This is a genomic window from Maribacter sp. (genome assembly GCA_020629415.1).
Lineage (GTDB): Bacteria > Bacteroidota > Bacteroidia > Flavobacteriales > Flavobacteriaceae > Maribacter > Maribacter huludaoensis.
In genome coordinates this window covers 59,013-110,505 of record JAHDDL010000008.1, presented here as the reverse complement: position 1 = coordinate 110,505, position 51,493 = coordinate 59,013, and the positions used below count along the sequence as shown (strand labels likewise).

39 protein-coding genes are annotated in these 51,493 nt (G+C 35.8%); 27 read left to right on the top strand and 12 right to left on the bottom strand.

Translation table 11 applies throughout. The features are described 5' to 3' along the window. Positions 1-132: 132 nt before the first annotated feature. Complete coding sequence (rseP, locus tag QZ657_RS05430) at positions 133-1,485, bottom strand: RIP metalloprotease RseP (RefSeq protein WP_291965470.1); 1,353 nt, start codon at positions 1,483-1,485, stop codon at positions 133-135. Positions 1,486-1,647: 162 nt separating this feature from the next. Between rseP and QZ657_RS05425 the strand changes: the two genes are divergently transcribed. Beyond that, positions 1,648-2,319, top strand: a complete 672-nt coding sequence (locus QZ657_RS05425; protein ID WP_291965468.1) for an SCO family protein — start codon at positions 1,648-1,650, stop codon at positions 2,317-2,319. 58 nt (positions 2,320-2,377) lie between these two features. Here QZ657_RS05425 and QZ657_RS05420 read toward each other — a convergent pair whose 3' ends face one another. Next, entirely contained in the window at positions 2,378-4,033 is a 1,656-nt protein-coding gene (locus QZ657_RS05420; RefSeq protein ID WP_291965466.1) for a hypothetical protein, read from the bottom strand. A gap of 347 nt (positions 4,034-4,380) precedes the next feature. On the opposite strand from QZ657_RS05420, the gene QZ657_RS05415 reads away from it, so the two are divergent. The 3 genes from QZ657_RS05415 to QZ657_RS05405 all read left to right on the top strand — a co-directional run bounded on the left by QZ657_RS05415 (position 4,381) and on the right by QZ657_RS05405 (position 8,611). Further along, entirely contained in the window at positions 4,381-4,626 is a 246-nt protein-coding gene (locus tag QZ657_RS05415) for a FeoA family protein (protein WP_291965464.1), read from the top strand. Then, positions 4,623-6,815: a ferrous iron transport protein B gene (feoB, locus tag QZ657_RS05410; RefSeq protein ID WP_291965461.1), complete on the top strand. Its 2,193-nt coding sequence runs from the start codon at positions 4,623-4,625 to the stop codon at positions 6,813-6,815. The genes QZ657_RS05415 and feoB overlap by 4 nt, the downstream gene beginning before the upstream one ends. Positions 6,816-7,072: 257 nt before the next feature. Further along, a complete protein-coding gene (locus QZ657_RS05405; protein WP_291965459.1) occupies positions 7,073-8,611 on the top strand; it encodes a carboxypeptidase-like regulatory domain-containing protein in 1,539 nt (512 codons plus the stop codon). A gap of 2 nt (positions 8,612-8,613) precedes the next feature. On the opposite strand, the gene QZ657_RS05400 is transcribed toward QZ657_RS05405, so the two are convergent. Next, positions 8,614-9,000, bottom strand: coding sequence for a DUF423 domain-containing protein (locus QZ657_RS05400; protein ID WP_291965457.1), 387 nt, complete (start codon positions 8,998-9,000; stop codon positions 8,614-8,616). A 71-nt stretch (positions 9,001-9,071) separates the two neighbouring features. On the opposite strand from QZ657_RS05400, the gene QZ657_RS05395 reads away from it, so the two are divergent. Then, positions 9,072-9,470 (top strand): TonB-dependent receptor, encoded by a 399-nt coding sequence (locus tag QZ657_RS05395; protein ID WP_291961285.1) that lies wholly within the window; start codon positions 9,072-9,074, stop codon positions 9,468-9,470. Between the two features lie 3 nt (positions 9,471-9,473). On the opposite strand, the gene QZ657_RS05390 is transcribed toward QZ657_RS05395, so the two are convergent. The 4 genes from QZ657_RS05390 to QZ657_RS05375 all read right to left on the bottom strand — a co-directional run bounded on the left by QZ657_RS05390 (position 9,474) and on the right by QZ657_RS05375 (position 12,090). Beyond that, positions 9,474-9,896: a DUF2141 domain-containing protein gene (locus QZ657_RS05390; protein WP_276470346.1), complete on the bottom strand. Its 423-nt coding sequence runs from the start codon at positions 9,894-9,896 to the stop codon at positions 9,474-9,476. Between the two features lie 155 nt (positions 9,897-10,051). Continuing rightward, the gene (locus tag QZ657_RS05385) at positions 10,052-10,492 is read right to left on the bottom strand and encodes a hypothetical protein (RefSeq protein ID WP_291961287.1); all 441 of its coding nucleotides are present in this window, start codon (positions 10,490-10,492) and stop codon (positions 10,052-10,054) included. Between the two features lie 86 nt (positions 10,493-10,578). Further along, positions 10,579-11,400 (bottom strand): ZIP family metal transporter, encoded by an 822-nt coding sequence (locus QZ657_RS05380; RefSeq protein ID WP_276470348.1) that lies wholly within the window; start codon positions 11,398-11,400, stop codon positions 10,579-10,581. 27 nt (positions 11,401-11,427) lie between these two features. Continuing rightward, complete coding sequence (locus tag QZ657_RS05375; protein WP_276470349.1) at positions 11,428-12,090, bottom strand: metal-dependent transcriptional regulator; 663 nt, start codon at positions 12,088-12,090, stop codon at positions 11,428-11,430. Positions 12,091-12,167: 77 nt separating this feature from the next. Between QZ657_RS05375 and QZ657_RS05370 the strand changes: the two genes are divergently transcribed. After that, the gene (locus QZ657_RS05370; RefSeq protein WP_291965454.1) at positions 12,168-14,444 is read left to right on the top strand and encodes a TonB-dependent receptor; all 2,277 of its coding nucleotides are present in this window, start codon (positions 12,168-12,170) and stop codon (positions 14,442-14,444) included. Positions 14,445-14,518: 74 nt separating this feature from the next. After that, on the top strand, positions 14,519-15,661 hold the full coding sequence (locus QZ657_RS05365) for a lycopene cyclase family protein (RefSeq protein WP_291965452.1): 1,143 nt from the start codon (positions 14,519-14,521) through the stop codon (positions 15,659-15,661). Here QZ657_RS05365 and QZ657_RS05360 read toward each other — a convergent pair. Both QZ657_RS05360 and QZ657_RS05355 read right to left on the bottom strand, forming a co-directional pair. Beyond that, positions 15,658-16,632, bottom strand: a complete 975-nt coding sequence (locus QZ657_RS05360) for a polyprenyl synthetase family protein (protein WP_291965450.1) — start codon at positions 16,630-16,632, stop codon at positions 15,658-15,660. The genes QZ657_RS05365 and QZ657_RS05360 overlap by 4 nt on opposite strands. A 145-nt stretch (positions 16,633-16,777) precedes the next feature. Continuing rightward, entirely contained in the window at positions 16,778-17,794 is a 1,017-nt protein-coding gene (locus QZ657_RS05355) for a GntR family transcriptional regulator (protein ID WP_276470353.1), read from the bottom strand. Between the two features lie 416 nt (positions 17,795-18,210). Between QZ657_RS05355 and QZ657_RS05350 the strand changes: the two genes are divergently transcribed. The 9 genes from QZ657_RS05350 to QZ657_RS05310 all read left to right on the top strand — a co-directional run bounded on the left by QZ657_RS05350 (position 18,211) and on the right by QZ657_RS05310 (position 36,599). Next, entirely contained in the window at positions 18,211-21,402 is a 3,192-nt protein-coding gene (locus QZ657_RS05350; RefSeq protein WP_291965448.1) for a SusC/RagA family TonB-linked outer membrane protein, read from the top strand. 9 nt (positions 21,403-21,411) lie between these two features. Further along, a complete protein-coding gene (locus QZ657_RS05345) occupies positions 21,412-23,289 on the top strand; it encodes a RagB/SusD family nutrient uptake outer membrane protein (protein WP_276470355.1) in 1,878 nt (625 codons plus the stop codon). 67 nt (positions 23,290-23,356) lie between these two features. Continuing rightward, on the top strand, positions 23,357-26,698 hold the full coding sequence (locus QZ657_RS05340) for a VCBS repeat-containing protein (protein WP_291965446.1): 3,342 nt from the start codon (positions 23,357-23,359) through the stop codon (positions 26,696-26,698). 14 nt (positions 26,699-26,712) lie between these two features. Next, positions 26,713-28,071: a phosphatase PAP2 family protein gene (locus QZ657_RS05335; protein WP_291965444.1), complete on the top strand. Its 1,359-nt coding sequence runs from the start codon at positions 26,713-26,715 to the stop codon at positions 28,069-28,071. Further along, positions 28,061-29,749, top strand: a complete 1,689-nt coding sequence (locus QZ657_RS05330; RefSeq protein ID WP_291965442.1) for a CRTAC1 family protein — start codon at positions 28,061-28,063, stop codon at positions 29,747-29,749. The genes QZ657_RS05335 and QZ657_RS05330 overlap by 11 nt, the downstream gene beginning before the upstream one ends. A 201-nt stretch (positions 29,750-29,950) precedes the next feature. Then, a complete protein-coding gene (locus QZ657_RS05325; RefSeq protein WP_291965440.1) occupies positions 29,951-30,556 on the top strand; it encodes a TetR/AcrR family transcriptional regulator in 606 nt (201 codons plus the stop codon). Further along, the gene (locus QZ657_RS05320; RefSeq protein WP_291965438.1) at positions 30,557-31,897 is read left to right on the top strand and encodes a TolC family protein; all 1,341 of its coding nucleotides are present in this window, start codon (positions 30,557-30,559) and stop codon (positions 31,895-31,897) included. A 25-nt stretch (positions 31,898-31,922) separates the two neighbouring features. Further along, on the top strand, positions 31,923-33,089 hold the full coding sequence (locus QZ657_RS05315; RefSeq protein WP_291961299.1) for an efflux RND transporter periplasmic adaptor subunit: 1,167 nt from the start codon (positions 31,923-31,925) through the stop codon (positions 33,087-33,089). Between the two features lie 6 nt (positions 33,090-33,095). Continuing rightward, positions 33,096-36,599, top strand: coding sequence for an efflux RND transporter permease subunit (locus QZ657_RS05310; RefSeq protein WP_291965437.1), 3,504 nt, complete (start codon positions 33,096-33,098; stop codon positions 36,597-36,599). Positions 36,600-36,672: 73 nt separating this feature from the next. Here QZ657_RS05310 and QZ657_RS05305 read toward each other — a convergent pair whose 3' ends face one another. After that, positions 36,673-37,020, bottom strand: a complete 348-nt coding sequence (locus QZ657_RS05305) for a toxin-antitoxin system YwqK family antitoxin (protein WP_291965435.1) — start codon at positions 37,018-37,020, stop codon at positions 36,673-36,675. Between the two features lie 259 nt (positions 37,021-37,279). Between QZ657_RS05305 and aspS the strand changes: the two genes are divergently transcribed. The 6 genes from aspS (at position 37,280) to QZ657_RS05275 (ending at position 42,897) form a co-directional block, all read left to right on the top strand. Continuing rightward, positions 37,280-39,034 carry an aspartate--tRNA ligase gene (aspS, locus tag QZ657_RS05300; RefSeq protein WP_291965433.1) on the top strand — a complete coding sequence of 585 codons (1,755 nt, stop codon included), beginning with the start codon at positions 37,280-37,282 and terminating at the stop codon, positions 39,032-39,034. Positions 39,035-39,162: 128 nt separating this feature from the next. Then, a complete protein-coding gene (locus QZ657_RS05295) occupies positions 39,163-39,672 on the top strand; it encodes a hypothetical protein (protein WP_291965431.1) in 510 nt (169 codons plus the stop codon). Positions 39,673-39,682: 10 nt separating this feature from the next. Beyond that, a complete protein-coding gene (locus QZ657_RS05290) occupies positions 39,683-40,510 on the top strand; it encodes a tetratricopeptide repeat protein (protein WP_291965428.1) in 828 nt (275 codons plus the stop codon). Between the two features lie 35 nt (positions 40,511-40,545). After that, entirely contained in the window at positions 40,546-42,330 is a 1,785-nt protein-coding gene (locus tag QZ657_RS05285) for a chloride channel protein (RefSeq protein WP_291965426.1), read from the top strand. Between the two features lie 38 nt (positions 42,331-42,368). Then, a complete protein-coding gene (locus QZ657_RS05280; RefSeq protein ID WP_276470368.1) occupies positions 42,369-42,629 on the top strand; it encodes a hypothetical protein in 261 nt (86 codons plus the stop codon). 76 nt (positions 42,630-42,705) lie between these two features. Continuing rightward, positions 42,706-42,897 (top strand): cold-shock protein, encoded by a 192-nt coding sequence (locus QZ657_RS05275; RefSeq protein WP_276470369.1) that lies wholly within the window; start codon positions 42,706-42,708, stop codon positions 42,895-42,897. Between the two features lie 61 nt (positions 42,898-42,958). On the opposite strand, the gene QZ657_RS05270 is transcribed toward QZ657_RS05275, so the two are convergent. Further along, a complete protein-coding gene (locus tag QZ657_RS05270) occupies positions 42,959-43,402 on the bottom strand; it encodes a nucleoside deaminase (RefSeq protein WP_291965425.1) in 444 nt (147 codons plus the stop codon). Positions 43,403-43,456: 54 nt separating this feature from the next. Between QZ657_RS05270 and QZ657_RS05265 the strand changes: the two genes are divergently transcribed. Together QZ657_RS05265 and QZ657_RS05260 are read left to right on the top strand one after the other, a co-directional pair. Beyond that, on the top strand, positions 43,457-45,232 hold the full coding sequence (locus tag QZ657_RS05265; RefSeq protein WP_291965424.1) for a 1-deoxy-D-xylulose-5-phosphate synthase: 1,776 nt from the start codon (positions 43,457-43,459) through the stop codon (positions 45,230-45,232). Positions 45,233-45,234: 2 nt separating this feature from the next. Further along, positions 45,235-46,356 carry a DUF3078 domain-containing protein gene (locus QZ657_RS05260; protein WP_366010095.1) on the top strand — a complete coding sequence of 374 codons (1,122 nt, stop codon included), beginning with the start codon at positions 45,235-45,237 and terminating at the stop codon, positions 46,354-46,356. Here QZ657_RS05260 and QZ657_RS05255 read toward each other — a convergent pair. Then, a complete protein-coding gene (locus tag QZ657_RS05255; RefSeq protein ID WP_291965475.1) occupies positions 46,353-47,696 on the bottom strand; it encodes a deoxyguanosinetriphosphate triphosphohydrolase in 1,344 nt (447 codons plus the stop codon). The genes QZ657_RS05260 and QZ657_RS05255 overlap by 4 nt on opposite strands. A gap of 176 nt (positions 47,697-47,872) precedes the next feature. Here QZ657_RS05255 and QZ657_RS05250 point away from each other — a divergent pair, with 176 nt between their 5' ends. The 3 genes from QZ657_RS05250 to QZ657_RS05240 form a co-directional block, all read left to right on the top strand. Further along, entirely contained in the window at positions 47,873-48,262 is a 390-nt protein-coding gene (locus QZ657_RS05250) for a carboxypeptidase-like regulatory domain-containing protein (RefSeq protein WP_276470373.1), read from the top strand. A 227-nt stretch (positions 48,263-48,489) separates the two neighbouring features. Then, positions 48,490-50,757, top strand: a complete 2,268-nt coding sequence (locus QZ657_RS05245) for an inorganic phosphate transporter (RefSeq protein WP_291962924.1) — start codon at positions 48,490-48,492, stop codon at positions 50,755-50,757. A 28-nt stretch (positions 50,758-50,785) separates the two neighbouring features. Beyond that, on the top strand, positions 50,786-51,493 hold a 708-nt coding region (locus QZ657_RS05240), incomplete at its 3' end, for a DUF6503 family protein (RefSeq protein WP_291965422.1).

The window sequence follows — 51,493 nt, the reverse complement described above, 5'->3', positions numbered from 1 at the left end:
CAAGGACCCTCTGATTAACAGTCAGATGCTCTAACCAACTGAGCTAAGGAGGAAAATAACCCGTTTTAGTTTCCTAAAGCGGGTGCAAATATAGTAGTTTTTTGAAAGTCTCCAAACAAATAAATTATTTTTTTATTTAAATATCGCTTTATAAACATCATTACCGTTTGCGAACAGTAAAAGTGCTATTAAAATAAAGAATCCGGTAATCTGTGCGTACTCTAAAAATTTATCGCTCGGCTTTCTACCTGTAATCATTTCGTAAAGCAAAAACATTACGTGACCGCCGTCTAAAGCAGGTATCGGCAGAATATTCATAAATGCTAGAATAATGGATATAAACGCAGTGGTACCCCAAAATGCTGGCCAGTTCCAAGTATCTGGGAACATACCACCAATGGCAGCAAAACCACCAACCTCTTTATAAGCACCGGTATCTGGGTTAAAGATTTTCTTCATTCCCTTAATGTAATCTGTAAGTGTCTTAACACCTTTGTTCCATCCTGCCGGGATAGATTCTAAAAAAGTATAGTTTAATGTTTCAAATTTAAAATACCCCTTTTCCTCAAATTCCTCTAATGAATTTAACCCAGCATACACTCCAAACTTTCCTTCATCAGAAACATTTGCATTCAAGTTAACCTTCTTCCCATCTCGAATTACTAATACGGGAACACTTTTTCCTTTATTGGCTTCCAAAACCGGTATTACTTGATCTTGATACTCTACGGGCGTACCGGCAATTTCAACAACAGCATCACCAGCTTTAAATCCACTATCCTTATTTTGAGAATCTTCAGGGATTTCTCTAATTACAAACGGATTCCTATAATTTATAAACCTAGCATTTTCCCTATTATCAGAAATTGTTTCAATAAAATTTACAGGTATATCCTTTTCAATTATATTACCGTCACGTTCTAAAGTTATTTTTTCACCATAAACTACTTCAGGCATAATACCATTTAAAGCTTTAATCTTTTTACCATCAACAGCAATTACCTTATCTCCCGTTTCTATTCCAAGGGCATTACCCAAGGTAGTATCGGTAACCCATACTCCGTCTTTTAGACTGTCATTTGCAATGTATGTTTCACCATAGGCATATGCCAGACCAATGAATATAACAACGGCCAAAATGAAATTTACCGTTACGCCGCCTAACATTATAATTAAACGTTGCCAAGCCGGTTTGCTTCTAAATTCCCACTCCTTAGGTTCTTCTGCCATGGCTTCTTTGTCCATGCTCTCATCTATCATACCAGATATTTTTACATATCCGCCAAGGGGCAACCAACCAATACCGTATTCGGTCTCACCTATCTTCTTTTTAAAAAGTGAAAACTTTACATCAAAGAACAAGTAGAATTTCTCAACTCTGGTCTTAAAATATTTTGCCGGTATAAAATGCCCTAACTCGTGTAGTACTATTAATATTGAAAGGCTTAAAAAAAATTGAATTGTCTTTATTACAATGGGGCTCATCCTTATTTCGTGAAAATTAAAATCGCACAAAAGTACATTTTTACAACCGCTAAAAAAAAGAAACCCACTGACCTTATGGTATTTTATGAATAATTTATAAGCAAGACATCTATATTTACTTGAAATCTTGACACCCCTAGCGTACCTTTGTAAAAAAATAGTATGCGGTCTTTCTTCGCAAAATTCAAGATTTTTGGAATAGTACTTTTAATACTTTCCGTCATAATCATATATTTATTTTATAATGCCCTACAGCCTGTAAAACTGTTGCCCGTGTATTCTCCTGCCATGGTAAATGCAGAATTAGTGGCAGAAGAAATTCAACATGTTAGAAAGTACCATACCATTGCAGATTTTTCATTGACCAACCAAAATGGCGAGACCATTACCCAAGAAGATTACAAAGGTAAAATCTATATAGCCGATTTCTTTTTCACCACCTGCCCTACTATTTGCCCTATCATGACCAAAAACATGGTAGACCTACAAAAGGCACTGGGCAAAGATTCTGATGTTATGTTGCTATCACATTCCGTTACGCCAGAGATCGACTCGGTAGCACAGCTTAAAAAATATGCTGTTGAAAAAGGGATAGATGACAGGAATTGGAACTTGGTTACCGGTGATAAAAAACAGATCTATGAATTGGCACGAAAATCTTATTTAGCTGTTAAAACCGATGGCGATGGCGGACCATTTGATATGATACATACCGAAAATTTTATTTTAGTGGATAAGGATAAACGCATAAGGGGCTTTTATGATGGCACTAAAAAAGAGGATATTGAGAAACTATTGAAAGATGTTGAACTACTAAAAGAATCTGATAAATAATAAAAGCCCCCAGTACAGATCGTATGGGGACTTTACATAATCTAATCTATTTAGAATTTTATTTACAGGCTTCTGAGAATGCTTTTGCAATCTTTATCTGATCTTCTTCAGATTTTGAAAACTCGCCACTATCAATACGCTCTGCTAGTACTGGGCAACTAGCAAAAAATTCTGCACTAGCTGTTTCAGCCTTTTTAACGCCTTCTATACTAAAATAGTACGTATCGGTATCGGTTAAGTCTTTAAATAGCTTTATACCTGTACCAACGTAAACGCGTTCCATAAAAATTGTACTATTTAAGTTAAAACCGGACAAACCGGCTTCTGTAGATTTGATAAAACCTTTTTTAGGATTAACCGGTTCAAATACTCGGTCTTCAATAACTATTTCAGAGACCTCTTTACATTTTAAAGACGAGTTTTTGGTTTTACCTTTTGCATTAACGTAAGTTACGGTAACTCTTTTTGCAGTAGTATCGCCACTAACATCCATTATATTACCACCCTCAGCTTCTTTTTCTTGAGGAGAAAAACGCATAGAAATTTTACCTTCCATCTTTTCTCCATCACCTTTAATTACATAACCTACCTCATTATCTATATTATTACCCTCAATAGCTTCTTTTCTTGCAATTTCAGCTAAAACCGGATCAACAGTATACCCTTCAGAATAGATACGCTCACCTGTAGCCGTATCATAATTGAAAGTATACCTTTCATAATGTTTATTGAAATCGTTTCTTTTGGCTTTTGTTATCCATTTCTTTTCTTCTGTCTCTAAAGCCATATCCATATACTTAGATGCAGCGTCAAAATCTTCTTGCATCAACGCAACATTATATAGGTTCATAATTAGTCCCCATCCCGCTTTTTTACCAACTTTACTTGATAGGTCATAAGTAGCTAATTTTTCTTCCCAATACGTTCTAAAAGACTGTAATTGTTCTTTACCTGACCTTAATTCTTCTAGATTGGTAAAAGCAGCAGACATTTCCTCAAAAGCTATAACCTTAGCTTTTGTTTCATCTTCTAGACCTTCTGTTTTCTTATCTTTTATAAAATAAAACTTTTCTGCTTCGCTATTAGATCTATTATCATAATCTGCATAAAGTAATGGAGTCAATTCCTTGGCTAAAAAGTTTTTGCCAAGACTTCTTCTTAAATATTCTTCAACTAAATAAGGGGTTCCCTTAACCTTATCTTCGCCAAAAATAATCAAGAACTTTTCTTCTTCTTCAAAATCAAATGTAATAACCTCAGGAATAATTTTACCCTGTGAGTCTGCCTTTGCAAGCACGGGAATACGATTATAGTGCACACTTTCTCCATTCAACATGGTCAAAACAGATATGGCTGCATCTGAATTAGGTACAATTGATACGCTGTATTTTTCTTCACCCTTATTTCGAGTAAATTTCATATCAAGGTCTTTTATAGTCAATCCCTTTAAAGCAAAAAGAAAATCCGGCGTTCCGTTTTCATCTGTTAATTTCGTAAAATCTTGAAATTTTAAAGCATTATTAAATGCTTCTTCAGTAAATGGCAAAGCAGCGTCGTTGGAGTTTGCAAAGCCACCCATATATGTTTTTACGTTTTTGGGAACAGGTTTTTTTGCATAACTAGGAATTGCGACCGTAATGTTCTTTCCTTTGGTAGACTGTCCAAAAATGGATACTGCTCCAAAAAGGAATAATACTAGTAATGGTTTTTTCATGATTGGTTGTTTATCTATTTAATTAAGTTGATTACTCTTCTCCTGTCTTTTAGATTACTTGTATTGCTGTATTCTATGTTAGAATTGTTGTAGATGCGCAACAATACAAAACAGCTAAAAGCAATTTTAAAAGTATTTTTATTCAGCGGTATAAATCTTACTAATCTAGAAAAGACTAATATTCAACGCATATGTTAAAATAATATTTCACAAATTCCCATCTGTTAAAATATTGGCAACCGCATTAACCGATCTACGTTAGAACTAGTAGTTATTTATTCTAAAAAGTATAGGGAATAACTATATTTCCACTACTTTTGCCTTACTTATAATGAATCTAAATAAAATTGGAAACTACTGTTGCAGATTTAAAGCGAGGCCAGAAGGGAATTATAAAAGAATTCACTCAAGACTTATTGCCGATCAAGCTACTTGAAATGGGCTGTCTGCCTGGTAACAAAGTAGAATTGGTACAAGTAGCACCGTTAAAAGATCCAATTTATATTAATGTCAACGGATCACATATTGCCATTAGAAGAGAAATGGCCTTACATATAGCACTTGATATTATAGAAGACAATGCTGTAGTATGAGTAAACAAATTAATGTAGCCCTTATAGGAAACCCAAATACCGGGAAAACATCTGTTTTTAATCAGCTTACAGGATTAAACCAAAAAGTTGGTAACTATCCAGGAATTACCGTTGAGAAAAAAGAAGGAATCTGTAAACTGCCCAGAGGTGTCAAAGCCCATATTTTAGATTTACCAGGTACCTATAGTTTAAACACTACATCATTAGATGAAAGTGTTGCCGTTGAACTTCTTTTAAACAAGAATGACAAAGATCACCCAGATGTTGCCATTGTTGTATCTGACGTTGAAAACCTCAAAAGAAACCTTCTTCTTTTTACACAGATAAAAGATTTAAAGATACCTACCATTTTGGTCATTAATATGGCCGATCGTATGGTTCGTAAAGGGATTACCATAAATATTGAGTTATTGGAGCAAAAATTAAACTCTAAAATTGCTCTGGTAAGTACTAGAAAAGAAACCGGTATAGATAGATTAAGAAATCTTATTGCAGATTATAAAAATCTACCAAAAAGCCAAAATGTAGATATATCGGTTATTGCACCTGATTATTTTGAGCGATTAAAAGAAGCTTTCCCCAAAGAAGATGTCTATAAACTTTGGTTGGTGATCACACAAGATGTGAATTTTATGCCATTGGAAAAAACCCTTATCAAAGATACTTCCTCTTTTACCACAAAATCAAAATCAGAGCTTAAACGTCTTCAGCAAAAAGAGACCATATTACGTTATCAATTCATTAACGGCATTTTAAAGGAAACCTATAAAATAGATGCCAATGCCGCCAAAGGATTTAGAGCTACTTTAGACAAGGTATTGACACATAAAGTATTTGGCTACCTCATCTTCTTTTTAATTCTGCTTACCATTTTTCAGGCAATTTATGGATGGAGTGAATACCCAATGGATTTAATTGACGGTTTTTTTGCTTCTGCCACAGAATGGGTAAAAGACACATTGCCGCCCGGTGTGTTTACAAATCTTATTGCAGAGGGTATTTTAGCCGGTATTGGTGGTATTGTTATATTCATACCACAGATAGCTTTCTTATTTTTATTTATAGCCCTATTGGAAGAAACAGGTTATATGAGCAGGGTAGTCTTCTTGATGGACAGAATAATGAGACCCTTTGGATTGAGTGGTAAAAGTGTGGTTCCATTAATTTCAGGTACCGCATGTGCTATTCCAGCGGTAATGGCCACTAGAACTATTGAAAACTGGAAAGAAAGGTTAATTACTATTCTAGTAACCCCGTTCACTACTTGTTCGGCAAGGTTACCGGTCTACCTCATTATCATTGCCTTGGTCATACCCGAAGGCAGTTTTCTTGGATTAAGTTATAAAGCCCTGACCTTAATGTCGTTATATTTAATGGGCTTTGGAGCTGCTATTCTGTCGGCGGTAATTCTGAACAAGATCTTAAAAATTAAAAGTAGGTCTTTCTTTGTAGTAGAAATGCCCAACTATAAACTACCGTTGATAAAAAACGTTGCCTACACCGTTCTTGAAAAAACAAAAAGTTTTGTTTTTGGTGCCGGTAAAATAATATTGGCCATATCTATTGTGCTATGGTTTTTGGGCTCTAACGGATTTTCTGATGAATTTAAAAATGCAGAAACCATAGTAGCACAAAGAATTAAAGAAAAGGGTTTTAGCGCCAATAGCGAGGTTTACTTTGAAAATCAACAAGAAACACTTGGAAATAACTTGAACAAAGAAGCTGCCGTAACGCAGTTAAAAGATTTAGAAGAACGAGCGCTTAGCCAAGAGATTGCGAGTTACAAGCTTGAACATTCTTACATGGGCTACATGGGCAAGGCAATAGAACCTATAGTTAGGCCATTGGGTTATGATTGGAAAATTGGTATAGCCGTACTTACATCATTTGCTGCACGAGAAGTTTTTGTTGGTACACTTGCCACTATTTACAGCGTAGGAAACGATGAAGAGGAAACCATTAAAAATAGAATGGCGGCAGAAATAAACCCCAGAACCAAAAGACCATTGTTCAATTTAGCTTCAGGCATTTCTTTATTGCTATTCTATGCATTTGCCATGCAATGTATGAGTACTTTGGCAGTTGTAAAAAGAGAGACCAACTCATGGAAATGGCCGGCAGGCCAACTGGTATTTATGAGTCTTTTTGCTTATATTGTAGCTTTAATAGCCTATCAAATATTAAAATAAATATGGATATCATACAACACATATTGGTTTACATTACAGTAGCTATTTCCGCTTTTTATTTGATCAATAAATTTTTACTCCCAAAATCTGTTTGGGCGGGTAAAAAAAATAATTCCAAAGCTTGTGGTCAAGATGATTGTGGCTGTCATTAAATTTTATATTTCTGTTAAACCTTTTTTAAAACGTTCATAACAATTTCTAAAATTGTAACGCTACTTACATTTGTTCGTCTAGATTGCGTAGGAATAATCTATACTATGAACTCAAGACCGTTTTTGTTACCCTTTTTAACTTTTCTATTTTTAAATGTAGTTAACATTAATGCCCAAAGCTTAAGTGCTACGGTAATAGACAGTGTAAGTCAACAGCCTATACCATTCGCCTCGGTTCAATTAAAGGAGAAATGGGCAATCACCAATGAAGAAGGTAGCTTCAATTTAATATTTGATGAGGTTATCACAGAAAACGATTCCCTTATGATATCATCAATGGGGTATGAAACATTAACAAGACCTATAGCAGAATTTACCTCAACCAAAATTTTACTTGTTCCAAAAGCTATAGAGCTGAAAGAGGTCATCGTCTCAAACAAGAATTACACAGCTGACGAAATTATGGATTTTGTGGAAGACAATCTGGAAAAAAATTATACCAATGATCTATCCAAGAAAAGACTATTCCATAGAACAACCAACACTGACAGATGGACTAAAAGCGGTTTTAAGGTCAAAAAATCTTCTATAGCCGTATTAAATCAACAATTTATTGATAGCGTCATTAATACAGTACCTAAGAACGACACTTATTATTCTGAGGTAGTCGGTGATTTATATGGTAATTATGATGAAGAAGTTCAAAAATTTAATTTGCTGAAAGCATCAAAATTATACGACAAAAACACGGAGTTTGATTTTGAAAGAATGGAAGAAAAACTAAATACTATTCTGAAGGAAAATGTAAAGCCCGGATCATATTTTAAAATTAAATCAGGTTTGTTATCGTTCAAGGTAGATTCTGAAGAAGTAAGCTCTCTTTTTGAAGAAGAAGTAGATTCTACCGATGTTGCGGCACTTAATAAGGAATTGGAAGAGAAAAAGAAAAATAAAGAAGAAAGACAAAAGAATTATGGCAATTGGAAAAGAAGACAATTAGCCAATATTTTTAGTGGATTACCTACTCAAGAAAAAAGTAAACTCAACTTCATAAACAAGAAAAGAAAGTATGAGTACACTTTAGAAGAATTCACTTATCTAGGCAATGACGCCGTTTATGTAATCTCATTTGTTCCAAGTGGGTCCGCAGATTATGAAGGTACATTATATGTAAATGCAGATGATTTTGCCGTATTGCAAGTAGACTATAGCAATGTAAAGCCTATTAGCAACTTTAACCTTTTAGGTATATCAAGCAACAATTACCTATCTAAGGGCAAAATAATTTACAACCAGGGTAATGATGGCTTGTACGGAATACGCTATTACGAATCTGAAAACGGTATGCGCTATGGTGTTAAAAGACCACTAAAAATTATTGAAAAAAATAAAATTGTTAAAGGTAGAAATAAGCAAAATGAATTAGCGGGAGATATGGATTTTGTAGTTATAGGTACCGAAAAGAACGAAATGATCGTTTTTGATACAGAAAATATAAATCAAAAAACCTTTGATGCTTTTAAAGAAAACAATACCGTATTGCCCACTTATATGCCTAAATATGACCCTACTTTTTGGGAGGGTTATGCCATTATGGAACCCAATACGGCCATTAAAGAGTTTACCGCAACTTCAGAAAATTAAGATTAAACAAGATTCTTAATAAAATTATAAAATAAAAGCCCCCAACCTAATACTAAAAATAGTCCGCCAAGTGGGGTTATTGGACCTAATAATTTTATTTTGTTTCCTTTAGATGCAGAAATACACAAACCGTAAATACTGAAAGAAAAAAGAATTGTCCCTATAATTAAGCAATAGATAATTGCTTTTTCCAGTCCCGTTTCTAAGTTTAAATTAAAGCTTAACATCAGTATCAATAGCGCATGATACATTTGGTATTTTACTCCCGTTTCAAAACTATTTAATTGATCAGCTGTAAACGTTTTTTTAAGTAAATGTGCACCAAAGGCACCAAATACCACAGCTAATAAACCCAACAAGGCTCCTACCAATTGCGCAACTAAAACCATATCTTTTTATTTCAAAGATACTGTCATCTCCTTTTAATTCATAAATTACAGAAACCATAATCTTATAAACTATGAAATCATATCTCTTAATCTATAGTATAACATTCGTTTTGATCTGCAGTTGTGGACCTGTAAAACATACGAGCGGTAACACATCTTCTTTAGATACCGAGTTAAGGGAAAAGAATAGAGCGAATGTTTCTCTATTACAACGTATTCGACAAAAGCCTGGCGTAGTGCTTCAAAACAACGTTCCTATTTTAAACAAGACCACAAATTCGTTTGATTCAGGCGGAAATCAGGAGCCTTTATACGTTTTAAACAATCAGGTTATAGGAAACTCCTTTCTTTCAGTCAATGAGCTTATAGACAGTTATAACGTAAAGAAAATTGTAATTCTATCTGGTGCAGATGCTGCAGGTTATGGCACCCAAGGTTCTAATGGTGTAATCAAGATAACAAGTTACTAATTGCTAATTTAACCTAATGTTCATTTCCATATGAGAATTTACGGTAAATACACATTCCTTATATTTTGGCGGTCCGAACATTTTCATTTTTCCTTTGGAGAAAGCTATTTGCTCTTTAGGGATGCCCAGCATATTGGTGTCTAAGTTTTTATTACCATTGGCATCATGAAAAATAGCAATAGCATACTCCCCTTCCGGTAGATTTTTGATATCAAAAGCCGTTTTACCTTTCACGGCCTTTTCCGAACCTGACTTATAAACTTCATCGAACTTTAAAAAAGACCTTTCATTATTGTAGACGGCAAAACAGATATTGCCTTTTTCAGAAGTAACTCCGTCAATATTTACACTTACATTATGTTGTGCAAACAGACCTGTAGACAGAAAACCTAATACACACAATGTTAAAAGAGTTTTTTTGATCATGGGCGCTCACTAAAATTAAACCATCTTAGGACAAGCCTAAGAGGCAATAAATTAAATTTTATTTAAATCTCTAATATCGATTCAAAATTAGTTTCAATAGTTATGCCAAAGCTAAATTATATTTTATCCTTTACCCAACCTTACAATTACCAACCTTAATTAGGCTCACTTAAAGTACCCGTATAGGAGCTAAGTTTCTGAAATAATTGAACGGTTTCAACGGAATCTTTTAGGTTAAAGTATACATAAGCAGAATCTTTATAGACCAACTTAATTTTATTGTTATTGATATTATCTACAAATACGTGCACCTTCTTATTGGTCAAAGAATCTTTAAACTCCCTAAATACGCCTTTTTCCTTTTCCAAGGCAGAAAACCCATGCAAACGCTGCATTGGCGGAATTCTGTTAACGAACACTACGCTATCCAATTCACTTAAAGGAACTTCAACGTTATAAAATCCTGAACGTAGACCTAAACTAGTAGCATCATCAGTTACCCAATTTTTAACATGAAGTATTAAAACGGACACACAACAAATAACCGTTACGATCAACGTTACGGTCCAAATCCAATTTTTCTTAGAAGAATGCATAAAAATTAAAGTATCAAGTTAATAATACTATTGCCTTAAACGCTAAAATTGACATTAAATTATTGTGGTATTAAAACACCTTGATCTTAACCAAGACCAACATCTAAAGTCATCATTATTATAAAGCCCCCAATAAAGCCCATAGTAGCAATATCAGTGTATTTGTCTTGCTGGGTTTCAGGTATTACTTCTTCAACAACGACAAAGATCATTGCCCCTGCTGCAAATGAGAGTGCATAAGGTAAAATAGGCTGAAAAGTCATTACCGCCCAAGCACCTAATACTGCAGCTATTGGCTCCACGATAGCAGATGCCTGCCCAAACATAAAACTCTTTGTTCTACTTAAACCATGTCTACGTAATGGCATGGCAACGGCAAAACCTTCCGGAAAATTCTGTAAACCTATACCCAATGCCAATGCTACGGCACCGCCAATAGAAGCTCCGTCAAAACCAGCCGCAACACCACCAAATAAAACACCCACCGCTAAACCCTCAGGTATATTGTGCAGAGTAATTGCCAAGGTTAAAAGTGTTGTTCTACGCCAAGGAGTTTTTACCCCTTCCGCTTCGCTTTCCTTAAAGTTTATATGTAAATGTGGCAGAACTTTATCCAACCCAAAAATAAACATAGCGCCTAGAAAAAAACCAATTGCCGCAGGTATGACCTTCACAAAACCTTCTCCAGGACTCATTTCAATACCTGGCGCCAGTAAACTCCAAAAACTTGCCGCTACCATTACTCCGCCAGTAAAACCCAGCATACCATCTAAAACGGCACGGTTCATTGTTTTAAACAGAAATACCAAAGCAGCGCCGGCAGCTGTTAGCCCCCAGGTAAACAATGTTGCATAAAACGCAGCCAACACTGGGTCTATAGATTCAAAATATGCTATAATTTCATTCATAATCTTGATAATTCAACGGTTAAAAACCTATTCTTCATCTACAATTTCCAAGAATAAATTTGTTGCTATTTGCTTAGAAATACTTATGGACCCCGATCTTGTTGAAATAGTTACGGAACCATCAAACTCCTCAATTTCCAATATTTTAAAAGTATCGCCCAAAGCGATTTTATTCTTGTCCAAAAATTTTAAAAATGCCGCCGAAGAATCATTGACCCCAACACAAACTCCCTGACTACCAACCGGCAATTCACTGATCAATTTTTTAACGGATTTGGTAAACACACCGTCCTTGTTAGGTATTGGATCACCGTGAGGATCAACCTTAGGATATCCCAAATGCGCATCTAATTTATCTATTAAAGTATCACTTTTAATATGTTCCAGTTGCTCTGCCACAACATGGACCTCGTCCCAAGAAAAATTCAACTTATCTACCAAAAACACTTCCCATAGGCGATGTTTTCTGATTATAGAAAGTGCAACCAACCTGCCTTTCTCCGAAAGTGAGACACCCTGGTACTTTTTATAGTTGACAAGAGACTTTTCAGAAAGCTTCTTCACCATATCCGTAACAGACGATGGCTTCGTTTTCATCTGCTCTGCAATAGCATTGGTAGCCACAGATTTACTATTAAAATCGCTTAAGTGATAGATTGTTTTTATGTAATCTTCTTCTGATAACGTCATTTGCAAACAATAATAACACAAAAATACATTTTTATACGTAAAAACAATTTTTTAGTTTTGTCTAAAATTTATTTTAGATGATTAAAATTTTATTTTTTGCCTACACTATTCTTTGTTTCGGCATGCTAAATGCGCAAAATTCTGAGATCTCTGGCACAATATCATCTAACGGTGTGCCTGAAGCATATGTGAACATTTATTTAAAAGGTACACAGATTGGTACCGCTTCAGATGAAAATGGTAAGTATTCACTTAAAAACGTCCCCTCTGGCAAATACACCCTCATTGCCTCCAATATTGGTTTTCAGAAATTTTACCAAACACTTACAATTACGGAAGGCCAGGATAAAATAATTGATATTAACTTAAAACCCTCTATAGAATCTTTGGACGAAATGGTCGTTACCGGAACTTTAAAACCTGTAAATAGATTAGAGAGCCCGGTACCAGTAGAAGTTTATAAACCTACTTTTTTCAAGAAAAACCCAACGGCAAGTATTTTTGAAGCCCTGCAAAACGTTAACGGAGTTAGACCACAAATTAATTGTAACGTTTGTAATACGGGCGATATTCATATCAATGGACTGGAAGGTCCGTATACATTGGTATTGATAGATGGTATGCCCATTGTAAGTGGTTTGGGAACCGTGTACGGCTTATCTGGAATACCCAACTCTCTTATTGAACAAATTGAAGTAGTCAAAGGTCCTGCTTCTACACTATATGGTAGTGAAGCCGTTGGCGGACTCATTAACATCATCACCAAAAACAATTTAACGGCTCCTAAATTTTTTGCCGATAGTTTTGTGACCGATTGGGGTGAATTTAATCTAAATGTAGGGGCAAAATTCAATGTAGGTAAAAAAGCAAATGTGCTTTTAGGCGCCAATTACTTCAAGTACCACAACCCTATTGATAATAATGGAGATAATTTTACAGACCTAACCTTACAAGATAGAATTTCAGTTTTTCAGAAATGGAACTTCACAAGAAAAAACCCACGCATCTTTTCTTTGGCAGGTCGTTTTTTTTACGAAGATCGGTGGGGCGGAGAAATGCAATGGACACCGGAATTTAGAGGCGGAGACGAAGTATATGGCGAAAGTATATACACCCGAAGATGGGAAATATTAGGAAAATATGAACTGCCGATTGAAGAACAGATGATGCTGTCTTTCTCCTATAATGACCACAAGCAAAATTCTGTCTATGGTGATGTTCCTTACTTGGCAGATCAACGAATTGGGTTTACCCAATTAACATGGGATAAAACTATAGGAAAACACAGCTTATTAGTAGGCTCTGCCTTACGCTATAATTACTATGACGACAGTACTCCCGCTACATTTAGTACAGAGGGGAATGAGCCAGATGAAGTTTTAATACCCAGTTTATTTGTTCAAGATGAAGTAGCGTTCAATAAAAAACATTCCTTACTTCTTGGAGGAAGATATGATTATGACAGCCGCCATGGAAACATATTTACACCCAGAGCCGCGTACAAATTCAAGTTTACCGATAATGATATCATTCGCTTAAATGCCGGTACCGGTTTTAGGGTAGTGAATCTATTTACAGAAGATCACGCAGCGTTAACGGGATCAAGAGATGTTATTATTGCAGAAGAACTAAAACCCGAACGTTCATTTAATGTCAACCTAAATTATTTAAAGAAAATTTATGGTGATAACGGTACTTTCGTTGGTTTGGATGCCTCTTTATTTTACACCAATTTCCAAAATGTAATTATTCCTGATTATGACACCAATCCTAATCAGATTATATATGATAATCTAAACGGCACCTCAATTTCAAAAGGGATAAGTGCCAACGTAGACGTAGCTTTCTACAACGGTTTAAAACTGATGATAGGCGGTACCATACAAGATGTCAGTAATACGGAAGATGGCGTAAAGGAAAGACAGATTCTTACAGAAAGTTATTCAGCAAACTGGAGTGTTAGCTATGATATCCGTACCTGGGACCTAACTATTGATTATACCGGAAATTTATATGGACCTATGCGACTACCTACCTTAGGCGACAACGACCCAAGAAGCGATTTTTCGCCTGCATGGAGTATTCAAAATATACAATTATCTTATGATGGAATAGAAAATCTTGAATTCTACGGAGGCGTAAAAAATCTGTTAGATTGGACACCTAATAGAGGAAATCCGTTCATTATTGCCCGCGCAAACGATCCATTTGATAAAGAAGTTACCTTTGATGCCAATGGCAATGCCGTTGCCACACCAAACAACCCAAATGCCTTGACGTTTGATCCATCTTACGTTTATGGTCCTAATCAAGGTATACGATCATTTTTTGGAGTACGTTACACGTTGAATTAAGCACAAAAGACAATTGCTATTTTGTATTTTTGAACAGCTCAGCAGAACAAGATTCTGATTGATGCTTACATACTATGAACGAATACGATTATATTATTATTGGCGCAGGTGCATCTGGTTTATTACTTGCTGATGCCATGTTGAACGATTCGTTTTTTGATCAAAAAAAAATTCTGTTACTTGACAAAAATGCAAAAGACACCAATGATAGAACATGGTGTTTTTGGGAAAAGGGCAATGGTAAGTTTGAAGATATTGTACATAAAAAATGGAATTCTATCCACTTTCAAGGAAAAGATGTTTTAAAGCGAACAGATATAAGTCCGTATACCTATAAAATGATAAGAGGCATTGATTTCTATAATCATTATCTAGGTCGCGTTAAAGAATCGGTTAACATTACCTTTGCTCAAGAAGCTTTAATCAACTTTGAAGAATCTGAAAGCAAAGTAACTGTACATACTGCTAAAAAAACCTATTCTGGAAAGTACATATTCAATAGTCTTTTCGACTATAGAATGGCAACCGGTCAGAAGAAATATCCTGTATTGCAACAGCATTTTGTAGGTTGGGTAATAAAGACCGACAAGCCTATCTTTGATAGTAAGGAAGTTACATATATGGACTTTTCTATTCCACAAAAAGGAAATACACGCTTTATGTATGTACTACCTTATGCCAATAACACGGCGTTAATTGAATATACTTTATTTTCTGAAGAGTTGCTGGATAAAGCGGAATATAATGAAGCGATCAAGCACTACATACAAGAGCGATTTGCATGTGAAACCTATGAAATAATTGAAAAAGAAGCTGGTAGCATACCAATGACAGCCTATGATTTTAGGGAGCACCACACAAATAGGGTCAGATATATTGGTACGGCAGGCGGTTGGGCCAAACCTAGTACTGGATATACTTTAATGAGCACCGCAACTAAAATTCCTAAACTTATAGATTTCTTAAAACAAGAAAAACCACTCAAAAAGTTGAAATTAAAAGGTAAATTTTGGTTTTATGATATGCTATTTTTAGATGTTTTGCATAATAATAATGCAAAAGGGCATACCATATTCGAGTCTATTTTTAAAACTTTAAAACCACAAATGGTATTTAAATTCTTAGATGAAAAAACAAGTTTAAAAGAAGATATTGTTTATATCAATTCCTGTCCTAAAACACCCTTCATAAAAGCCCTGCTCAAAAGGATTTTTTAAACAGTTCTGTTCATTAAATTTTTACCAAATTCTCTTAACAAGTTTTTATTTTCTTCTACAATATCCATCTCCTCAAGAACCTCAAATGCCTTTGCCGTATAATCTGAAATAGCCATTTTAGTTGCATTATCAGCCTCTGTTTTTTCAAAAATTGAACGTACGGCCTTTATTTTAGCGTCTGCTTCTTTTGGTTGAATAGAGTATAAATGTTCTAACTCTTTCACCATCATTTCAGAACCTGAGTTAAGCGCTTTTAAATATAAATATGTCTTCTTATTTTCTATAATATCACCGCCCACTTGCTTACCAAAAGTCTCTGGATCACCAAATACATCTAAATAATCATCTTGTAATTGAAAAGCTATGCCCAGGTTTAGCCCAAAATTATACATTTGCTCTTGTGCCTTTTCAGAGGCACCTGCAACAATGGCACCCATTTTTAAAGCAGCAGCTACAAGAACCGCTGTTTTAAATTCGATCATTTTCAGATATTCCGGCAACATGACATCATCTCTAGTTTCAAAATCAACATCATACTGCTGACCTTCGCAGACCTCTAAGGCCGTTTTACTAAAAAGTTTAGCCAAATCGCGAAAAACATTTGGCTCGTAATTTTCAAATAACTGATAAGCCATAATCAACATAGCATCACCAGAAAGAATACCCGTGTTAATATCCCATTTTTCATGAACGGTAGTCTGCCCTCTACGCACAGGGGCATCATCCATAATATCATCGTGCACCAAAGAAAAATTATGAAATACTTCAATAGCTACAGCAGCATCCAAAGCTTCTTTAAAATCCGCATCAAAAATTTCAGCTGTCATTAAAACCAATACCGGCCTAAGACGTTTCCCCCTTAAACCGAGAATATAAGTAATGGGCTCATAAAGGTTTCTAGGTTCCTTCGTGATTTTTTTTGAGTCCAAATACGCAATAAACTCATCTCTATATTCTTCAATAGTGTGCATTACAAGCAATTTTTTTTCAAAAATAGAATAAATATGATTGAAATAAGGTGATTTAACCACTATAAGAATTAAATGTCAACACCTATATTTTACTCCATTTAAAAAGTATGGATACTTGTGGCTTGAAAAGGGAATTTAAATCTTATTATAAAGAAGCACGTTTAATTAACCTAGAGGGTATAATTACCTGAGTAGTACTCTCATTTTTAATATGTTTTGCAGCCAGCTTTGCCATTTCATTAAAATCCGTAGAAATAGTAGTAATACCTCCAAAAACAATCTCTTTAGAAACATTATCGTTTTGGGAAAGAATACCAATATCTTCACCAATACTTAATTTTTTTCGCACGGCATCACGTAAAATATGCCATAAAATAGTATCGCCTAATGCAAAATAAAGATTGCCTTTAGCGGCAGAACCTATGGTATAATTGTTCTTAACCATTCCGTTAACGGAATGTTCTTTTAAAAATCTTTCAAAGGTATTTTTGATACTTATAGGGGAAAAATCACTTTCCTCATTAAAATAAAGTATAATTTTAGAATACTTTTTTATTTCCGGAAGTAGCTGTACCAATGAAGAGTAGATTACATTTTCAAATTCTTGAGAAATGTATGAAAAAGACTTTCCTAGATTTAAATAACGATCTACTACCAATAATTTTTTAGCTTCAATATTTTGCAATAACTGGGTCACCTTTTCATGCTGTATGGGTGCAATTACATACATACCATATTTACCGTTAATATTGGTGAGTATTGTTTCAAAAACGGTAAGATTATTATGGTGAAAAAAAACATCGATTTGAAATCGTTTACCCATTTCTTTTCTAAATGTTTTGTAAAATTCCTCTTGGTAACTTTGAAAAGCGAACAATAACAAAGCCATTCTTTTGGTGATATTGGTAGCCTGACTTATAACAAAATATCCCTTTAATTGTCTAGACTCAATTAAGCCTCTGTTCTTTAATTCTTCATAAGCCTTAAAGATTGTTTTTCTAGCATATCCAATCTCCTCAACCATAATGTTTATAGAGGGTAGTTGATCACCTACCAATAATTCACCATCTTCAATAGATTCAATGACACCTTGAACCAATTGCTCGTGTTTTGTAAGATTGTTGTTGTGGGTCAGGTTTAAAATTTTACTAATAACCGCCATAAATTCTAGTCAAATTTGCAGCCGTCAATATACAATTTAATAAAAGACATCAAAATTTTGTCAAGGATATATAGTGCTATTGCACATGGCAATTCTACCATAAAGCAAGGAAAATAAGCTTTTTTGAGTATTGAAGAATAATTAACAAAATAAACTAATGATTGTATTTTAATAATATTTTATGATCTAAATCATAATTTGAAAAAATAAGCTATCAAAATTTATTAAATTAACATTTATTTATATATTTGTTTGCAGTAGCATAGTGTATCATAGTCTTTTTATCTCAAAAGCTTCCTGAAGAGATTATAATATCCGTGCCAGCTTAATAACTAACAACTGTAAGAACTAACTTTATGAATTATCAAAAAAACTTTCCTAAGTTTTCCATGATTCGAAATCATGCGAGCTTAACGATGATTTTATTTTTTAGTGGATTTCTTTTTATGAACCTCCACGCACAGACGACCGTGTCCGGAACTGTTACTTCGGCATCGGACAACATGCCGTTACCAGGTGTTTCGGTCATTGATGCAAACAACCCAACGACTGGGGTACAAGCAGATTTTGATGGTAACTTTACCATTACCGTAGATGATGGTAGTACCAGTTTACGATTTAGCTACATTGGTTTTAAGGCAGTGGTGGTACCGGTAAACAATCAAAGTACCATCAACGTATCACTTGAAGAAGATGTTGCCAACCTAGACGAAGTTGTAGTCGTTGGTTACGGTACCCAGAAAAAGGCAACGGTAACAGGTGCGGTAACAGCTGTACAAGGACCTGTACTTGAAAGTTCTCCGGCCATTAGCGTATCTAACTCCCTTGCAGGTAGACTACCGGGTGTTGTAATTGTTCAGACCAGTGGAGAGCCTGGTAATGACGAATCTAACATTAGTATTCGTGGAACGAACACATTGGGTAACAACCAGCCATTAATTGTAATTGACGGTATACCAGATAGAGATGGTGGCATAGGTCGTATTAACCCAGATGATATTGCAAATATCTCTGTACTAAAAGATGCCTCTGCAGCTATTTATGGGGCTAGAGCGGCAAATGGTGCAATTATCGTTACCACTAAAACTGGTAAGCCCGGTAAAATGCAAATCAATTACAAAGCAGATTTTGGTATAACCAGACCAACAAGAACTCCAGAAATGGCTAGTGCTGTAGAGTACCAAACAATTATGAACGAATTGGCGATTTTTAATAGTAACATTCCATCTTCTCAATGGGGAGCGGCAAATACGGCTTTTCAAAACTCTGGAAGTTATACCATTCCAGGAAGCGACCCGGCAGAAACTGTAAATGCGGCATTTAGTCCAGAAACGATTAATAACCATAGAACGAATGCCGATCCATGGTTATACCCAGATACGGATTGGTTTGGCGCTACTTTTCAAGATTGGGCAGAACAACAGAGACACAACTTATCCATAAGCGGAGGTAATGAAGATTTAAAGTACTATGCCTCTATAGGTTATGCAGACCAAGGTGCTATCTATAAAAATTCGGCGAACAGATATCAACAGTATAATTTTAGAATCAATACCGATGCTAGAATTAATGACTATCTATCCACTAAATTAAGTATGGGATATAGAAAGGAAGATAGAACCTTCCCTACTGAAGGTGCAGGTGCTATTTTTAGAATGTTAATGAGAGGTAGACCTAACGAACCTGCAATATGGCCAAATGGCTTACCAGGACCGGATATTGAAAACGGGCAACAGCCAGTGGTCGTTACTACCAATGCTACAGGTTATGACAAACAACCAACCGATTATTTACAATTTACCGGTTCAGTAGACATTACAAACCCGTGGATAGAAGGTTTGAAAATGACTTTATTGGCTGGTGTAGATCAAAGTCAATTACGTAGAAAATTATGGCAGACGCCTTGGACACTTTACTCTCTAGACCGCGCAAACTATATTGCTACCGGGGTACCGGAACTTAGCGGTTCTATACGTTCCAACTTTACGGATGCAAGATTATTACAATCATCTAACAACGTTTTAAATACCAACCTTACCGGTTTATTAAGTTATGACAAAACAATAGGTGATGATCACACTATTAATTTATTGGCAGGTGTAACCCGCGAAAATTTTCAAGGAGAATTTTTCTCGGCTTTTAGAAGAAATTATCTTTCTACAGCAGTTGACCAGCTTGGTGTTGGTGGCGAAATTGCACAGGAAACCGATGGTTTTGGGTATAACAGAACACGTTTGGGTTACTATGGCCGTGCTCAATACAACTTTAAGGAAAAGTATTTAGCTGAGTTTATTTGGAGATATGATGGTTCATATATATTCCCAGGTAACGATCGCTTTGGATTCTTCCCAGGTTTATTGGTTGGTTGGAATATTAATAACGAAGATTGGTTCAATGTAGATTCTATAAGCTATTTAAAGCTTAGAGGTTCTTATGGAGAAATGGGTAATGATCAAGTTTCTTTTGACACAAACGGTGATGGCGAAATTACTGATGACGAATTACAGGAATATGCTTACCAATCTATTTATGAATTTGGTCAATATCCAATTAACGGACAAGTACAGACAACATTGTTCGAAAATCTTTTAGCCAACCCAAGTTTTACCTGGGAGCGTGCCAAAAACTATAATATTGGTTTAGATGGTATTGTACTAGATGGTAAACTAAGTTTCACTTTAGAATACTTCCTGAACAAGCGTGATCAGATACTTATTCAGAAAACTGGTTCTACACCAGGATCTTCTGGTATTTCTACACTACTACCACCTGTGAATGCAGGAAAAGTAAACAATGAAGGTTTTGAATTTGCATTAAACTATTTTGGCGGAAATGTGGACGGATTTAAATGGGATGTTGGTGTTAATGGAGGTTATGCACAGAACACGGTTGAGTTCTTAGACGAAATTCCTGGTGCACCAAGCTACCAATTACAAGAAGGAAAGCCTATTGGTTCCTATTTAGTTTATGAATCTGACGGTGTCTTTATTGACCAGGCTGCCATAGACTCAAATCCACTGGATTACAGTGCCGTTAAGCCTACATTAGAGCCAGGAGACATGAAGTTCAAAGATATTAATGGTGATGGTGCCATTAATGATTTAGATCAAGTTAGGTTAAAGAACAGTATTAATCCTAATTTCAACTTTGGTGTTACTTTCAATGCTTCTTATAAGAATTTTGACCTTTCGGTATTACTGCAGGGAGCAACAGGTGCTAAATTATTCATCCAGACAGAATCTGGTGATATTGGTAACTTCTTAAAATACAGCTTCGATAATAGATGGAGTCCTGATAATCCCAGTAGCGTTCATCCAAGACTTGCAAGTCGTGGAGACACCTATTATACCGGCGGTGATTATGGAAACAACACCTATAATCTTTTTAGTAAAGATTACCTAAGGCTTAAAAATGTTCAATTGGCATATAACTTCCCTTCAGAAATGATTGAGCAATTTGGCTTATCTAATTTTAAAGTATATATGAGCGGTCTAAACTTGGCTACATGGGCAGCGCAAGATATATATGATCCTGAATCGACTAGTAATAATGGTCAGTTTTATCCACAACAGACTATTATCAATACAGGTTTTAGTTTAACATTTTAAAAAAAAATCATGAAAAAAGAAAAATTAATACTTTTAGGATTACTGGCCCTAGCGCTGGTTCCTATTTCGTGTAATGAAGATTTCTTAGAAACGCAGCCATTAGATTCAATTTCGGCAGATGCTACTTGGGCAGATGGGGCGTTGGCACAAGCATTTGTATTTAATGTGTACGGATCCCTCGGCTATGGAGGATTTGAAGAAGAAGGCCTGTCTTCATTAACGGACGAAGCAATGTTTACACACTCCGGTAGAGGAGTCAATGTTATTACAGAAGGTTCTCTTTCCCCATCAGGTACGGGAAATGTGAATATCATTCCACAATGGAACGAGTTATATTCAGCCATTAGAAAAGCGAATATAGCCATACAAGAATTGCCTAACTCGACCTTTGATGACCAGACTCTAAAGGATAGGTTACTAGGAGAGGCTCATTTTTTAAGAGCTTATTACTATCATCAATTAATGCGTTACTATGGTGGAGCCCCATTAATTGACACGCCATATGGACTAGATGATGACTATACTATAGCTAGAGGTACCTATGCCGAAAACGTAACCTTTGTGACCGATGATCTAGACAGGGCTATATCATTGTTAGATGGTAAAGAAGTTACTCCAGGTAGAGCATCTATGCTAGGTGCTATGGGATTAAAATCTAGAGTGCTGACATATGCAGCGAGTGATTTACGCGACGGACCTACTGCGAGCGCTAAATCGGCAACATTGGGTGCATATTCAAATTTAGAACTGGTTGCATATACTTCTGGGGACAGAGATGCAAGATGGAACGCTGCAAAAACTGCTGCCAAGGCTGTTTTAGACGCAACTACCGGTTATAAACTAGATTTAACGGAACCTGCAAGTGCAGAAGAAGCAACACAGACCTACATCTCTATTGCTATGGGAGGTGGAAGTGCCGTTGGTGATGCTGCTGCAAGGTCTGAACTATTGTTTGAAAGAACACACTCACCTTTGTTTACACAAGAAAGTAACTGGCCTTTAGGTGGTATTCACCAAGGAATAAACAACGGACCTAATGGCTACCACAACTGGGCAGGAAATACACCTATTCAACAATTGGTAGACGACTATCAAATGATGGACGGTTCGGATTTCGACTGGAGCAATGAAGAACACGCAGCTGCTCCATATGAGAATAGAGATCCAAGATTGGCCGCTACCATTCTATATGACGGTGCACCTTGGAAACCTAGACCGGATGATGTTGCTTCAATTGATCCTTATGATGAAATACAGACAGGAACATACGCAGACGGTAGCGGTGGAATAATACCTGGTGTGGACATGAGAGATTCGCCCATTGAAAACTGGAACGGAAGTAGAACTGGATATTATGTAAGAAAGTTTATTGATCCAGACCCATCTTTAGTTGATAATCAATCTAGTGCCCAAGTAGTACCTTGGCCGTTTATCAGATATACTGAAATCGTATTGAACTATGTGGAAGCATCTATTGCACTAGGCGATGAAGGCGAAGCTAGAAATTGGTTAAATAAAATTCGTTTTAGAGCCGGTATGCCCGCAATTTCATCTTCAGGTAACGAGCTTTTAGAAGATTACATCAACGAAAGAAGAGTTGAGTTAGCTTATGAAGAGCATAGATACCATGACGCAAGAAGGTGGATGATTGCAGATCAAACACTTGGTAGAGGTATTAAGGTAATGAAAGTTAGTGCAACTTTAAAAGCAGGTGCTACACCAAGGACACCATATAAATATGATCCAACAGTGTATGATTACACCTATACGGTAGTTGACAATAATGATAACGAAACCAGAACTTGGGACGATAAAATGTATTTCATGCCTATTAGTAGAGATGAAATCAATAGAAATAACCTTTTGATTCAGAATCCAGGTTATTAGTTTAGTTTAAATTGAGTTAAATTAAAGATCTATTCCTTTTTGGAATAGATCTTTTACTTTTAAACAAATGACAAAAAATCAAATCTTCTATATCCTTTTAATTTTCCTAATACACCAAAGCTGTACTGAGAAAATTAAAAAAGATGAAACCCCTTCAACAATAAATAAAATTGAAGAACCTACCCTATTCACTCTTTTGTCAGAAGACGAAACGAAAGTAACTTTTCAGAACACTTTAAAAGAAGGATTAAATGCCAACGTATTGGTATATGAATACCTTTATAATGGTGGTGGAATTGCTACAGGAGACTTCAATAATGACGGTCTTCAAGATTTGTATTTCACTTCTAACATGGGTGAAAATAAATTCTATTTAAACCAAGGTGATTTTACATTTAAAGATGTTACTAATACTTCTAAAGTTAGCGGTAGACCTGGACCTTGGAAAACAGGCATTACCTCTGCTGACGTAAACGGAGATGGCAAACTGGACCTCTATCTTTGCTATTCAGGTGCCTTACCAGATGTAAAGCGTAAAAATCAATTGTTCATCAATCAAGGAAACGATGCCAATAACGTACCTATTTTTAAAGAACAAGCAGAAGAGTATGGTCTAGCCAGCGCAGCATTTAGTAATCAAGGATATTTTTTTGATTATGATAAAGATGGTGATTTGGATATGCTTTTACTAAACCATAATCCAAAATCTTTGCCCGTTTTGAACGAAGTAAGCACTAAAAAACTTCTCAATAAAGACGACCCTCTTCAAGGTATACGTCTCTTTGAGCAAAAAAGAAATACGTTTGTTGATGTAACTGTAAATGCCGGCATCAGTGGCTCTGCACTTACCTATGGTTTAGGCATAGGTATAAGCGATATCAATAATGATGGTTGGCAAGATTTCTATATTTCCAATGACTATACAGTTCCTGACTACCTGTACATCAACAATAAAAACGGTACGTTCACTGACAAATTAGGGGAACAAATGGGGCATACAAGCCATTTTTCTATGGGTAACAATATTGCAGATATCAACAATGATGGCCTACAGGATATTTTCACCTTAGACATGCTGCCTAAAGATAATAAGCGTCAAAAACTATTATTGTCACCTGATAATTATGAAAAATTCGATTTAAATATTAGAAGTGGGTTTCACCATCAATACATGAGGAACATGCTTCAGTTGAACAATGGCGATAACACCTTTAGTGAAATTGGACAACTAGCCGGTATTTCAAACACAGATTGGAGTTGGGCTCCCCTCTTTGCAGATTTTGATAATGACGGTTTTAAAGATTTATTTATTTCCAACGGATATTATAGGGATTATACCAATTTAGATTTTATCAATTACATGGATAGTTATGTACAATCTAAAGGTAGGCTACAACGACAAGATGTTTTGGAATTGATAAAAGAAATGCCAGCTTCAAACCTGACCAACTTCTATTACAGCAATAATGATGGACTAAATTTTAGCGATAAAACAGACAAAGCAGGTGTTGACCAACCAGCTAATAGTAACGGTTCAATTTATGTTGACCTGGATAATGATGGTGATTTGGACCTAGTGGTGAACAATATAAACAAACCGGCTTTCATCTATAGAAATGATACTAAAAAAGAAAGCACCCATCAAATAAGTATTCAATTAAAAGGTGCTGATAAAAATACCAACGGTATTGGATCAAAAGTAAGTGTATATAGCAAAGACAAAACTCAAGTTGTAGAACAAATGCCTACTCAAGGCTATCTTTCAACAGTTTCATCTATTTTACATTTTGGGTTTAATGATGTTAGTATTATAGACTCCTTAACGGTTCAATGGAATTCAGGTAAAACTGAAACCTTAAGGGAAGTTGCCACTAATCAATTATTGGTTTTAGAAGAAAGTAATGCTACCAAAACCACTATCTTAAAAGATAAATCTAAACCTTTATTTCGTAAAGTATCTAATGCAATTAATTACGCGCATTCATCATCTTCAATGAATGACTTTAAAAGACAATCATTATTATTAAAGCAATTATCACATTACGGTCCGCCCATGGCTAAGGGTGATATAAATAATGATGGACTAGAAGATATTGTTATTGGAGGCGGTATTGGTCAAGCTACTGCCGTGTATATTCAGAATTCACAAAAAATATTTAATAATAGAACAAGTGCTGATCTTGAACAGGACCAACAATATTCAGATACGGACATATCACTGATCGATATTAACAAGGACGGAAATTTAGATGCATATATTGCTAGTGGTGGTTATCATCATCTGGAACCGAACGATCCTTTACTACAGGACAGAGTTTATTTAGGTGATGGGAAAGGAAATTTTAAAAAACATAAAAATGCCTTACCAAAAATGTTAACCAGCACCGGATCCATAACATTCTCTGATATTAACAATGATTCATATATAGATATTTTTGTGGGAGGCTATAGTATACCGGGGCGTTTTCCTGAAATACCAAGGAGTTATATTCTTATCAATGATAGTACAGGAAAATTTACCGACCATACCGATACAATACAGCCGGAACTGAAAAATGTAGGAATGGTTACCGATGCCGTATGGGCAGATATGGATGGTGACCAACAAGATGATCTGATTGTAGTTGGGGAGTGGATGCCTATCTCTATTTATTTGAACAAAAGTGGGAAATTGATAAATGAAACGCATAATTTTTTCAACGAATCTTTATCCGGTTTGTGGACTAGCCTTCATGTTACCGACCTAAATAAAGATGGCAAACCAGATATTATAGCAGGTAATATTGGTACAAATACGCAATTTAAACTAAGTATTGAAAGACCTGCCGAGCTGTATTATTCCGATTTTGACCATAACGGTTCAATAGACCCTATTTTAAACTTTTATATAGATGGCAAGAGCTATCCGTATGTGACCAGGGACGAGTTACTAGGTCAACTTTCTGGAAAACGCCAAATATTTAATAGCTATAAAAAGTATGCCGAAGCAACCATAAATGATATTCTCGATGAAACTGAACTACAAAAAGCAAAAAAATTGGCTATTACGCATCAAAAAACGACAGTTTTAATGAGCAATAAAAGTGATAGATATAAAAACATATCATTGCCAATACAAGCACAATACTCCCCTATTTCCAGTATTGTTAGTTCAGATTTTAACAATGATGGTATTATGGATTTACTACTTTTAGGAAACAATGATTTTTATAAATTAAGAATTGGAAAATTTGATGCTAATTATGGTACTGTGCTTCTGGGCAAGGCTGATGGCAACTTTAAATACCTACGACAGACACAATCTGGATTATCCATAAAAGGTAGTGATACCCATGCACTACTCATAAATGACGAACTTATATTTACAAGTTACGGTGCAGCAACCGAAACTTATCAACTATTAAAATAGCTTTTTAATTAACCATGACTTTTTTCAGTAAATTAAAATACATAATAACCTTCGTAGCTCTTATTGTACAATTTACATCATGTACTACCAAAGAACAGCCCAAATTAAGCGAAAAGGAAGTTGCCTTAGAGTGGGCCAACATGACTTTGTTCATTACCAGATATACACCGTCAAATTCACCCACTTTTGCTTCTAGGGCATTTGGTTATACGGGCTTAACTATGTACGAAACCACTGTACAAGGTTTTCCTGATTATAAATCAATGGGGGGGCAGTTAACCGGGTTTGATCAACTCCCAATAGCGGATGCCTCTAAAGAATATAATTGGGTACTGGCACTAAATGCCGGACAATCGGAAATTCTAAAAAACATCTATGTACAAACCTCCGAAGAAAATATTCAAAAAATAGATTCATTAGAACAAGTAATTTACGATCAATTTACAATGGATGTTGATCAACAAACAGCAGAACGTTCCGTGGCATTCGGTAAAAAAGTAGCGCAAATCATTTTTGAGTGGTCAAAAACCGATGGCGGACATAGAGGATATTTGAAAAATTTTGATAAGACCATGGTACATCCGGACAGACCTGGCTCTTGGAAACCACCCCTATTTGCACAATCTTTTAGTCATCACCCATTACACCCACACTGGGGTGAAAATAGAACTTTTGCATCTAAAAATAAAGCGATTGAAGACCCAAAAATGATTCCGTATGACACCACGCCTGGTTCAGCGTACTATAAACAATTTGAAAATGTATATCTCAAGGATTTAGAATTGACCCAATTAGAAAAAGAAGCAGCCATTTGGTGGGGAGATGACCCAGATGTAAGCTTTACACCACCAGGACATTCTTATTATTTTGCAACCTTGGCCGTAGAAGGACATGACATATCGCTTATTGAAACTACACAGGTCTATGCACAGGTAGGCATGGCCGTATCGGATGCGTTCGTGAACTGCTGGAAATGGAAATATCAATTTTTTACCGAGAGACCAAATACTTTTATACCAAAATATATAGATGAAGAATGGGAGTCTTTTTGGCCTGACCCACCATTTCCTTCCTTCCCTTCCGGACATGCAATACAAGCGGCTGCCGCAGCAACCGTTTTAGAGCATAATTTTGGAAAAGAATTTACTTTTACGGATAGAGCTCATGAAGGCAGGGAACGTGATGAATTAAAAGAAACCGATTTTGTTATAAGATCTTTTGATAGCTTTTGGGATGCCGCTCAAGAAACGGCAGACTCAAGGTTTTATGGCGGTATACATACGCAATTAGATAACGAAGTAGGATTAGAAAAAGGCGTTGAAATAGCAAAAAACGTTTACGGCCTAGAATGGAAGAAAACAAATGAAAAATAGATTAGCATCACTTACTTTAACGCTAGTATTATTTGTTAACTGCGGCAAGTTTGCCAATGCACAACAAAAATTTGTAGATGTTACCGCCGAAGCTGGTTTGGACCACCAATACGAAGTATACGAAGGAACATTTGGCGGCGGAGTTACCGTTCTTGATTTCAATAAAGACGGATTTGAAGATCTGTATATTACTAGTGGTATAAAATCTGACAGACTGTACCTTAATAATGGTAATGGTACGTTTACGGATGTTTTTAAAGGATCCGGTCTAGAAATAACTAATGAGTATGTAACCCAAGGTGTTATAAGTGCAGATATTAATAAAGATGGATACAGAGATCTGTTCATTACAACCATTACCACTACAGATGGCAAAAATATTATACCAAGAGCTAAAAATTTACTCTTCTTAAATAATGGAGATGCTACATTTAAAGATGTTACTAATGAATACAGCTTAGAGGACTTAAACTCTTTCAGTACAGGACCAAGTTTTGGAGATATAGATGCAGATGGATATCCTGATTTGTTTGTTGGTAATTATTTTCAAGAATTTACCGGTAAACTAGGCATTATAAAAGATGCCACCATAGTAAGTGCCAACCAAACAGCTAGAAGCTACTTACTAAAAAATGAAGGTGGTAAAAGTTTTAAAAATGTATATGATGAATATGGTTTAGGGCACAAAGGTTTTGGTTTTGGCGGTGTTTTCACGGATTATGATAATGACCAAGATCAAGATTTATTGGTAAACCAGGATTTTGGATATAAGGCCGTCCCTAATTTTCTTTATCAAAATGAATATCCAGACAATCATTTTAAGGATGTTAGTGAACAAACCGAAATGGATTTAAAGATAAACGCAATGGGTGCTGCTGTTGGTGATTACAACGGTGACGGGTGGATGGATTATTACATTACAAACATCAAGTTCAACATGCTTATGGAAAACCAAGGTACTGGCAAGCCGTTTGTAGATAAAGCGAAAGAATTAGGTACATATAACCTAGCCATTAGTTGGGGCGCCAATTTTGCAGACTTTGATCATGACGAAGATCTAGATTTATTTGTTTCTAACGGAGATTTGAACCCCAATTGCACGCCTATGGGTAATTTCTATTTTGAGAATAATGATAACACATACACCGAAAAAGGAAGAGAACTAGCTATTAACGATTACGGAATAGGTAGAGGATCGGTAATTTTTGACATGGACAACGATGGTGACATGGATCTTTTGGTCGTTAATCAACAACCTATTTTAAATTACCCAATACCATCTACCACCCGCCTGTTTAGAAATGACATTGCCAATGGTAATTGGCTAAAAGTAGCATTAAAAGGTATTGCTTCTGAAGCTAATGGTATTGGCTCTAGAGTTACGATAGTTGTTGATGGAAAGAGAACTATTAGGGAAATAGATGGCGGTGGATCTAGTCACTTATCACAAAACTCTGTTATTGCGCACTTCGGTTTGGGAACGAATAAAAAAGTAGATTCCGTCATAGTTAATTGGACAGGTGGCAATACTCAAGTATTGACCAATATAGAGGCAAACCAACAACTAGCAATTATTGAGGTCAACAGCCCCAAAAAAAAAGCCTTTACCTTATGGTACATTGTAGGGGGCTCCATCCTTCTCGTTTTATTTTACATTATATATAAAAAGAGAAGATAGCAACTAGCTATATTCTATGTAACGTTTTTAAGTTATAGACCCCATGTCCATATCTTATTCCCACGTATTCTATACATTAGTATCTCCCATGTATTGATGCCATCCTTAATTAGTTCATAAAAACACAGCACATTATTAAATTGTAAAACTTTGGAAACTTTTTAAGTTTCTATAGTTTCCTTATGTATATTTGCAGCTGTTATGAAAGAAAAAATTAGGGAAACAGCTTCACAACTTTTTTTGGAACGCGGTTTTAAGAGTATTACCATGGATGATATTGCCAAAGAAATTGGTATATCAAAAAAAACTATTTACAGCGAATACAGCAACAAAACTTCCCTTGTGGAAGATTGTGTAATGAACAAATTTTGCCACTTAAGTGATGGCATAGATTTAATTATAGCGATGGAGAAGAACGCTATAGAAGAATTATATGAGATCAAAAAATATGTTATGTCTCATTTAAACGACGAAAAAAGCTCTCCGCAATATCAATTGATGAAATATTATCCCAAAATTCATAAAAACCTAAAACTAATGCAATTCGATAAAATGCATAGCTGCGTGTTATTAAATGTAGAACGCGGACTAGAACAGGGTTTATTTAGGGATAACATTGAACCTGAGTTTGTTGCTAGAATATATTTTACCGGCATGAACAGTATAAAAGACCAAAACATTTTTCCTCTAGACCAATTTCCAATAGCCAAACTTATGGACTCGTTTTTAGAATATCACCTAAGAGGAATTGTCACCCCAAAAGGAAAAACCATTTTAAATAACATCATCAATTCAAATCAAGAATAAATGCGAAATCAATTAGTAATATTAATCTTTATTCTAAGTATTAGCTTGGGATATTCACAAGAGCAAACTTCCTCCTTCACCCTAGAGGAAGCTATTACGTATGCCTTAGAGAACAACTATTCGGCCATTAATGCAAATAGGGATATTATAGATGCACAAAAGCAAAAATGGGAAACTATTGCAACCGGTCTACCTCAGATAAATGGATCTGTAGGGTACTCAAACCAATTAAAGCAACCTGTTACGTTATTACCTGCAGAATTAGTTGGTGGCGCAGCAGGGGAATTTATTCCCGTTGTATTCTCTCAACCACAATCAATGACCGCTACCGCTACCCTTACACAACAAATTTTTGACGGTTCCTACATTGTTGGGGTTCAGGCAACAAAAGCTTTCTTAAGCTATAGCGACAACAATAAAGAAAAAACAGAATTAGATGTTAGAAAGCAAGTCGTAGAAGCATACGGCAACGTTCTATTAGCGGAAGAGAGTGTTAAAATTTTAGAGAAAAATAAAGCAACACTAGAAAAAACACTTTATGAAACTACCAAATTATTTGAAAACGGATTAGGAGAAGAAGAAAGTGTAGACCAACTTCAAATTACATTATCATCTGTAGAAAACCGATTACAAAACGCCATTAGACTACAGGAAATTACACTTCAAATGCTCAACGTTAGCTTAGGTTTGGACTTAAACGCACCTACACAGTTAAAAGACAACTTAGAGGACCTTACAGTTTCTAAAATGAACCTTAACATTCTTAGTACAGATTTTAATATTGAAGATAACGTAGATTACAAACTTGCGGAAAATTTAAACGAACAACGTTATTTTGAATGGAAATTAGCTAGAAGCCGTGCATTACCTACATTAAATGCATACATCAATTATGGTAGTGCCGCCTACTCAGAAAATTTTGATTTTTTCAATGGAGACCAACAGTGGTTTGATTCTTCTATACTTGGTCTAGACCTGAATATTCCAATCTTCAGTTCTTTAAAAAGAAGTGCCAGCACACAACGTGCAAAAATTGCATTAGAAAAAGCAAAAACACAATTGACCGAAGCAGAGCAACAAATTAGACTTCAGTTAGAAAATGCCAAGAACAATTTCACCTTGGCCATAGATAACTATGAAACTGCAAAACAAAATCTAATGCTATCTGAACGAATAGAAAACAAGAACCAGATAAAATATAAAGAAGGTTTAGCTACCAGTTTTGAACTAAGACAAGCACAAACACAACTCTATACCACACAACAAGAATTTTTACAATCTATGGTAGAGGTCATCAATAAAAAGACCGAATTAGAAATTATTTTAAATACAAAAGGCTAAATAATCAATCACTAAAAATATAATCATGAAAAAAATACTAGTTTTATTAATTACGACCATAGGCATTTACTCGTGCGGTGGTGGTGAGCAAACGGTAGCCGATATTATAGCGCAACAAGACCTAGAAGCAATAAGAGCGAAGAAAAATGAAATTACCGCTCAGCAAAAAGTGATCGATGCCCAACTTAAATCATTAGATTCTGCTATAGGAATTTTAGGTAATGAAGAAAAGTTGCCTTTGGTAAATACATTGACCGCAAAAAAAGAAGTATTTAATCACTATCTAGAATTACAGGGCGATGTTTCTACCAAACAAAATGTTCTTATTTACCCAGAAATGGCGGGTACGCTACAAAGGGTTTATGTTAAAGAAGGTACTAAAGTTTCTAGAGGTCAGGTATTGGCAACTATTGATGATGGTGGTATGTCAAGCCAATTAAGTCAATTGAAAACACAAGCTGAATTAGCTAAAACTACTTTTGAACGTCAAGAGCGTTTATGGAACCAGAATATTGGTTCGGAAATACAATTCTTACAGGCAAAAGCCAATTATGAGGCTGCTGAAAACATGGTAGCGCAAGCACAGAGCCAATTAGGAAAATCTACAATTAGAGCTCCTTTTTCCGGTATTATCGATAATGTTATCAAGGACCAAGGTACAGTGGTGGCTCCTGGTCCAGGGTCAGAAGTATTCCGTATTGTAAATCTATCTGATATGTACATTGAAGTTGAAGTTCCGGAATCGTACATAGACAATGTAACCAAGGGGAAAGAGGCATTGGTTTATTTTCCGGTTTTAGGTGACAGTATCGTTACAAAAATTAGGGAAACCGGTAATTTCATAAATCCTTCCAACCGTTCTTTTGAAGCTGAAATACCTGTACCGAACAAAGCGGGAAGAATAAAACCAAATTTAACCGCAAAGGTTGCTATAAATGACTATACAAGCGACAATGCCATATTAATACCAACAAGTATAATTTCTGAAAATGCAGATGGCGAGCAGTATGTTTTTGTTGCAGAAGAACCAAATGCGGATGGCGAAGCGGTAGTAAAAAGAAGCGTTATCAAAACAGGTAAAACCCAAGGGGCCAATATTGAAGTATTATCCGGTTTAACCGATGGTAACCAAATTATAAAAGAAGGTGCCAGAAGCGTTAAAGATGGCCAAAAAGTAAAAATCAAAAAATAAATATCGATGAGCAAAGTACAAAAGAACGCCGACAAGGAATTCGGTCTATCGTCTTGGGCCATTGATAACCCTTCGGTTATTTATGTCATGATAGCCATTTTTCTATGGTTGGGTTTTAGCGCCTATATGGCCATGCCGAGAGAGGATTTTCCCGAAATTATAGAAACCAAGATATATGTTAGCACACCTTACCCCGGTAACACTGCCGAGGATATTGAAAAATTGATTACCGATCCGTTAGAAGACAGGCTTAAGAATATTAGTAACGTTGTTGAAATTACTTCAACATCACAGGAAGATTACGCTATTCTAACCATAGAATTCGATGAAGATATTACGGTTGAACAAGCCAAACAAAAGGTGAAGGATGAAGTTGATAGTGAAAAAGCTAGTGAAGACTGGCCAACATTCAACGGTGCCAAGGTAGAACCTAATGTTTTCGACCTTAACTTCTCTGAAGAAGTACCGATTATGAATATCAACTTTACAGGGGATTATCCTATAGAGAAATTAAAGGAATTTGCGGAATACCTACAAGATGAGGTAGAAGACTTACCTGAAATTAAGCAAGCGGACATTCGTGGGGCCCAAGATCTGGAAGTTGAAGTTGGTGTGGACATCTACAAAATGATGGCGGCAAAAATCAGCTTTCAAGACGTTATTAGCGCTATAAGCAATGGTAACATGACCATGTCTGCCGGCAATCTAAAAACAGTTGGGCAAAGACGTACCATTCGTATTTTAGGTGAAGTTGAACACCCTAAAGAATTGAACAATTTTGTGGTCAAATCTGAGAACGGTGCAGTATACTTAAAAGATATTGCCACCGTAAACTTTCAGTCTAAAGATAAAACTACCTATGCCCGCGAATTTGGCGAGAACGTAGTAATGCTAGATGTTAAAAAGAGAGCAGGTAGAAATTCAATATCAGCGGCAGATAAGATAAAAGCCTTGGTAAAAAAGGAAAAAGAAGATTACTTTCCACCAGATTTAAACATCTCTATTGCCAATGATTCTTCTACACGTACATTGAATCAGGTTGATGATTTGGTAAACAATATCATCTTTGGTATCATACTCGTTGTAAGCGTTTTAATGTTTTTCCTAGGCTTTAGAAATGCCTTGTTCGTCGGTTTTGCTATCCCCATGTCAATGTTCATGTCATTTGTAATATTATCATGGTTAGGTTATACCCTAAACACTATGATTCTTTTTGGAATGATCATGGGTCTAGGTATGTTGGTTGATAACGGTATAGTAGTGGTAGAAAACGTATATAGATTAATGGATGAAGGCATGTCTAGAATCGAGGCAGCTAAAAAAGGTATTGGTGAAATAGCCTACCCTATAATTATTTCTACGGCAACAACAGTTGCGGCATTTGTTCCATTAGGTTTGTGGCCTGGTATTTTTGGACAGTTTATGATTTACTTCCCTATTACACTATCTGTTGTATTGGGTTCTTCATTGTTCGTGGCAATCTTTATGAATTCAATGTTGGTATCTAAATTCATGAGTACGGACGAAAAGGAGCTTACTTTAAAGCAACTGATCAGAATGAGCGTGATCATGGGTGGTTTAGGTATTTTAATATTGATTTTTGGCGGTGCTATGCGCGGTTTAGGTACTGTATTGATTCTTACCGCTATTATGTTCTGGGCCTATAAATATCTAATAAAAGGAGCAGCTATTAGGTTTCAAAAGAGAACCATGTCCCGTTTTGAAAATTGGTATGAACGTCGTTTGAAGCATGCCCTAAAAGGTGGCAACGTTTACTGGTATTTTGGCATTACCTTTTTAATGTTGATCGGAGTTTTCATGTTATTTGGTATGTCCGTAGGTAGCGGTCGTACAAAAATTGAATTCTTCCCAGATAACAAACCGAACGAAATCTACGTATATGTAGAATATCCTGAAGGAACATCTATTGAGAAGACCAATGAAATCACCAAAGAGGTAGAAAATCAGGTATATGCTATCATGAACGATGATAAGTATAAAAATGAAAAGGGTGAAAACTTTATGATGTCATCCGCTGTGTCCGTGGTAGGTGAAGGTGCAGGTAATCCACTTACAGATGGTGGTTCCTCTGCAGAAATGCCACATAAAGGTAAGGTTACGGTAAACTTCAGTGAATATAAGTATCGTAACGGTTTAAATACAGAGGATATTCGTGGTCGTGTACAAGCTGCATTACAGGGAATTTATCCAGGTGTTGCTATTTCCGTAGAGAAAGATGCCAATGGTCCGCCAGCCGGTTTTCCTATAAATATTGAACTTGAAGGTAATGATTATGACGAGCTGATCAATACTGCAGAGGATATTAAAAACTTCATCAACACCAAAAATATTGCAGGTATTGAAGAGTTGAAGATTGATGTAAACAAAGGCAAACCTGCTATGCAAGTTATTGTAGATCGCGAAAAAGCGGGTGAATTAGGTGTTGCCGTTGGGCAAGTAGGTAACCAATTAAGACGTTCTATTTTTGGTGAAAAAGCTGGTGTTTACAAAGAAGATGGTGAGGATTATGATATCAACATCAGGTTCAATGAAGATTTGAGATACAATAAAAGTGCGCTATTCAATCAGAATATCATTTTTAGAGACCCTTCTAATGGGCAGATTAAGGAAATTCCGATTTCTGCTGTAGCCAAAGAGAAGAATACATCTGGTTACAGTGCCATAAAACACCGTGACGGTAAACGAGTTGTAACTATCTACTCTGGTTTAAAACCTGGCTTTACCGATGCAGGTGCCATTGTTGCCGAGATACAAAATGAAATGGGCAGTTTTGAAGGAACACCCGCTACCGTTAAAATTGACTACACCGGTCAGTTAGAGGAACAAGCAAAGCAACAAGCTTTCTTAGTTGGTGCTTTTTTCTCAGGATTAGGATTGATTATGCTTATTCTAATTTTCCAATTTGGTGGCATATCTAAACCATTGATCATTATGATTGCCATTTTCCTAAGTTTTATAGGTGTATTTGGAGGATTGATGATCACCGGATGGTCTTTCGTAATTATGATGACCATGATGGGTATTATTTCATTAGCCGGTATTGTGGTAAATAACGGAGTGGTACTGCTGGATTATACCCAAATTCTAATAGATCGTAAAAAGGTACGCCTTGGTATTGAAGACAGTGATTTGTTAACCATGGAAGATGCAACAGATTCAATGATAGTTGGTGGTAAGGCAAGGTTAAGACCGGTAATACTTACGGCAATAACAACAGTTTTAGGATTGATTCCGTTGGCAATAGGCCTTAACATTGATTTCTTTGCATTGTTCTCAGAATTTAACCCACATATTTATATAGGTGGTGACAACGTCATATTCTGGGGTCCATTGGCATGGACGGTAATCTTTGGTTTACTGGTGGCTACTTTCTTAACATTAATCATTGTACCGGTACTATTCAACATAGTATATCGTATTAAGGTCAAGTTTAGTAGTTTTGGAAACAAGAGCAAAGACTCGAACGAACAACTTGAAAATGTAGCATAATTCAGTTTAAGTTAATTGCATAAAAAAAGCCCGTATCACAATTGATACGGGCTTTTTATTTGAGTTAGTTAACTTATTTATTACTAACAACAGGATCTTTTTTGCCAGCTTTAGACACACTTGCAATTCTGTTGTTATCAAAACTTACTTCACTTTTCACATCACCTTCCCAGAATAACCATGTACCGGTTCTTACACCGTTTTCATAATTACCCATGGCAATTTTTTCTCCTTTTTCATTGAACATTTTCCATTCACCTTCCAATTTCTCATTTAAAAAGAACCCCTCTTGAGATTTCTCTCCATTAGCATGAAAATAAGTAGCTTTTACTTTATCTCCATCTTTTTCAAAAACTGGATCAATTTGAGCATATGCTCCAAAAGACAATGCCATTACGGCAATAATTAGTAGCTTTTTCATAATTATATATTTTTTTTGATTACTGATTTCTTGTATGATAACGGTATAAAGATACAATTATTTTGCAATTAATCAATGTTTAGGTAACTTTTACATAACATTAAATTAACATTGTAAACATAAGAAACTATTTATCAGTACATTAACCTTATTTACAAAGGTTGTTTCATAAAACCGGTCATCGAGTAAAACCTGCATTTAATATAGACCTACTATGAAATAGACTTCTTAAATTTGCCCTTTCATTAAAGCAAGTATTATGTATAGAAGCCATTCCTGCGGGGAATTAAGAGAATCACATATTGGTACAACAGTTACCCTTTCTGGGTGGGTTTCCAAAACAAGAGATAAAGGTTTTGTTGTTTGGGTAGATATACGTGATCGCTATGGTATAACACAATTAGTGCTTGATGAAGATCGTACTTCTAAAGAATTATTGGAGCAAGCAAGAAACTTAGGTAGAGAGTTTGTTATTCAAATAAAAGGTGAGGTTATTGAAAGAGCATCAAAAAATGCCAACATTCCAACAGGTAATATAGAAGTTTTAGTTTCTGAATTAACCATTTTGAACGAATCTAAGACTCCGCCGTTCACTATTGAGAATGAAACCGATGGTGGTGAAGACCTGCGAATGAAGTACAGGTATTTGGACATCCGTAGAAAACCGGTACAAAACAACCTTATTTTTAGAAGTAAGGTAACTATGGAAGTCCGTAAGTTTTTATCTGGCGAAGGCTTTATAGAAGTGGAGACTCCGTATTTAATAAAATCTACTCCAGAGGGTGCTCGTGATTTCGTTGTACCTAGCCGTATGAACGAAGGGCAGTTCTATGCATTGCCACAGTCGCCACAAACCTTCAAGCAATTGCTAATGGTTGGTGGTTTAGACAAATATTTTCAAATTGTAAAGTGTTTTAGGGATGAAGATTTACGTGCGGACAGGCAGCCAGAGTTTACACAGATAGATTGCGAAATGGCTTTTGTAGAGCAAGAAGATATTTTAAATGTATTTGAAAACTTGACCAAATACCTTTTAAAAGAAGTTAATGGTGTTGAAATAGACTCATTCCCAAGAATGACCTATGACGAAGCCATGTCTAAATATGGGAACGACAAGCCAGATATTCGCTTTGGGATGGAGTTCGGGGAATTAAATGCTGTAGCACAACATAAAGAATTTGGTGTATTCAATTCCGCTGAATTAGTTGTAGGTATTGCGGTACCTGGTGCAGCAACTTACACTAGAAAAGAATTAGATTCCTTGGTAAATTGGGTAAAACGCCCACAAGTGGGTGCTAATGGAATGGTGTACGTAAAGTGTAATGAAGACGGAAGCTTTAAATCTACCGTAGATAAATTTTACGACCAAGAAGATTTAGCAAAATGGGCTGAGGAAACCGGTGCTAAACCAGGCGACCTTATTTGCGTTCTTTCCGGCGACGCCAATAAAACAAGAACACAGTTAAGTGCGCTACGTATGGAAATGGCCACCAGATTAGGGTTGAGAAAGCCGAATGAGTTTGCTCCATTATGGGTAGTTGATTTCCCATTATTGGAACTTGATGAAGAAACGGGTCACTACCACGCCATGCACCACCCATTTACATCGCCAAAACCAGGTCAATTAGAATTATTGGATACTGATCCAGGTGCAGTACGTGCCAATGCATATGATTTAGTATTGAACGGTAATGAAATAGGCGGCGGATCTATTCGTATTCATGATAAAGAAACACAGGCAACCATGTTCAAACACTTAGGTTTTACTCCCGAGGAGGCAAAAGCACAATTTGGATTCTTAATGGATGCTTTCCAATACGGTGCACCACCACATGGCGGATTGGCATTTGGTTTAGATAGACTTGTAGCTATTTTGGGCGGACAAGAGACCATACGTGATTTCATTGCATTCCCTAAAAACAATAGTGGTAGAGATGTCATGATCGATGCCCCTGCAGCAATTGACGACGAACAATTAAAAGAATTGAACTTAAAGTTAAATATACAAGAATAACCGTTCTTGATTTCCCTACATAATTAAAAATCCTGCCCAAGTGCAGGATTTTTTGTTCTTCACTGGCTTCAATTTTTACAATAAAAGAAGTAATATCCATGTAAGGTATTTTTTGTTAAATTCACTTTGTGAAAAAATGGATAAAAATTTTATTGTTTAGTATATTGGGCATTCTGCTCATATTAAGTGTTTTTGCTGGGTATTTTTACTACAAGTTCGAAAAAGCTTATGATACCACCGACAAACCTTATAAAAACTATATAGGGTATATTGATCAGGAGAAAGCATTACTAAATGATGTCTATTCTTTATGTGATGATGGCAATATTTATCATACGTATAGTGGAGCGGGTTTAAATGCTTACGCAAATACCAAAAGTCAGTTCAGAAAAAACTTGGTAAAATATTACCTAGGAGATACTTTTGATGATTCAGGGTATTTAAATTTTCGTTTTTTAGTGAATTGCGAAGGAAATCCAGGTTGGTTTGAAATCATTCAAATGAATTTAGATTTAGAGGAAAAAGAATTAAATACAAAAATGGTAGATTCTCTTTTAAATTTTACTGCAATGCCCCAAAACTGGAATGCTCTTGAATTTCAAGAAGATTCTAGTAATTATTACATGTACGTTTCATAGCGAATAGAAAATGGAAAAGTGGTCGAAATTATTCCTTAGTAGTTTTACGTTCTTGTTATTTATTTCCTGTGAAAAGAGTGACAACGCAAAAGAACTAAGAACCCTAGCCGAAGAAAGGTTTAAAGATGCTACTTTCTATATGCAAGGCTCAGTTGCTTTTCAAAATGGTATTGCTGAAGCTGTTTCAATAGACCCAACCTTTGAACCTGGGGTTTATGAACTTTCTGTAGCCGATTTAAAACGAGGTCTACCCAATGAATGGCTTCCACAATATAACAAAGCGGTAGTATTAAATCCTGAACAACGAATTCCATGGCGAGGCTATCTCTACTTATGGTTCTACAGAGATTACGAAAAAGCTATTGCAGATTTTAATGCATCAGATTCGTTAACTCCGTATTTAGATTATCCACAAGGGCATAGTGTAGATTTTTGGCGTGGTATTGCTTACTTAGGCGCTAAAGACTATGAGAACTCTATTGTATATTGGGATAAACATATTACCAGAGAAACTGAAGATTCCGGTGAAGACTGGGTAGAATTAGAAGCGTTTCTTTATAGAGGTATAGCCTACTACGAATCTGATAACATAGAGAAAGCAAATGAGAATTTTGACAAAGTCATTCAATACTTCACCAACTCTGCAGATGCCAAATATTACAAGGCGCAGCTATTACGGAGCGAAGGCGACAAAAAAGCGGCTTTAAATATGATCGAAGATGCCATTGTAGATTTTAACAACGGCTATTATAACAATAGAGCATATGTTGAAACACTTCGTCAAATTTACCTTGAGGATTTAGAAGAACTTAAATCAAAAATCATAGCAAGTAATTAAATACCTTTGATGGCTACTAATGATATGGTTATACAATGCCCATACAAACGAACAATTTCTTAAGGCGTATTTATAAGTGGAGATATAAGAACATCTCACAAAAGACCTTTATTTACATTTTAAGTGTTGTTGTTGGCTTATTGGCCGGTTTAGCATCGGTAACACTTAAGAACATTACTTATTTTATTGAAGCATCCTTAGAGAAAGGAATTATATTTTCGAGCAATCAACTCTATTTTATTCTGCCTATTCTAGGCTTAACCTTTGTCTATTTATATGTAAAATACGTTCATAAAGAGAAACTTAACCATGCTGTTTCTTCAATACTATTTTCATTATCTAAAAACAAAGGCAGAATTGCCGTAAAGCAAGTTTACACTCAATTGATCATTGCACCTTTAACTGTTGGTTTTGGTGGTTCGGTGGGGTTATTAGGTCCTGCAGTGGCAACGGGGGCAGCAATAAGTTCAAATTTAGGGAGACTGTTCCATATCAATTCAAAAACACGGTCCTTATTAATTGCATGCGCATCGGCAGGTGCAATATCATCCATTTTTCAATCGCCCATTGCGGCTATAATTTTTGCGGTAGAAGTATTTAGCCTAGACCTTACAATGATATCAATGCTACCATTATTATTGGCATCCATAAGTGGCGTACTTACCTCCTACTTCTTTATGGGCAATGAAGTATTGTTCAATTTCTCGATCAATGAACCGTTCCAAGTAAAAGACACACTATTCTACATTGTTTTAGGCATTGGTACCGCCGTTGCATCTATCTATTTTACTAAAATGTATTTTGGCATTATCAACTTGTTTAAACCATTGAAGAGTCCAAAGTACAGACTTTTAGTAGGCGGTATGGCTATTGGAATTATGCTTTATTTCATACCTCCGTTATATGGTGAAGGTTTTTCCTTTATTAACGACTTGCTAAAAGGAGACCATATAAATGCCTTGGGAAAAACCCCTTTTGACAATTACATTGATAATATTTGGATCGTTATTGCATTACTGTTCGGCATCACCATTTTTAAAGCTGTAGCAATGACCACTACGTTAGCGGCCGGTGGAGCTGGTGGAATTTTCATTCCTACCATGGTCATGGGTAGCGCATTAGGAAATGTAGTAGCTAAACTGATCAATAATTCGGGCTTGGGATTTTCAGTATCGGAAAGTAATTTTACATTAATAGGCATGGCAGGCTTAATTGCAGGTGTACAACATGCACCCTTAACGGCTATTTTCCTTATTGCAGAAATAACTGGTGGTTACGCCTTGTTTGTTCCTTTAATGATTACCGCATCGATTTCATACATTATTACAAAAAACACGGTAGATTACACCATTTACACCAGAGAACTGGCAGAAAGTGGTGAATTGTTGACCCATAACAAAGATCAAGCCGTACTTACCCTTATGGATCTAGACACCGTGATAGAAACCAATTTTAAAACGGTACACCCAGAGATGACCTTAGGGGAAATGTTACATGATTCCGTTGCAAAATCTACCCGAAATATATTCCCTGTAGTTGATGCCCATCATAAATTTTTAGGTATTATATTGTTAGATGATATTAGGGAGTTTATGTTCGACACCAAACTGTACAATACCATAAAAGTTGAAACCTTTACGCACAAAGCACCGGATCATATCTATTACGGGCTGGACAGTATGCAAATAGTAATGCAAAAATTTCAAGATAGCGGCGCATGGAACCTACCGGTGGTAAAGGACGGAAAATACATGGGCTTTGTATCAAAATCAAAATTACTGACCGCTTACCGAAGAGAATTAATACAATTTACCAAATAAACAGCCTAATACTAAGGCTGTTAACTAAGAAACAAAAGATGAAATATATTATTAGCATAATAGTTTTAATATCCTTAGGATTAATTATTTACGGATTCACGTTAGATGTGAGTCAAGAAGCTTTGTCACATAAATACATTGGTTCCGGCACATTGGGTCTATTTTTATTGGCAATGCCACTTTTCTTGATAAAGGAAAGCAGGGGCAAAAAGTTCAATGATTACATGCTTACGGATGAGAATGTGAGAAAAATGCAAGGAAAAAAGCCTAGAAACACTGATAATCAAGATACTCCATAAAATTAATTCCTTTATTTTCTACCAATCAACAGGAAAAAATATTAAATTAGAATGTTAATATTTAAATTTCAATACAATGATTGGTACCGTCAAATTTTACAACGAATCTAAAGGTTATGGGTTTATAACCAACGAAGAAACTGGAAAAGATATTTTTGTTCACGCCACCGCTTTACATGGCACGGAAATTAGGGAGGGCGACAAAGTGAGTTATGAAGAGGAAGAAGGAAGAAAAGGTACTGTTGCCGGTCAAATACAAGTACTATAAATCTCTTTTATAGAAATATATAACCACGCTTATGCGTGGTTATTCGTTTATACCCAAGCCACTACTTTCTTTTTTTTAAAAAAAACTGCTGTAATAGGCTTGCCGCTTCTTCTTCAAGAATACCCCCCAATATTTTGGTTTTTGGGTGTAAGGTAGTTCCCATTGCCCCGCATCCGCGTTGCAAGTCTTTTGCTCCGTAAACAATTTTTCCTATTTGGCTCCAATAAAGCGCCCCGGCGCACATTTGGCATGGCTCTAACGTTACATATAGCGTACAGTCCTTTAAATATTTTCCACCTAAAAAATTAGCGGCCGAAGTAATTGCCTGCATTTCTGCATGTGCCGTAACATCGTTTAATTTTTCAGTTAGATTATGCGCCCTTGCAATAATCCTATCTTGCACTACAATAACTACACCAACGGGCACTTCACCGGCTTCAAATGCATATGCTGCTTCTTGAAGTGCCTTTTTCATAAAATAAGTATCGTCGTAGGGTAGAACCATAGGTTCAAAAATACGATAGTTTCATTTTTAAAAAAGTATTTTTGTCTTCATTATATGCACAGCTTGAAATCAATACTAGAACATATCAATTCGCCCAACGATCTTAAATCTCTAAAAGAAAAAGATTTAGAGCAATTGGCTAGTGAGTTACGTGAGTTTATAATTGACATTGTTTCTGTAAAAGAAGGCCATTTAGGTGCGAGCTTAGGTGTTGTGGAACTGACCATTGCACTACACTACGTTTTCAATACCCCAGTGGACAAACTCATCTGGGATGTTGGCCACCAAGCTTACGGTCATAAAATACTGACCGGTAGAAAAGATATTTTTGATACCAACCGTCAGTTTGGTGGTATAAGCGGATTTCCTAAAATGCAAGAAAGCGAATATGATGCTTTTGGCACTGGGCATAGCTCTACCTCTATTTCAGCTTTATTGGGTATGGCTTTAGCCGCCCAACTACAAGGAAAATTTCGAAGACAGCATATTGCGGTAATAGGCGATGCATCTATAGCCAGCGGTATGGCTTTTGAAGGTTTAAACCATGCAGGTGTTACCAATGCCAATATTTTAATAGTACTTAATGACAATGCCATGGGAATTGACCCTAGTGTTGGTGCATTGAAAAAATATTTGACCAATGTAAAAACTGGTACCGCAAAAGAAGAGAATATTTTTGAATGCCTAAATTTTCATTATTCAGGGCCTGTAAACGGCCATGACCTACCTACCTTAATAAAAGAATTGGAACGATTACAAAAAATTGAGGGTCCTAAATTGTTACATGTCATTACCACCAAAGGTAAAGGCCTGCAAAAGGCAGAAGAAAATCAGGTTACCTACCATGCCCCAGGTAAATTTGATAAGCAAACGGGCGAATTGCAAAAAAAGAACAGTATTGCCGAGCCACCCAAATTCCAAGATGTATTTGGTAAGACTTTAGTAGAACTTGCAACAAAAAATACTAAAATAGTAGGTATAACTCCTGCAATGCCAACAGGCAGTTCCCTAAAATTTTTAATGCAAGCAATTCCAGAACGTGCTTTTGATGTGGGCATAGCAGAACAGCACGCGGTAACCTTAGCTGCAGGTATGGCCACGGATGGTTTAGTTGTATTCTGTAATGTTTACTCCACTTTTCTGCAACGTGCATATGATCAGGTAATCCATGATGTAGCTATACAAAACTTACCTGTTATTTTCTGTTTAGATCGCGCAGGTCTAGTAGGTGAGGACGGACCTACACATCATGGCGTATTTGACATTTCTTTCTTAAGATGTATTCCCAACCTGATTATTTTTTCTCCTATGAACGAAGTAGAATTAAGAAACATCATGTATACGTCTCAGTTAGGACTAAAAAATCCTATTGCAATAAGATATCCGCGCGGTAGAGGTAAGATGTTGAATTGGCAATTACCAATGAAAAAACTGAGCATAGGTAAAGCTGTAGAATTAAAGAAGGGAAATAAAATTGCAATTTTAAGTACAGGACCGATCGGCAATATGATATCTGAAATGATAGAAGAACTAAACCGACCCGATGCAATAGCCCATTATAATTTCCCTTTCATAAAGCCTTTGGATTCTAATCTATTGAAAGAAATACTTCAGAAATTCAATCATATTATTACACTAGAAGACGGTTCTGCCATTGGAGGATTTGGAAGTAGTGTGTTAGAATATGCAAATAATATTGGAATCCATAAAATAATTAAGATATTTGGCATTCCTGATGTCTTTATTACACACGGTGCCACCGAAAAACTGTATAAAAAAGCAGGAATAGATAAGATGTCCGTAAAACAATATGTACAACAATTTCTATGAAAATGATGGTTTTTAAATCGCTTAAGCTTTCAATTGCGTTATTTCTTTTGGTAACTTCTTTAGCATTTGCACAAGACACAATACCGGCGCCAATTATTGTAGACAGTGTAACCGTAGATAGCGTTGCCATTGACACTATTGTAATTCGCAGAACGGTAGACAAAATTTATACTCCCAAAAAAGATGTCAACCTTCAAATACCAAATATCGACTTTAAAAAGACAAAAACCCTACAGAAAGGTTTTCAACGTTTTAGAGTTCCTTCTTTTTGGGAAACGGAAAATAGTTTTGGCATAAACATCAGTGAAGTGGCCTTTGTAAACTGGAATGCAGGTGGTGACAATGCCATAAGTGGGCTAGGTTTTTTAAAATTTGCAAGAAAGTATAAATTCAATAATTTTCAATGGGATAATAAATTAGAATTACGCTACGGATTAAATGCCCAAGAAGGGCGTAAACTTAGAAAAACCGAAGATGTAATCCGCTTAAGTTCTAACTTAGGTTTCAAAAAAGACAATGATAGTAGGTGGTTCTATTCGGTTCAATTAAACTTTAACACACAATTTTCCAACGGTTATAAATACCCTGACAGAGACACGCCCATATCAAGATTTATGGCACCTGGTTATTTACTGTTCGGTGCAGGTACGTCCTATATTACAAAAGATGAAAAATTTAATCTTTACCTATCACCATTGACACAAAAATCAACCTTTGTATTAGATCAAGATTTGGCTGACAATGGGGCTTTTGGTGTTCAAGAAGCCATTTTAGATGCAGATGGCAATGTAATTACACCAGGTGAAAATCATTTATTAGAACTAGGTATTTTGATTACCAACAATTTTAATTATACCATAGCGGATAATATTGAAATGAAAAGTAGATTGAATCTTTATACAGATTACATAAAAAGCTTTGGAAACGTTGATATTGATTGGGAGCTTACCCTTAACATGAAGGTCAATAAATTTATTAGTACGAGTTTGGGCACACAAATGATTTATGATGACGATATTCTTTTTGATGTGGTCAAAAACGATAACGGCACTATAGTAAACCCTGGTGTACCAAAGATTCAATTTAAACAAGTATTGGGCGTAGGTATTCTATATGGTTTCTAAAGTGTTTTACCCTTGATTTTATTGTGCATATGTACTGCAGCACTATCAGATAGACTAGCAACGTAACAACAGGTATTCAATACAATTTGATATAACGATACATTTGTTTCTCTATAAAACCCAGGTAAGGTCCTTAATATAAGTTTATGGTAGTTAGAGGCATTGTTGTTCTTTTTGCCGATCAAGGCGTTGATATAGACCTCTAGAATATCAGAAATAATGGTATAACCCGCTATTTCTTTTTCCACAACTTCTTGAGATTGATAGATTTTTTGAACGCTTAAACTTATAATATCCTCAATTTGTGCTTTGAATTTACTTTTTTCCAGTAATGAAACATCAAAAGTACCGTTCAAGATACTTTCTTCATTTTCAATGAATATAGAAACTGCATCCTGTATCAGTGTATTTATGGCCAAGGCACGCAAATAGCTAAGCCTATCTTCCATATACTCCAAAGAATTATACTTTTTGGTATTTATGGAATTCTTTACCAATTTTATAAGGTATTCCAAAGCATAATCCTCAGAAATGAGTCCCAAATTTATACCATCCTCAAAGTCAATTATGGTATAGCAAATATCATCTGCGGCCTCTACCAAGAAGGTTAACGGGTGTCTGCTGTAAGAAATGCTTCCGTCGGCACTTCTACTTTGTAAACCCAAATCTTCCGCAACTCCTTCAAATATGTATTTTTCACTTTGAAAAAATCCAAATTTTTTATCGCAGATATGGTTTGTAGGTTTTTTAGGCAGGGACTCCTTAGGATATTTCATAAAGGCGCCCAAGGTAGCATTACTTAAACGAAGCCCACCAGAAACTCCCGCTCTATCTTGGGTCAATAATCTAAATCCGTTGGCATTACCTTCAAAATCGATAATATCTTGATATTCCACCTCAGAAAGTAGTTCCTTGAACCTTAATCCGTTACCAGTTTTAAAATATTCACCAATAGCTTTTTCTCCACTATGGCCAAAAGGAGGATTTCCAATATCATGTGCCAGAGCTGCGGCGGCTACAATAGCTCCAAAATCATTAAACTGATAGCCATGAACTTCCTTTAAATAGGGATGTTTTTCAATAATTTTTTTCCCTGCCAACCTACCTAGACTTCTACCGACCACTGATACCTCTAAACTATGGGTCAATCTTGTATGAACAAAATCTGTCTTAGATAATGGAATTACTTGGGTTTTATCCTGTAGACTTCTAAAAGCAGAAGAAAAGATAATACGATCATAATCAACATCAAAACCCAACCTTGTTTCGTCTTGTTCATTTCTTAATCTTTTGTTCTTATCGCCTTGTCTTCGTAAAGAAAGTAACTGCTCCCAATTCATGTTCGTTAATTTAAAGTTTGCAAGATACGCCATTTACTCATTTCGATACCGAAAGCATTGGCTGCGATAAACAATTATACACCAGAATCTTAACCTTTAAAACATATATTCATAAACCTATGATAACCTTAACTTAACCTTAGCTTTCTTTCTTTGCACTAGAATATAAATAACCAATGAAGAAATTATTTGTTCTATTTGCTCTTGTAATAACTTCCTTGTCATTTGCACAAGAAACCAGTTCAATTAGAGGTAAAGTTTTAGACGGCGAGTTTTTTAACGAGCCGTTATTAATGGCCTCTGTAAGTATGGACAACGCTGCATATTCTACTCAAACCAATTTTAGGGGCAATTTTGAATTTAACGATGTAGCCGTGGGCACCCACAACATGGTAATTCAGTTTGTAGGCTATGAACCTATGCACTTGGAAATTACGGTAAATGAAGGTGAGCAAACGGAAATTCTGGAAACATTATATGCCAAAAGAATAGCACTACCTTCTACGGCCAAAGTTAGCGCCACCACTGAAAGCACTTTAAAGTTAGCAGCTAATAAAACAAGCTAAAATTAGGGCGGCGTCAATTACCATTTACAAACTCTTCTATCAGGTAAATGATTTTGATGTTAAAACAAAAATTCTTTTTAGAAAAGAAATTAGTATTTTCATCCACTAAACGTAGTTTCTTTGCAAAGGTAAAAATCTATGTAAAGTATACGATATTAACTTCATAACCTTATTTTAACCTTAATGATAATTTATAATGTCATTTTTGTTCCTTATTTAAATTTTTGATGGGCGAGAACATATATTTATTCATGATTATTGCGTTGGCGGTTTTAGCCATAACAGATTTAATTGTTGGTGTTAGTAATGATGCCGTCAATTTTTTAAATTCAGCAATAGGGTCTAAAGCAATTTCCTTTAAAACCATAATGCTTGTAGCCAGTGTAGGCATCGCCTTTGGAGCGGTATCATCAAGCGGAATGATGGAAGTAGCGAGAAAAGGAATCTTCAATCCATCTGAGTTTGTCTTCGCAGAAATCATGATTGTCTTTATGGCCGTTATGATAACGGACATTCTACTACTGGACTTCTTTAACACCTTGGGTATGCCCACGTCAACTACAGTGTCCATCGTTTTCGAACTGTTAGGTGCCGCCGTAGCCATATCATTGGTAAAAATTTATTCGGGAGACGGCAATTTCACCCATCTTTCAAATTATATAAATACAGATAAGGCAACGGAGATTATTATTGGTATACTTTTATCCGTGGTCATAGCCTTTACCATTGGAGCAATTGTACAATTTATTACCAGAATATTACTCTCCTTCAAGTTCAACGAAAAACCAAAGTGGGTTGGTGCAATTTTTGGTGGTATGGCCATTACGGCAATTATATATTTTATCCTTATCAAAGGGCTTAAGGGAACCTCAATATTAAGCCCTGAAGCTACCATGTTCATTGGTAATAATCCTGAATTATTTTTATTGGGAAATTTCTTTGTATGGTTTGCACTATCATGGTTTGCCACAACTTTCATGAAATGGAATATTTATACCATCATTATAATTCTGGGCACCTTTGCCCTGGCCATGGCATTTGCAGGTAATGATTTGGTAAACTTTATTGGTGTTCCTTTAGCTGCATATGAATCATTTCAAAGTTGGTCCGCTTCTGGTCAGTTAGCTTCCGACTATAATATGAAAGGATTAGCGGTTGCCGTACAAACCCCAACATACCTATTGTTGGCTTCTGGGGTTATCATGGTAGTTACATTATGGTTTTCTTCAAAAGCTAAGAATGTAGTTAAAACAAGTGTTGACCTATCTAGACAGGACGAAGGTGACGAACGTTTTGAGCCAAACTATTTATCAAGACAAATAGTTAAATTTTCAATAATTGCATCTGAAAATTTGAACAGTTTAATTCCTGTTTCATTACAAAAGAAAATTGACACTCAATTTATAAAGCCAACATCATATGCACAAAAGGCAAAGGCAAAAGACCAACCCGCTTTTGATCTTATCAGGGCTTCTGTAAACCTAATGGTGGCCAGTGTATTGATCTCTTTGGCTACCTCGTTAAAATTGCCCTTATCTACTACATACGTAACTTTTATGGTAGCAATGGGTACGTCATTGGCAGATAGAGCTTGGGGTTCTGAAAGTGCCGTATACAGAGTTGCCGGTGTTCTAAATGTTATTGGCGGTTGGTTCTTTACGGCTATCGTAGCGTTCGTAGCTGCGGCCATCATAGCTTACATTATTCATTTAGGAGGTATTTATGCCATAAGTATCTTATTGGTATTTGCTTTTGTTCTAATCGGCAAAAACTATTTGTCTCACACCAAAAAATTAAAAGAAACCAAAGAAGAGGAAATATTAGAGCGTGCAGAAAGTAGCTCTATACAAGGTGTAATTGAAGAAAGTGCAAAAAACATTGCCAACGTTGTAAAAAGAGCGAATAAAATTTATTCCAACTCAATAAACGGACTAGCAAAACAAGACCTCAGCTCACTTCAAAAAAACAAGAAGCAAGGCGCCAAATTGGCAAACGAAATTGAGGATCTAAGAAATCATACCTTCTATTTCATTAAAAATCTAGAAGAAGCCCACATTGGTGCCAGTAATTTCTACATTAATGCCATGGGACACTTAACGGATATTTCACAATCATTGGAATACATTGGTAAAGTAAGCCATAAACATGTGAACAATAACCACAAGAAATTAAAGTACAACCAAATAAAAGAGCTTAAACAAATAGATATTAAACTAGCCGAGATTTTAGATAATACTTATCACGCTTTTGAAGAGAGATCATTCGAAAAAATTGGTAACATACTCAACAATAAGCAAGAATTATACGATTTGGTTTCTCAAAAAATTAGCGCACAGGTAGAGCGTACAAGGTCAGAGGAATCTAGCCCTAAAAACACGACATTATACTTCACGATCTTACTTGAAACTAAAGATTTAATGACAGCTACCATGGATTTACTGGAACTGTATTATAAGGAACATGATGCAGATGTTAAACCGGCAACATTAGACTAAAAGAGATACACTTTAAAAAACACGTTTTATGAAATATGTTTTGCTAACGATTTTCTTGCTGCAAGGAGTATTAAATTATGCACAAGAAATCACCGGAACTCAATTATTGGAACGTGCCATTGCCTATCACGACCCAGAAAACAACTGGTCTAGTTTTAAAGGAAAAATGCTGATTGAAATGGAAAGCCCAAAAAACAGTCCACGTAATACTGTTATTGAAATGAAGCTTCCAAAAAATTATTTTAAAACAACAGTCAAAAAAAACAATTACACAATTGAATCTGAATTGGACAATGGTAAATGTACCCTAAAATTAAACGGCAGTACTTCTATATTTCCAAAGATCAAGGATAGCTTGAATATTAGCTGTGACCGCGCCAAGATGATGAAAAACTATTATACCTATCTATATGGTCTTCCTATGAAATTAAAAGATAAGGGCACAATAATAGATAATAACGTAATTAAGAAGACTTTTAAGGGAAAGGAGTATTTAGTATTAAAAGCTACGTATGAAAAAGAAGTAGGTAATGATACTTGGTATTTTTATTTTGACCCTAAAACCTACGCCATGGAGGTATATCAGTTCTTTCATGATGAAAGTAAAAATGATGGCGAGTACATTCTTCTTTCAGAGATGATTACCGTGAACGGTATAAAAATTCCTAAAGTACGTGCCTGGTATTATAATAAAGGTGATGTTTACTTAGCTACCGATAACTTACGCAAAGCGAAT

Bases quoted from the DNA above. Each gene is read 5' to 3' on its own strand.
- rseP (WP_291965470.1), bottom strand. From the start codon at position 1,485: ATGAGCCCCATTGTAATAAAGACAATTCAATTTTTTTTAAGCCTTTCA.
- QZ657_RS05425 (WP_291965468.1), top strand. From the start codon at position 1,648: ATGCGGTCTTTCTTCGCAAAATTCAAGATTTTTGGAATAGTACTTTTA.
- QZ657_RS05420 (WP_291965466.1), bottom strand. From the start codon at position 4,033: ATGAAAAAACCATTACTAGTATTATTCCTTTTTGGAGCAGTATCCATT.
- feoB (WP_291965461.1), top strand. From the start codon at position 4,623: ATGAGTAAACAAATTAATGTAGCCCTTATAGGAAACCCAAATACCGGG.
- QZ657_RS05405 (WP_291965459.1), top strand. From the start codon at position 7,073: ATGAACTCAAGACCGTTTTTGTTACCCTTTTTAACTTTTCTATTTTTA.
- QZ657_RS05400 (WP_291965457.1), bottom strand. From the start codon at position 9,000: ATGGTTTTAGTTGCGCAATTGGTAGGAGCCTTGTTGGGTTTATTAGCT.
- QZ657_RS05395 (WP_291961285.1), top strand. From the start codon at position 9,072: ATGAAATCATATCTCTTAATCTATAGTATAACATTCGTTTTGATCTGC.
- QZ657_RS05390 (WP_276470346.1), bottom strand. From the start codon at position 9,896: ATGATCAAAAAAACTCTTTTAACATTGTGTGTATTAGGTTTTCTGTCT.
- QZ657_RS05385 (WP_291961287.1), bottom strand. From the start codon at position 10,492: ATGCATTCTTCTAAGAAAAATTGGATTTGGACCGTAACGTTGATCGTA.
- QZ657_RS05380 (WP_276470348.1), bottom strand. From the start codon at position 11,400: ATGAATGAAATTATAGCATATTTTGAATCTATAGACCCAGTGTTGGCT.
- QZ657_RS05375 (WP_276470349.1), bottom strand. From the start codon at position 12,090: ATGACGTTATCAGAAGAAGATTACATAAAAACAATCTATCACTTAAGC.
- QZ657_RS05370 (WP_291965454.1), top strand. From the start codon at position 12,168: ATGATTAAAATTTTATTTTTTGCCTACACTATTCTTTGTTTCGGCATG.
- QZ657_RS05365 (WP_291965452.1), top strand. From the start codon at position 14,519: ATGAACGAATACGATTATATTATTATTGGCGCAGGTGCATCTGGTTTA.
- QZ657_RS05360 (WP_291965450.1), bottom strand. From the start codon at position 16,632: ATGCACACTATTGAAGAATATAGAGATGAGTTTATTGCGTATTTGGAC.
- QZ657_RS05355 (WP_276470353.1), bottom strand. From the start codon at position 17,794: ATGGCGGTTATTAGTAAAATTTTAAACCTGACCCACAACAACAATCTT.
- QZ657_RS05350 (WP_291965448.1), top strand. From the start codon at position 18,211: ATGATTTTATTTTTTAGTGGATTTCTTTTTATGAACCTCCACGCACAG.
- QZ657_RS05345 (WP_276470355.1), top strand. From the start codon at position 21,412: ATGAAAAAAGAAAAATTAATACTTTTAGGATTACTGGCCCTAGCGCTG.
- QZ657_RS05340 (WP_291965446.1), top strand. From the start codon at position 23,357: ATGACAAAAAATCAAATCTTCTATATCCTTTTAATTTTCCTAATACAC.
- QZ657_RS05335 (WP_291965444.1), top strand. From the start codon at position 26,713: ATGACTTTTTTCAGTAAATTAAAATACATAATAACCTTCGTAGCTCTT.
- QZ657_RS05330 (WP_291965442.1), top strand. From the start codon at position 28,061: ATGAAAAATAGATTAGCATCACTTACTTTAACGCTAGTATTATTTGTT.
- QZ657_RS05325 (WP_291965440.1), top strand. From the start codon at position 29,951: ATGAAAGAAAAAATTAGGGAAACAGCTTCACAACTTTTTTTGGAACGC.
- QZ657_RS05320 (WP_291965438.1), top strand. From the start codon at position 30,557: ATGCGAAATCAATTAGTAATATTAATCTTTATTCTAAGTATTAGCTTG.
- QZ657_RS05315 (WP_291961299.1), top strand. From the start codon at position 31,923: ATGAAAAAAATACTAGTTTTATTAATTACGACCATAGGCATTTACTCG.
- QZ657_RS05310 (WP_291965437.1), top strand. From the start codon at position 33,096: ATGAGCAAAGTACAAAAGAACGCCGACAAGGAATTCGGTCTATCGTCT.
- QZ657_RS05305 (WP_291965435.1), bottom strand. From the start codon at position 37,020: ATGAAAAAGCTACTAATTATTGCCGTAATGGCATTGTCTTTTGGAGCA.
- aspS (WP_291965433.1), top strand. From the start codon at position 37,280: ATGTATAGAAGCCATTCCTGCGGGGAATTAAGAGAATCACATATTGGT.
- QZ657_RS05290 (WP_291965428.1), top strand. From the start codon at position 39,683: ATGGAAAAGTGGTCGAAATTATTCCTTAGTAGTTTTACGTTCTTGTTA.
- QZ657_RS05285 (WP_291965426.1), top strand. From the start codon at position 40,546: ATGCCCATACAAACGAACAATTTCTTAAGGCGTATTTATAAGTGGAGA.
- QZ657_RS05280 (WP_276470368.1), top strand. From the start codon at position 42,369: ATGAAATATATTATTAGCATAATAGTTTTAATATCCTTAGGATTAATT.
- QZ657_RS05275 (WP_276470369.1), top strand. From the start codon at position 42,706: ATGATTGGTACCGTCAAATTTTACAACGAATCTAAAGGTTATGGGTTT.
- QZ657_RS05270 (WP_291965425.1), bottom strand. From the start codon at position 43,402: ATGGTTCTACCCTACGACGATACTTATTTTATGAAAAAGGCACTTCAA.
- QZ657_RS05265 (WP_291965424.1), top strand. From the start codon at position 43,457: ATGCACAGCTTGAAATCAATACTAGAACATATCAATTCGCCCAACGAT.
- QZ657_RS05260 (WP_366010095.1), top strand. From the start codon at position 45,235: ATGATGGTTTTTAAATCGCTTAAGCTTTCAATTGCGTTATTTCTTTTG.
- QZ657_RS05255 (WP_291965475.1), bottom strand. From the start codon at position 47,696: ATGAATTGGGAGCAGTTACTTTCTTTACGAAGACAAGGCGATAAGAAC.
- QZ657_RS05250 (WP_276470373.1), top strand. From the start codon at position 47,873: ATGAAGAAATTATTTGTTCTATTTGCTCTTGTAATAACTTCCTTGTCA.
- QZ657_RS05245 (WP_291962924.1), top strand. From the start codon at position 48,490: ATGGGCGAGAACATATATTTATTCATGATTATTGCGTTGGCGGTTTTA.